The 55,610-nt window shown below is 68.1% G+C and carries 56 protein-coding genes and 2 tRNA genes (1 of these 58 running past the window's edge); 22 read left to right on the top strand and 36 right to left on the bottom strand.

The genetic code is table 11. The annotated features are described in order from the left end of the window. Window positions 1–426: the end of a DUF58 domain-containing protein gene (locus CUR96_RS02695; RefSeq protein WP_102191748.1), read on the top strand. It extends 765 nt beyond the left edge of the window; only the last 426 of its 1,191 coding nucleotides appear in the window; its start codon lies off the left edge, out of view; the stop codon is at window positions 424–426. Further along, entirely contained in the window at window positions 413–2,662 is a 2,250-nt protein-coding gene (locus CUR96_RS02690) for a transglutaminaseTgpA domain-containing protein (protein ID WP_102191747.1), read from the top strand. Before CUR96_RS02695 ends, CUR96_RS02690 begins: the two co-directional genes overlap by 14 nt. 3 nt (window positions 2,663–2,665) lie before the next feature. Here the strand turns inward: CUR96_RS02690 and CUR96_RS02685 are convergent, their stop codons facing one another. Next, window positions 2,666–3,559 carry a rhodanese-related sulfurtransferase gene (locus CUR96_RS02685; protein WP_102191746.1) on the bottom strand — a complete coding sequence of 298 codons (894 nt, stop codon included), beginning with the start codon at window positions 3,557–3,559 and terminating at the stop codon, window positions 2,666–2,668. A gap of 9 nt (window positions 3,560–3,568) precedes the next feature. After that, complete coding sequence (locus tag CUR96_RS02680) at window positions 3,569–4,297, bottom strand: DeoR/GlpR family DNA-binding transcription regulator (protein ID WP_102191745.1); 729 nt, start codon at window positions 4,295–4,297, stop codon at window positions 3,569–3,571. 56 nt (window positions 4,298–4,353) lie between these two features. On the opposite strand from CUR96_RS02680, the gene CUR96_RS02675 reads away from it, so the two are divergent. The 6 genes from CUR96_RS02675 (at window position 4,354) to CUR96_RS02650 (ending at window position 7,263) form a co-directional block, all read left to right on the top strand. Then, entirely contained in the window at window positions 4,354–4,710 is a 357-nt protein-coding gene (locus CUR96_RS02675) for a DUF4406 domain-containing protein (protein ID WP_102191744.1), read from the top strand. Between the two features lie 50 nt (window positions 4,711–4,760). Continuing rightward, window positions 4,761–4,848, top strand: a tRNA-Ser gene (locus CUR96_RS02670). A 126-nt stretch (window positions 4,849–4,974) separates the two neighbouring features. Continuing rightward, window positions 4,975–5,697 (top strand): hypothetical protein, encoded by a 723-nt coding sequence (locus CUR96_RS02665; protein ID WP_146008115.1) that lies wholly within the window; start codon window positions 4,975–4,977, stop codon window positions 5,695–5,697. Between the two features lie 4 nt (window positions 5,698–5,701). Next, the gene (locus CUR96_RS02660) at window positions 5,702–6,295 is read left to right on the top strand and encodes a hypothetical protein (RefSeq protein WP_146008114.1); all 594 of its coding nucleotides are present in this window, start codon (window positions 5,702–5,704) and stop codon (window positions 6,293–6,295) included. Window positions 6,296–6,299: 4 nt separating this feature from the next. Further along, on the top strand, window positions 6,300–6,788 hold the full coding sequence (locus CUR96_RS02655; RefSeq protein ID WP_102191741.1) for a hypothetical protein: 489 nt from the start codon (window positions 6,300–6,302) through the stop codon (window positions 6,786–6,788). Between the two features lie 13 nt (window positions 6,789–6,801). Then, window positions 6,802–7,263: a hypothetical protein gene (locus CUR96_RS02650; RefSeq protein ID WP_102191740.1), complete on the top strand. Its 462-nt coding sequence runs from the start codon at window positions 6,802–6,804 to the stop codon at window positions 7,261–7,263. Between the two features lie 10 nt (window positions 7,264–7,273). On the opposite strand, the gene CUR96_RS02645 is transcribed toward CUR96_RS02650, so the two are convergent. The 8 genes from CUR96_RS02645 to CUR96_RS02610 all read right to left on the bottom strand — a co-directional run bounded on the left by CUR96_RS02645 (window position 7,274) and on the right by CUR96_RS02610 (window position 16,347). Next, on the bottom strand, window positions 7,274–7,876 hold the full coding sequence (locus CUR96_RS02645; protein WP_180968912.1) for a GNAT family N-acetyltransferase: 603 nt from the start codon (window positions 7,874–7,876) through the stop codon (window positions 7,274–7,276). Between the two features lie 9 nt (window positions 7,877–7,885). Further along, the gene (locus tag CUR96_RS02640) at window positions 7,886–8,536 is read right to left on the bottom strand and encodes a phosphatase PAP2 family protein (RefSeq protein ID WP_245861060.1); all 651 of its coding nucleotides are present in this window, start codon (window positions 8,534–8,536) and stop codon (window positions 7,886–7,888) included. Between the two features lie 31 nt (window positions 8,537–8,567). Next, the gene (locus CUR96_RS02635; RefSeq protein WP_180968911.1) at window positions 8,568–9,947 is read right to left on the bottom strand and encodes a multidrug effflux MFS transporter; all 1,380 of its coding nucleotides are present in this window, start codon (window positions 9,945–9,947) and stop codon (window positions 8,568–8,570) included. A 195-nt stretch (window positions 9,948–10,142) separates the two neighbouring features. Next, a complete protein-coding gene (locus CUR96_RS02630) occupies window positions 10,143–11,297 on the bottom strand; it encodes a cystathionine gamma-synthase (RefSeq protein ID WP_102191738.1) in 1,155 nt (384 codons plus the stop codon). 64 nt (window positions 11,298–11,361) lie between these two features. Beyond that, complete coding sequence (locus CUR96_RS02625; RefSeq protein WP_102191737.1) at window positions 11,362–12,738, bottom strand: cystathionine beta-synthase; 1,377 nt, start codon at window positions 12,736–12,738, stop codon at window positions 11,362–11,364. Window positions 12,739–12,828: 90 nt separating this feature from the next. Then, window positions 12,829–13,788, bottom strand: coding sequence for a carbohydrate ABC transporter permease (locus CUR96_RS02620; protein WP_102191736.1), 960 nt, complete (start codon window positions 13,786–13,788; stop codon window positions 12,829–12,831). Further along, on the bottom strand, window positions 13,785–14,924 hold the full coding sequence (locus CUR96_RS02615; protein WP_102191735.1) for a carbohydrate ABC transporter permease: 1,140 nt from the start codon (window positions 14,922–14,924) through the stop codon (window positions 13,785–13,787). Before CUR96_RS02615 ends, CUR96_RS02620 begins: the two co-directional genes overlap by 4 nt. 103 nt (window positions 14,925–15,027) lie before the next feature. Continuing rightward, window positions 15,028–16,347 carry an ABC transporter substrate-binding protein gene (locus tag CUR96_RS02610; protein WP_102191734.1) on the bottom strand — a complete coding sequence of 440 codons (1,320 nt, stop codon included), beginning with the start codon at window positions 16,345–16,347 and terminating at the stop codon, window positions 15,028–15,030. Between the two features lie 262 nt (window positions 16,348–16,609). Between CUR96_RS02610 and CUR96_RS02605 the strand changes: the two genes are divergently transcribed. Continuing rightward, entirely contained in the window at window positions 16,610–17,626 is a 1,017-nt protein-coding gene (locus tag CUR96_RS02605; protein WP_102191733.1) for a LacI family DNA-binding transcriptional regulator, read from the top strand. Window positions 17,627–17,725: 99 nt separating this feature from the next. Here CUR96_RS02605 and rplL read toward each other — a convergent pair whose 3' ends face one another. From rplL to CUR96_RS02590, 3 genes are all read right to left on the bottom strand, one after another. Continuing rightward, window positions 17,726–18,103 carry a 50S ribosomal protein L7/L12 gene (rplL, locus tag CUR96_RS02600; RefSeq protein ID WP_102191732.1) on the bottom strand — a complete coding sequence of 126 codons (378 nt, stop codon included), beginning with the start codon at window positions 18,101–18,103 and terminating at the stop codon, window positions 17,726–17,728. A 47-nt stretch (window positions 18,104–18,150) separates the two neighbouring features. After that, entirely contained in the window at window positions 18,151–18,639 is a 489-nt protein-coding gene (gene rplJ / locus CUR96_RS02595) for a 50S ribosomal protein L10 (RefSeq protein WP_102191731.1), read from the bottom strand. A gap of 260 nt (window positions 18,640–18,899) precedes the next feature. Next, window positions 18,900–20,693, bottom strand: a complete 1,794-nt coding sequence (locus CUR96_RS02590) for a glycoside hydrolase family 15 protein (RefSeq protein WP_180968910.1) — start codon at window positions 20,691–20,693, stop codon at window positions 18,900–18,902. A 54-nt stretch (window positions 20,694–20,747) separates the two neighbouring features. Here CUR96_RS02590 and CUR96_RS02585 point away from each other — a divergent pair, with 54 nt between their 5' ends. Beyond that, complete coding sequence (locus tag CUR96_RS02585) at window positions 20,748–22,112, top strand: glucose-6-phosphate dehydrogenase (RefSeq protein ID WP_102191795.1); 1,365 nt, start codon at window positions 20,748–20,750, stop codon at window positions 22,110–22,112. Between the two features lie 143 nt (window positions 22,113–22,255). On the opposite strand, the gene CUR96_RS02580 is transcribed toward CUR96_RS02585, so the two are convergent. Next, window positions 22,256–23,233, bottom strand: a complete 978-nt coding sequence (locus tag CUR96_RS02580) for a hypothetical protein (protein WP_102191730.1) — start codon at window positions 23,231–23,233, stop codon at window positions 22,256–22,258. Window positions 23,234–23,515: 282 nt separating this feature from the next. Between CUR96_RS02580 and CUR96_RS02575 the strand changes: the two genes are divergently transcribed. Beyond that, the gene (locus tag CUR96_RS02575) at window positions 23,516–24,196 is read left to right on the top strand and encodes a YqaJ viral recombinase family protein (protein ID WP_102191729.1); all 681 of its coding nucleotides are present in this window, start codon (window positions 23,516–23,518) and stop codon (window positions 24,194–24,196) included. 24 nt (window positions 24,197–24,220) lie between these two features. Here CUR96_RS02575 and CUR96_RS02570 read toward each other — a convergent pair whose 3' ends face one another. From CUR96_RS02570 to CUR96_RS02550, 5 genes are read right to left on the bottom strand one after another with little or no spacing between them, the layout of a single operon-like run. Further along, a complete protein-coding gene (locus CUR96_RS02570) occupies window positions 24,221–24,661 on the bottom strand; it encodes a hypothetical protein (protein ID WP_102191728.1) in 441 nt (146 codons plus the stop codon). Beyond that, the gene (locus CUR96_RS02565; protein WP_102191727.1) at window positions 24,658–25,308 is read right to left on the bottom strand and encodes a hypothetical protein; all 651 of its coding nucleotides are present in this window, start codon (window positions 25,306–25,308) and stop codon (window positions 24,658–24,660) included. The genes CUR96_RS02570 and CUR96_RS02565 overlap by 4 nt, the downstream gene beginning before the upstream one ends. Next, window positions 25,305–25,910 carry a signal peptidase I gene (locus CUR96_RS02560; RefSeq protein WP_245861059.1) on the bottom strand — a complete coding sequence of 202 codons (606 nt, stop codon included), beginning with the start codon at window positions 25,908–25,910 and terminating at the stop codon, window positions 25,305–25,307. Before CUR96_RS02560 ends, CUR96_RS02565 begins: the two co-directional genes overlap by 4 nt. A 50-nt stretch (window positions 25,911–25,960) precedes the next feature. Beyond that, the gene (locus tag CUR96_RS02555; RefSeq protein ID WP_102191725.1) at window positions 25,961–26,578 is read right to left on the bottom strand and encodes a SipW-dependent-type signal peptide-containing protein; all 618 of its coding nucleotides are present in this window, start codon (window positions 26,576–26,578) and stop codon (window positions 25,961–25,963) included. 4 nt (window positions 26,579–26,582) lie between these two features. Then, window positions 26,583–27,221, bottom strand: a complete 639-nt coding sequence (locus CUR96_RS02550; RefSeq protein WP_102191724.1) for a SipW-dependent-type signal peptide-containing protein — start codon at window positions 27,219–27,221, stop codon at window positions 26,583–26,585. Window positions 27,222–27,500: 279 nt separating this feature from the next. On the opposite strand from CUR96_RS02550, the gene CUR96_RS02545 reads away from it, so the two are divergent. Continuing rightward, window positions 27,501–29,216 carry an MDR family MFS transporter gene (locus CUR96_RS02545; protein ID WP_102191723.1) on the top strand — a complete coding sequence of 572 codons (1,716 nt, stop codon included), beginning with the start codon at window positions 27,501–27,503 and terminating at the stop codon, window positions 29,214–29,216. Beyond that, window positions 29,203–29,688: a MarR family winged helix-turn-helix transcriptional regulator gene (locus CUR96_RS02540; protein ID WP_102191722.1), complete on the top strand. Its 486-nt coding sequence runs from the start codon at window positions 29,203–29,205 to the stop codon at window positions 29,686–29,688. The genes CUR96_RS02545 and CUR96_RS02540 overlap by 14 nt, the downstream gene beginning before the upstream one ends. Here CUR96_RS02540 and CUR96_RS02535 read toward each other — a convergent pair. After that, window positions 29,685–30,572, bottom strand: a complete 888-nt coding sequence (locus CUR96_RS02535; RefSeq protein WP_102191721.1) for a LysR family transcriptional regulator ArgP — start codon at window positions 30,570–30,572, stop codon at window positions 29,685–29,687. The genes CUR96_RS02540 and CUR96_RS02535 overlap by 4 nt on opposite strands. A 71-nt stretch (window positions 30,573–30,643) precedes the next feature. On the opposite strand from CUR96_RS02535, the gene lysE reads away from it, so the two are divergent. Continuing rightward, a complete protein-coding gene (gene lysE, locus CUR96_RS02530; RefSeq protein WP_102191720.1) occupies window positions 30,644–31,306 on the top strand; it encodes an L-lysine exporter in 663 nt (220 codons plus the stop codon). A 5-nt stretch (window positions 31,307–31,311) separates the two neighbouring features. Here the strand turns inward: lysE and CUR96_RS02525 are convergent, their stop codons facing one another. From CUR96_RS02525 to CUR96_RS18685, 6 genes are all read right to left on the bottom strand, one after another. Further along, window positions 31,312–32,085, bottom strand: coding sequence for an amino acid ABC transporter ATP-binding protein (locus CUR96_RS02525; RefSeq protein ID WP_102191794.1), 774 nt, complete (start codon window positions 32,083–32,085; stop codon window positions 31,312–31,314). After that, window positions 32,081–32,743 carry an amino acid ABC transporter permease gene (locus CUR96_RS02520; protein WP_102191719.1) on the bottom strand — a complete coding sequence of 221 codons (663 nt, stop codon included), beginning with the start codon at window positions 32,741–32,743 and terminating at the stop codon, window positions 32,081–32,083. The genes CUR96_RS02525 and CUR96_RS02520 overlap by 5 nt, the downstream gene beginning before the upstream one ends. Before the next feature lie 3 nt (window positions 32,744–32,746). Next, window positions 32,747–33,568: a transporter substrate-binding domain-containing protein gene (locus CUR96_RS02515; protein WP_102191718.1), complete on the bottom strand. Its 822-nt coding sequence runs from the start codon at window positions 33,566–33,568 to the stop codon at window positions 32,747–32,749. Window positions 33,569–33,750: 182 nt separating this feature from the next. Then, window positions 33,751–34,440 (bottom strand): 50S ribosomal protein L1, encoded by a 690-nt coding sequence (rplA, locus tag CUR96_RS02510; protein ID WP_102191717.1) that lies wholly within the window; start codon window positions 34,438–34,440, stop codon window positions 33,751–33,753. Between the two features lie 11 nt (window positions 34,441–34,451). Then, window positions 34,452–34,883 carry a 50S ribosomal protein L11 gene (rplK, locus tag CUR96_RS02505; RefSeq protein ID WP_102191716.1) on the bottom strand — a complete coding sequence of 144 codons (432 nt, stop codon included), beginning with the start codon at window positions 34,881–34,883 and terminating at the stop codon, window positions 34,452–34,454. A gap of 122 nt (window positions 34,884–35,005) precedes the next feature. Then, complete coding sequence (locus tag CUR96_RS18685) at window positions 35,006–35,989, bottom strand: helix-turn-helix transcriptional regulator (protein ID WP_281255039.1); 984 nt, start codon at window positions 35,987–35,989, stop codon at window positions 35,006–35,008. A gap of 104 nt (window positions 35,990–36,093) precedes the next feature. Here CUR96_RS18685 and CUR96_RS02495 point away from each other — a divergent pair, with 104 nt between their 5' ends. After that, window positions 36,094–36,492: a VOC family protein gene (locus tag CUR96_RS02495; RefSeq protein ID WP_102191714.1), complete on the top strand. Its 399-nt coding sequence runs from the start codon at window positions 36,094–36,096 to the stop codon at window positions 36,490–36,492. Between the two features lie 78 nt (window positions 36,493–36,570). Here CUR96_RS02495 and nusG read toward each other — a convergent pair whose 3' ends face one another. The 9 genes from nusG to gabT all read right to left on the bottom strand — a co-directional run bounded on the left by nusG (window position 36,571) and on the right by gabT (window position 46,437). Next, window positions 36,571–37,611, bottom strand: coding sequence for a transcription termination/antitermination protein NusG (gene nusG / locus CUR96_RS02490; protein ID WP_102191713.1), 1,041 nt, complete (start codon window positions 37,609–37,611; stop codon window positions 36,571–36,573). Window positions 37,612–37,655: 44 nt separating this feature from the next. Beyond that, window positions 37,656–37,925 carry a preprotein translocase subunit SecE gene (gene secE / locus CUR96_RS02485; protein WP_102191712.1) on the bottom strand — a complete coding sequence of 90 codons (270 nt, stop codon included), beginning with the start codon at window positions 37,923–37,925 and terminating at the stop codon, window positions 37,656–37,658. Window positions 37,926–37,965: 40 nt separating this feature from the next. After that, window positions 37,966–38,038: transfer RNA gene (locus tag CUR96_RS02480), tRNA-Trp, on the bottom strand. A 210-nt stretch (window positions 38,039–38,248) separates the two neighbouring features. Next, window positions 38,249–39,613: an NAD-dependent succinate-semialdehyde dehydrogenase gene (locus CUR96_RS02475; RefSeq protein WP_102191711.1), complete on the bottom strand. Its 1,365-nt coding sequence runs from the start codon at window positions 39,611–39,613 to the stop codon at window positions 38,249–38,251. A gap of 22 nt (window positions 39,614–39,635) precedes the next feature. Next, complete coding sequence (locus CUR96_RS02470; RefSeq protein WP_102191710.1) at window positions 39,636–41,102, bottom strand: NAD-dependent succinate-semialdehyde dehydrogenase; 1,467 nt, start codon at window positions 41,100–41,102, stop codon at window positions 39,636–39,638. Window positions 41,103–41,131: 29 nt separating this feature from the next. Further along, a complete protein-coding gene (locus CUR96_RS02465; RefSeq protein ID WP_102191709.1) occupies window positions 41,132–42,676 on the bottom strand; it encodes an APC family permease in 1,545 nt (514 codons plus the stop codon). Further along, the gene (locus CUR96_RS02460) at window positions 42,676–43,560 is read right to left on the bottom strand and encodes a universal stress protein (protein ID WP_102191708.1); all 885 of its coding nucleotides are present in this window, start codon (window positions 43,558–43,560) and stop codon (window positions 42,676–42,678) included. Before CUR96_RS02460 ends, CUR96_RS02465 begins: the two co-directional genes overlap by 1 nt. Then, entirely contained in the window at window positions 43,557–44,963 is a 1,407-nt protein-coding gene (locus CUR96_RS02455) for a flavin monoamine oxidase family protein (RefSeq protein ID WP_102191707.1), read from the bottom strand. Before CUR96_RS02455 ends, CUR96_RS02460 begins: the two co-directional genes overlap by 4 nt. A 106-nt stretch (window positions 44,964–45,069) precedes the next feature. Then, a complete protein-coding gene (gabT, locus tag CUR96_RS02450; protein WP_102191706.1) occupies window positions 45,070–46,437 on the bottom strand; it encodes a 4-aminobutyrate--2-oxoglutarate transaminase in 1,368 nt (455 codons plus the stop codon). 100 nt (window positions 46,438–46,537) lie between these two features. Between gabT and CUR96_RS02445 the strand changes: the two genes are divergently transcribed. The 6 genes from CUR96_RS02445 to CUR96_RS02420 all read left to right on the top strand — a co-directional run bounded on the left by CUR96_RS02445 (window position 46,538) and on the right by CUR96_RS02420 (window position 54,277). Further along, window positions 46,538–48,046 (top strand): PucR family transcriptional regulator, encoded by a 1,509-nt coding sequence (locus tag CUR96_RS02445; protein WP_102191705.1) that lies wholly within the window; start codon window positions 46,538–46,540, stop codon window positions 48,044–48,046. 259 nt (window positions 48,047–48,305) lie between these two features. After that, window positions 48,306–49,442, top strand: coding sequence for a multiple monosaccharide ABC transporter substrate-binding protein (gene chvE / locus CUR96_RS02440; protein ID WP_102191704.1), 1,137 nt, complete (start codon window positions 48,306–48,308; stop codon window positions 49,440–49,442). Window positions 49,443–49,515: 73 nt separating this feature from the next. After that, a complete protein-coding gene (mmsA, locus tag CUR96_RS02435) occupies window positions 49,516–51,054 on the top strand; it encodes a multiple monosaccharide ABC transporter ATP-binding protein (RefSeq protein WP_102191703.1) in 1,539 nt (512 codons plus the stop codon). Beyond that, window positions 51,051–52,283 carry a multiple monosaccharide ABC transporter permease gene (mmsB, locus tag CUR96_RS02430; RefSeq protein WP_102191702.1) on the top strand — a complete coding sequence of 411 codons (1,233 nt, stop codon included), beginning with the start codon at window positions 51,051–51,053 and terminating at the stop codon, window positions 52,281–52,283. Before mmsA ends, mmsB begins: the two co-directional genes overlap by 4 nt. Window positions 52,284–52,382: 99 nt before the next feature. Further along, entirely contained in the window at window positions 52,383–53,501 is a 1,119-nt protein-coding gene (locus CUR96_RS02425) for an ROK family transcriptional regulator (RefSeq protein ID WP_245861058.1), read from the top strand. Beyond that, entirely contained in the window at window positions 53,498–54,277 is a 780-nt protein-coding gene (locus CUR96_RS02420) for an ATP-binding cassette domain-containing protein (RefSeq protein WP_102191700.1), read from the top strand. Before CUR96_RS02425 ends, CUR96_RS02420 begins: the two co-directional genes overlap by 4 nt. 12 nt (window positions 54,278–54,289) lie before the next feature. Here CUR96_RS02420 and CUR96_RS02415 read toward each other — a convergent pair whose 3' ends face one another. Further along, window positions 54,290–54,988, bottom strand: a complete 699-nt coding sequence (locus tag CUR96_RS02415; protein ID WP_102191699.1) for an MBL fold metallo-hydrolase — start codon at window positions 54,986–54,988, stop codon at window positions 54,290–54,292. 55 nt (window positions 54,989–55,043) lie between these two features. Here CUR96_RS02415 and CUR96_RS02410 point away from each other — a divergent pair, with 55 nt between their 5' ends. Continuing rightward, window positions 55,044–55,601 (top strand): TetR/AcrR family transcriptional regulator, encoded by a 558-nt coding sequence (locus CUR96_RS02410; protein WP_102191698.1) that lies wholly within the window; start codon window positions 55,044–55,046, stop codon window positions 55,599–55,601. Window positions 55,602–55,610: the final 9 nt, after the last annotated feature.

Genomic DNA, 55,610 nt, shown 5'->3' with positions numbered 1-55,610 from the left:
GCGGTCTCGCTGTGCGCCTCCGCCGCGATCCACCTGGTTCAGGAGGGCTACAGCGTCGACGTGATCGACAGTGCCGGGAACGTGCTCGGAACGCTGCGTGGGCACGAAGACGACCGCGACGGACTGCTCGTCGCGCTGGCGATGGTGTCGCCGCGCGGTGACTCCCGAGACCTGCCGACGCTCGTCGGGGGCACGCCCCCCGGCCCGCTCGTGTACGTCACCGGGCGGATCGATGAGGAGGACGCCGCTCTGCTGCGACCGGCCGGAGCTGCGGCCGCGATGCTGTTCGCGACGGAGCCCCTGCCAGGGGCGATGACGGCCGCCGCCGCGCACGGCTGGTCGACGGCGGAGCTCGGTGACGACATCGCCGATGCGTGGGAAGAGGCCTTGCCGCAGCGAGCCGGGGTCGGCGATGCGCCGGCGTGAGCACGAGCGCCAGGACGCCGGCGCGATCCGGTGGCGCCGGGATGAGGAGGTGCCCACCCAGCGGCTCGTCCCGGGCGCTCTCGCCGCTGCCGCGGGGTTCGTCGCGCTGTGGCCCTTCACCGCCGTGATCGAACCGGGTGCCTGGTCGCTCGCCGCCACCGCGGTGATCGTCGTGACTGCGCTCACCGGGATCGGCATGCGGACCCTTTGGCAACGACGGCCGGATTGGATGCGGGACATCGGGACCCTTCTCGCGCAGGCCTTGGCCGCCATCGGAACCGTGACCCTGCTGGTCGCCGGAGACACCGCGCTCTTCGGCCTCGTGCCGACCCCGAGCACATGGTCGGTGTTCGGCTCGCTCGCCTCCAGCGCGTGGGAGGAGATCACCTACGGAGCGGCGCCGCTGAACGCCACGCCGGGGCTGCAGCTGGTGCTCGCCTCCGGCTTCGCGGTGGTCGCGATCCTCCTCGATCAATTGCTCGCGCAGCGGATCGCTCTGCTCGCCGGTCTCCTCGCGGCGGTCGTCGGCGCGCTGCCGATGATCGTCACCGTCAGCGGCGCGAACGTGGTGTGGTTCGTGATGCTCGGGGTGCTGATGCTGGTGCTGTTCGGTTACACCGCTCGGCGACGACCGGACGCGCCCAGCCGGGCCGCACCGACGATCACGGCCGGGATCGGCGTCGTCGCGCTGGCGGCGACCATGATGATCGCACCCGGGCTGCCGGTGTCGGCGAGCTGGGCCGGGTCGAGCGTCGGCGTCACCGTCAACGCGTCGCTGAAACTCGGCGACGACCTGCGCCGTCCGGCGCCGGTCGAAGTGCTGACCGTCGCCGCTGAGGGCGAGACAGCCCCGTATCTGAGACTCGCGACCCTCTCACAGTTCGACGGCCGTGTCTGGCATCCTGACGAGTCCGAACTGCAGTCGCAGTCCGACGGCTTCGGCGCGCCCGACTGGAACGAGGACGTCGAGACCGACAGCCGGCGCACCTCGATCCGGATCCTGCGGATGTCCAGCGCCTGGCTGCCGGTCCCCTACGCCGCGACCAGGATCCAGGGAGCGCCGTCGTCGTGGATGGTGATGCCCTCCAACCGCACGGTCGTATCCGAGCGGGCGGACGCGCTCAGCAACGACTACACCGTGTCGTCGGTCGCGGTCACCCCGACGCTCGAGCAGGTCAGGGCCTCGTCTGCCGCACCGCCCGCCGAGACGGACGACCCGCCGATCGAACTGCCCGCTGTGATCGGCGAGACCGCCGCGGAGGTGACGGCCGACGCCGGCACCGACTACGACAGGCTCCTCGCGCTGCAGACCTGGTTCCGCGGCGAGTTCACCTACTCGCTCGATACGCCGGTCGAGGAGGAGTTCGATGGCACCGGCGCCGATGCCGTCGCCCGGTTCCTGGACGTGCGCGCCGGATACTGCATCCACTTCGCCGGCGCCTTCGCACTGATGGCGGAAGAGCTGGGGATGCAGGTGCGCATCGTCGTCGGTTATCTTCCCGGCCTCCTCACCGACCAGGAGCGCGGCGAGGAGTCGGTGTTCTCCGTGACGAGCGACCAGTTGCATTCCTGGCCGGAGGTGTACTTCCAGGGCATCGGATGGGTGCCGTTCGAGCCGACCGCCTCCCTCGGCGTACCGACCCGGTTCGAGCCGGCCACGACGACCGGAACGGGACCAGGGGGCCCTGCGACACCTGTGCCGACCGCGTCACCGGGGGCAGAGGCCACGGACGACCCGGAGATCGAGCGCGACGACGCCGGCGGCACTGCCGGGGCGACGGGACCGCTGCGGGCGCTCGACCCGATGCCGATCGTGATCGGCGCCGGCGGCGTTCTGCTGATCGTGCTGCTTCCGGCCCTGATCCGTCGCATCCGACGCGCCTTCCGGGGCCGCCGCGCGCGTGACGGCGACGCGATGGCCGCCTGGGCCGAGCTGCGGGACACCCTGCTGGATCTGGGGATCGGAGTGTCGGATGCCGACACTCCCCGCACGCGCGGAGCGACCCTTGCGCGCGAGCGCGGCGCGGATGCCGCTGCCCTGAAGCGGCTCATCGATGCCGTCGAGCAGGCGAGCTACGCCCGGAGCGGAGCGGAGGCCGGCGATCTCTCCGCACCCCTCGCCTCGGTCCTCCGACAGCTGCATCGGAGCGTGGATCGACGTTCCCGGGTGAGCGCCCTGCTGTTCCCGCGATCCCTGTTCGCCTGGCGCGGTGCGGATGCCCCGCTGCTCGCGTAGCGCTCAGGCGGCGGCGTGCTCCGGGCAGGAGACCGCCGCGCACGACTCGCACACGACGTACTGCACGCGACATGAGGGATCGGGACAGTTCGCCGTCCGCTTGGTGGGCGTCGAGCAACCCACGCACTCGCCGATCACGGCGGCGCGATCCGAGAAGTCGATCGAACCGCGCCTGTCGAACACGTAGAGCGACCCCTCCCACAGGCCGTCGTCACCGAAGCGCTCGCCGTAGCGGACGATGCCGCCCTCCAGCTGATAGATCTCGCCGAAGCCGCGGGAGGCCATCAGGCTGGACAGCACCTCGCAGCGGATCCCGCCGGTGCAGTACGTGACGACCGGCTTGCCCTTCAGATCGTCGTACGCACCCGAGTCGAGCAGGCTGACGAAATCACGGGTGGTCTCCGCGTCCGGGACCACGGCGTTCTTGAAGCGTCCGATCTGCGCCTCCAGCGCGTTTCGGCCGTCGAAGAACACGACGTCCTCGCCGCGCTCGTCCATCAGCTCGTGCAGCCCTTCGGGAGTGAGCCGGACTCCTCCGCCCACGACGCCGCCCTCGTCGACCCGCAGCTCGCCGGGCGCGCCGAACGAGACGATCTCCTCGCGGACCTTCACGCTGAGCTTCGGGAAGTCGAGGCTGTGTCCCTCCGCGTCGACGCCGGTGCCCTCGCTCCACTTGATGTCGACGTCTTTGAAGGGCGCGTAGGAACGGAACGATCGCGCCCACTTCTTCAGCGAGGGCAGATCGCCGCCGAGGGTGCCGTTGACGCCGTCCTTCGAGATGATCAGCCGCCCCCGCAACCCGAGCGCCTCGCCCAGATCGCGCTGCCAGAGCCGGATGGCCTCGGGGTCCGCGAGCGGGGTGAAGGCATAGAAGAGCACGATCTTCGGGGTGGGCACCCTGAGATTTTACGCGGGGATCAGCTGAGCGACGAGCGGGTTGCGGTCCTCCGGGTCGACGATGATCCCTGTGATCTCGCCGAAACCGAGAACCGGGAACCGCGATGCCGCACCGATCTTCTCCTCACTGGCGAGCACGAACACCTCTGCGCTCCGCGCGGCGAGCGCCCGCTTCGTCGCGGCGTCGTCGACGCTGCCGGTCGTCAATCCGTGCAGAGGATCGATCCCGGACACGCCCATGAAGAACGCGTCGGCCCCGAGGTGCGCGATCGCCTCGAGCGCGAGGGCGCCGCCGGTGACCATCGAGTGCCGGCTCAGCTCGCCGCCGACCAGGAGGATCCGGGCATCCGAATGCTCCGCCACTGCCAGCGCCACGGCGGGGCTCGGGGTGATGACGGTCAGTGCCGACTCGAGGGGAAGCATCCGCGCCATCGCGAGGGTCGTCGTTCCGGCGTCCAGGATGATGGTGGATGCCGGGCGGATGCGTACGACGGCGGCTCTCGCCACGCGTTCCTTGCTCGCCGTGGCGATGTCCTGACGCTGGCGCACCGGGCGCTCCGCCACCGGGACCGCACCCCCGTAGACGCGGATGCACGCACCGTCGGCGGCCAGTTCGCGGAGGTCGCGACGAATGGAGTCCTCGGAGACTCCGAGTTCATTCGCCGCGTCCTTCGCGACGATGCGGCCCTCGCGAGCAAGCAGACCGATCAGATGCTCCTTGCGCTGCACACTCAGCATGCCCACTCCTTCATGTTGTTTCACATTTCTGCACGGTTAACGCTACAGTCTCCGCTATGACGAAACCACTCCTGATTCTCATCGCCGGCCCGTACCGCTCCGGAACCGACGGCGATGCCGACGCGATCGCCCGCAATCTCGAACGCCTCGAGGCCGCCGCCGCTCCCCTGCACCGACTCGGACACGTCCCCATGATCGGCGAATGGGTCGCGCTGCCTGTGCTCCGCGGCTTGGACGCCGCCGAGACCGCCGGCAGCGACGTGATGTATGACGTGGCCGCGCGTCTGCTGCAGCACTGCGATGCGGTGCTGCGCCTTCCCGGCGAATCGAAGGGTGCGGACAACGACGTCGTCATCGCGAGGGAACGGGGCCTGCCCGTGTACTCCTCTCTCGACGAGGTGCCCGCCGCATAGCTCTGTCACGGGACACCCGGCCGATCGGATAGGATGGACAGGTTGTTCCTGGTGACGTGTCCGAGCGGCCGAAGGAGCACGCTTGGAAAGCGTGTGTTGTGCAAGCAACCGCGGGTTCGAATCCCGCCGTCACCGCCAATGACCGAAACCCCCGGTAAGCGAGAGCTTTCCGGGGGTTTTCTCATGCCCACGACCCCCCATGGGGACTTCTCCCCATTCCCGCCCGGCGTCCCTGCACCTACTTTCGACAGCAGGAGGCACATCATGGGTATGAACATTCCGGGCGAGCTGGCTTGGGTGCTCGACGTGCTCGGCTACGAATGGCCCCAGCTCGACGAAGACGAGATCCATCGGGCCGCGAGCATCGTGCGGCAGTTCAAGGAAGACCTCGAAGGCTCGATCGAAGAGGCGAACAAGCGCGTCAACGACGATGTGACGAGCGCGCTGTCGGCGCAGACCGCCGGGGCGTACACCAACGCCTGGAACGCCAACCGCGAGTCGAACATGCAGCGTCTGGTCGACCTGCTCGATCCTGCCGCGCAGGGCATCGACATCTTCGCCGACGCCGTCCTGGCGCTCAAGATCAAGGTGATCGCGGAGCTCACCATCACCGCCGCGCAGATCGCCGCCGCAGCGGCCACCGCCGTGGTGACACTGGGCGGGAGCGTCGCGGCCAACGCGGCGATCATCGCCGCCCGCAAGGTGGCCCTCGACATCGCGACCGACATCGCGGTCGAGCAGCTCGCGGTCCAGCTCCTCGAGCTCGTCAGCGAGCCGCTCACGAACGTCGCCGTCTCCATCGCCGCCACGATGCTCGACGCCCCGCTGGTCGAAGGCGCGCTGGGCGAGGCGGCGGAGTACAAGGCCGACCTCGAGGCGCTCGAGCAGACGGCGAACGACCTGGAGCACACCGCGCAGGACCAGGAGCGACTCGGGCAGGACTTCATCGCGCAGATCTCTGCGCTTCAGATCTCGACGGCAGGGTGACGACATGGCCAGTCCGATGAAGAAGCTGAGCGATGACATCATCGAAGCCCTCACGAAGGCAGGTGACGAGTTCGCTTCCTCGTTGCAGACGCAGTCGCGCCGACAACGGCAGAAGCTGATCGACATCGTCGAGGAGACTCGGAGACGTGACAGTGTGCTCGCCCATCAGCGAGGTCCGGACCGCGACGACTCGTCCCGCGACGATGCTCCCGACGCCGACGTTGACGCGACGGGAGGACACCGAGTTCCCGCGAGCTTCGGCGATGCCGATGGCAACAACTATCGAGACAATTTCTACGACGAGTACGACCGTGCGAACCCCACGGACGTCGTCCACCACGCGGTCGAGCAGAACGTGATCACGCGCTACCCCGGACTGGCCATCACGCCTTCCGAGATGCACTCCCCCGAGAATCTCCGGGGCATCCCCGAGGGCATCAACAACGACGTGCATCTGAGCGCCATCCGCAAGATGTGGAATCAGTTCTACGCCCACTACGACCGCCTGGGAACCGAGCCGACCAGGGAGCAGCTGCTCGATTACACTACGCTGATCGACGATGCATTCGGCGATCTCTTCGATCCCCCAGTGAGGTGAGCAGATGTACTACTACGTCGACGCCGAGGTCCCCGGCGGTCTGGCTCCGGGCCACACCTACGATCCGGCGCAACGCGCCGCCGACGCCGGGCCGCTGCATCTGGTCTTCGACGGCTGGATGGGTGACGACCTCGTCACCACATCGCCGTTCTGGTTCGTGAGCGAGCGGCTCGCCGACGCGCTGCGCGCATCCGGGCTCACCGGATTCGAACTCGAACCGGCGACAGCGTCGACGGGCGAGCAGTACGAACTCATCACCGAGCGCGCGCTGACGCCCGTCTGGCTCAGGCTGATCCCCACGGGTTCGGTCGATGAGGGCGATGACCTGGTGCTCGCGGACGCGACCGATCTGCTGGTGAGCGCGGCTGCGCTCGAACTGCTGCGCTCGTTCACCCTCGAGGATGCCGACATCGCCCCGGCCGAGGACGGCCCGCCCCTGTCCGACGTGATGCAGAAGTTCCTCGCCCAGCAGGCGGCGAAAGACGAGAAGTGAGGCACGGCAGGCCATGACAGCGACGACGATCAGCGGTGAGATCACCACGCTCCTCGATGCACTGGGAGAGAAGCCGGGCGCCCCGGCGGTCGACGCATCCCTGGCGCTGTTCGGGGAGATCACCGAGCAGCGGCTCAACCCGAAGGGCGGCGTGCTGAAGAAGGACTGGCTGACGTACGAGTACCGCGATGCCGGCACCGCGTTCTTCTTCGGCGACGACGAGCTCTGCAAGATCGTCATCCGGGTCCGACCTGAGACCGGCTGGGCTGCATACCCGGGCGCGGACAGGCTCATCGACGGCATCACCCTCGCGACATCGCGCGAGGAACTGCGTACGCTGCTCGGCGATCCGACGAAAGAACGTCGCGACAGCGACCAGTGGCAGGTCGGGCGCCGCTACCTGAGCATCTGGTACACACCGACCGCGAGAGCGATCGGGAGCATCTCCGTGATGCTGCGGACGAACGGGCAGTAGCCCCGCCCGCTCACATGCCGAAACGCACGCCGTAGCTCTGCGCATCCGGGCCCGTCGGCAGGCGCTCCATGCCGAGACGCTCGTAGAAGGCCGCAGCACCGGTGTTCTTCGGGTCCATGCCGAGGTGCAGGCCTCGCACCCCGCGACGGGTGAGCTCGGCGAAGAGGGTCTCGATGAGCAGCCGCCCCAGCCCCTGGCCCTGGGTCTCCGGGAGCAGGTCGATGTGCAGGTGCGCGGGGTACGCCGCGACGTTCGCGTCGCGGCCCGGAGCACGGTCGTAAGCGGATTCGACGATCCGGTCCTCGCGCGTGACGACCTCGCTCGGCCGAGGATGGCGCGCCGCCAGCGGCGGCCACCACTCGTCGCGGAACCACTGCTCGAAGGCATCCGTGTCATCCGTCGCGACGATGTAACCGACGACGCGTGCGTCATCGGCCTCGACGACCCAGGCGAGGTCGGGATGACGTTCCACATACGGAACGGCGAAGATGTCGCCCCACAGGTCGTCGTCGGAGAGGATGCCGGTCGCATCGGCACCGGCGTCCGCCGTCTTCACGCAGATCTCGTACATCGCGGCGCGATCGGCGGGACGATACGGACGGATGCGGGGCACGAGGACTCCTCAGGACGGGCGGGGGGCTTCCCAGACTATCGGCGGATCCGACGGCGGGTTCCGGCCCTGCACCCAGTCGCTCAGCAGAGCTGCCACCAGCAGCACCGCGCCTGCGCCGGTCAGCGCTCCACCGAGGGTGTCCGTCGCCCAGTGCACCGAGAGCAGAGTGCGCGAGTACGCCATCCCGAGCACCCACAGCGCACCGAGAAGAGCGGTCCACACCCGCGGGAAGATCACCCAGATCACGAGGGCGATGGTCGCCGCGTTCGCGACGTGGCCCGAGGGGAACGACCCGTAGTCGGAGGCGACGAGCATGTCGGCGGGCCGTGCCCTCCCGAAGAGCTGCTTGAGCGCCTGAACGGCGAGGGCGCTGGTCACCATCGCCGTCACCGCGAACGCGGCTGATCGCCATCGCCGGGTGAGGAGCAGGCCCACGATCAGGAGTGGTGCGATGACGAAGATCGTTCCGCTGCTGCCGCCGGCGAAGTTGAGCACATGGGCGAAGTCGATGACCCACGGTGCCCGCTGATCGATCACCACCGTGTTCCACCAGTGATCGATCGCCGGAGTGTCTCCGAAGCCGAGCACGACGATCGAGCCCAGCGCCGTCGCCGCCAAGAGGCAGCTGACACCCCACCACAGCAGCATTCGCCTGTTCATCGTTCCATTCTGGCCGACGCCGGCTGGGCGATCAGGGAGTGAGCATCCCCACCGTGCGCGGGCGCACGATCAGCCACAGCGAGAGGACGCCGATCACGGCACAGCCGACCATGACGGAGGCCATCGTCGTCGCGGTGATGCCGGCATCGTGCGAGATCCAGCCGACGACCGGCGAGATGAAACCGGCGACGCCGAAGTTGCTCGCACCGATGATCGAGGCGGCGGTGCCCGCCGCCTTGCCGTGCCGGTCGAGCGCGAGCACCTGCACGTTGGGGAAGGTGAACCCGCAGGCGGTCATGAACACGAAGAGCGGGATGACCGTTCCCCACAGGCCCAGCCCGAGCTGATCGGTGACGATGATCGCCGCTCCCGCCGCCAGGAGCACGGCGGTCGAGTAGGCCATCACCCACTGCGGCCCGAAACGGGCGGCGAGCCGGGACGCGATCTGCACGCCGATGACCAGGCCGAGCGAGTTCGCGGCGAACAGGAGGCCGTACTGCTGCGGGTCGAGCTGGTGCGTCTGCTGGAACAGGAAGGGCGATGCCGAAAGGTAGGAGAACAGCCCGGAGAATGTCATCCCGCCGATGATCAGCACGCCGATGAACACACGATCGGAGAGGACGGAACGGTACCGCTGCAGCATCGTCGCACCGCCGCGCCCCGTGCGACGGGCTTTGGGAAGGGTCTCCGGGATGAACACGATCGCGGAGACCAGCATCACGGCGCCATAGACGGCGAGGAATCCGAAGATCCCGCGCCACGGCATCAGCGTCAGCAACCACGATCCGATCAACGGCGCCACCACCGGTGCCACACCGGACACCAGCGCGAGCCGCGACAGCATGACCACGAGCCGGCGTCCGCCGAAGAGATCGCGCACGATCGCCATCGCGACCACACCTCCGGCCGCGGCGCCGATGCCCATCAGCACGCGTGCCGCGCTGAGCAGCCCAAGATCCGGGGCGAATGCGGCGGCGACGCTGGCGAGCACGTGCAGCGCCGTGACCGCGATGAGGGGAACGCGGCGTCCCACCTTGTCGCTGAGCGGGCCGACCACGAGCTGCCCGACCGCGAAGCCGATCATCGTGCCGGTGAGGGTCAGCTGGATCGCGGCCGCCGTGGTGTCGAAGTCCTTCTCCAGCACCGGGAACGCCGGCAGGTACAGATCGATCGTGAACGGCCCGAGTGCGGTGAGCGCGCCGAGCAGGATGATGTAGAGCACTCGACGAGCAGTGGGGATCGAATCCCCCGGGTGCAGCATGATCGGCGCCGTGGCCGGGTTCGACCCCAGCGTGCGGATCGCGCCCGTCGGCGTGGAGGTGCGGATGCTGCCGGTCGAGGTGCGTTCGACCGCCGGGGTCGCGTTCGATCGGGGCGTCGGGGTGGAGTCAGTGCGCGGAGCGTCGGACACGACGGTCCTTCCGGAGTTCAGGGTGCGGGCATGCCGATTCGAATCGATTCGATCGGAAGAGAAGCATCCATCGTATCGTCCCCGCCGCCCGTCGCCGAAGCCCCCTGTCCACCGGAAGCGCGGTCGATACTCCGCTTCCAGGCCGGAAACGCATCCGGGCGGCCCCTCGAGGACGCGTTTCCGGCCACGCCACGTTCAGCGGGAGAGACGGGCCAGTCCCTGTTCCAGATCGGCAATCAGGTCGGCGACGTCCTCGATGCCGACCGACAGGCGCACGACGTTCTCCGGAACGGCGAGCGGGGTGCCGCGGACCGAGGCGTGCGTCATCTCCGACGGGTATCCGATCAGCGATTCGACGCCGCCGAGGGACTCCGCGAGCTGGAACAGCTCTGTCGATTCGGCGAAGGCGCGCGCGGCCGCTGCTCCGTCGGCGAGACCGAGCGACAGCATCCCGCCGAAGCCGCTCATCTGGCGGGCCGCGATGTCGTGACCGGGGTGCGAAGCGAGCCCCGGGAAGAACACCGTCTCGATCTCGGAGCGGGACTGCGCCCACTCGGCGATGGCCTGCGCGTTCTCGGAGTGCTGCCGCATCCGCAGTGCCAGGGTCTTGATGCCCCGGGTGGTGAGCCAGGCGTCCAGCGGAGCGGAGACGGCGCCGACGGCGAACTGCTGGAACTTCACCTGCTCGAAGAAGCGGTCGTCGCCGAACACCACGGCGCCGCCGAGCACGTCGGAGTGCCCGCCGAGGTACTTCGTGGTCGAGTGCACGACGAGGTCTGCTCCGAGCGCCAGTGGCTGCTGCAGTGCCGGGGAGGCGAAGGTGTTGTCGACGACCACGACGGCGCCGGCAGCGTGCGCGATCTCGGCGATCTGCTCGACGTCGACGATCTTGAGAAGGGGGTTGCTCGGAGTCTCCAGCCAGACGATCTTCGTCTGCGGACGGATCGCGGCGCGGAGGGCGTCGGTGTCGGCGAGCTCGACGGTGGTCGTCTCGATCCCCCACGGCGCGAGCACTCTCGTGAGCAGGCGGTACGTGCCGCCGTAGACGTCGTTGCCGAGCAGCACGTGGTCGCCCGGCTTCAGCAGACCACGCAGCAGGGCGTCTTCGGCGGCGAGCCCCGAGGCGAACGACAGCGCGGCGGTGCCGCCCTCGAGCGCGGCGAGCTGCGTCTCGAGCGACGAACGCGTCGGGTTGGCCGCCCGGTTGTACTCGTACCCGTTCCGGAGACCGCCGATGCCGTCCTGCACGAAGGTGGAGGTCTGGTAGATCGGGGGGATGATCGCCCCCGTCGTCGGGTCGAACTCCTGCCCTGCGTGGATGGCTCGGGTGGCGAAAGCGTGGTCGGACATGCCTCTCAGCCTACGTCCGCCTCGAAGGTCGCATCCGCCGCTGTTACGCCCGGCGACGGCTTCATCAGCGGGAGAGGTACGCGAGAAGATCCTGCCGGGTCAGCACCGTGTGCGGCTTGCCGGCTTCGGTCACGAGAAGCGCGTCGACATCGGCGAGCGCGGCCCGTGCCTGGGCGACGGGCGCATGGATGCCGATCAGCGGGAGCCGCTCCCCCACATGCGCGCCCACGGCGTCGGCAGGCGATGCCTCGCCGCGGAAGAGCAGATCCAGCAGCCCCTTCTCATCGACGGTCCCGACGACCTCGCCCATCATCACCGGTGGCTCGGCGCTGAGGACGACGAGCTGCGACACGTCGAACTCGGTCATCAATCCGATCGCCTCCAGCACCGTGTCGCTCGGGTGCGCATGGACCAGGTCGGGGATGCCGTGATCCTTCCGCGCCGGGCGAGCGGCCAGCACCTGAGCCACCGTCTCGCCCTCCTCGACCTCGCTGAAGCCGTACGAGCGCATCCAGCCGTCGTTGAAGATCTTGCTGAGATAACCGCGTCCGCCGTCGGGCAGGAGAACGACCACCACCGCTTCCGGCGGCAACTCTCGCGCGACTCGCAGCGCGCCGATCACGGCCATCCCGCTGGAACCGCCGACGAGGATCCCCTCTTCGCGGGCCAGCCGACGCGTCATCGCGAAGGCGTCGGCGTCGCTCACCGCGACGATCTCGTGCGGCACGCTCGGATCGTACGCGCCGGGCCAGATGTCCTCGCCGACGCCTTCCACGAGATACGGGCGACCGGTACCGCCGCTGTAGACGCTGCCCTCGGGATCGACGCCGACGATGCGCACCCGGCCGTCCGAGACCTCGCGGAGGTAGCGGCCGGTTCCGGTGATGGTGCCGCCGGTGCCGACGCCCGCGACGAAATGTGTGATCCCGCCGTCGGTGTCGCGCCAGATCTCGGGCCCGGTGGTCTCGTAGTGGCTCCGCGGCCCGTTCGGGTTCTCGTACTGGTTCGGCTTGAAGGCGCCGGGGATCTCGCGGGCGAGGCGATCGCTCACGCTGTAATACGACTCGGGACTTTCGGCGGGAACGGAGGTCGGGGTCACCACGACCTCGGCGCCGTACGCCCGGAGCACGTCGATCTTGTCCTCGCCGACCTTGTCGGGGAGCACGAAGACGCACTTGTAACCGCGCTGCTGGGCGACCAGCGCGAGCCCGACGCCGGTGTTGCCGCTGGTCGGCTCGACGATGGTGCCGCCCGGCTTCAGCTCGCCCGATGCCTCTGCCGCGTCGATGATCCGCGTCGCGATGCGGTCCTTCGCCGAGCCGCCGGGATTGAGGTACTCGAGCTTGACGAGAACCGTGCACGCGACGCCCTCGGTGACGTGCTGCAGCTTCACGAGGGGCGTGTCGCCGACCAGGTCGACGATGGACTCTGCGTACTTCATGGTTTCAGCGTACGGGGGCGGATGCTGCGGGTGGGGCTGTGTTGCGCCCCGCCGCGGCCTCCGCCCCCGTTCACTGTCTCCGGGAAACGGTCAGCCCTTGGTCGACCCCGCCAGAAGGCCCCGGACGAAGTATCGCTGGAGCGAGAAGAACACGATCAGCGGAACGATGATCGACACGAAGGCGCCTGCCGTGAGGAGGTACCAGCCCTCGCCTCGTCCGGTGATCTCGGCGAGCACCTTGGTGATCGGAGACGCGGCTCCGTCGGCGAACACCAGCGCGACGATCAGGTCGTTCCAGACCCACAGGAACTGGAAGATCGCGACCGATGCGATGGCGGGCATCGTGAGCGGCAGCACCACGCGGAAGAAGATCTGCCCGCGCGAGGCGCCGTCGACCCGAGCCGCCTCGATGATCTCGCCGGGGATCTCCGACATGAAGTTGTGCAGCAGGTAGATCGCGAGCGGCAGCGCGAACATGGTGTGGGCGATCCAGACCTGCGCGTAACCGCCGGCGACGTCCAGACCCAGCGTGACCTGGACACCGAACAGGTTGATACCCCGGGAGAACGACGACAGCAGCGGCACCAGCGCCATCTGGATCGGCACGATCTGCAGCGCGAACACGAAGATGAACAGCGCGTTGCGTCCCTTGAACTCGATCCACGAGAACGCGTACGCGGCCATCGCCGCGATCATCAGCGGGATGATCGTGGCGGGGATCGTGATCACGATCGAGTTGAAGAAGGATTCCAGGATCGTCAGCTGCGTGGTGCCGGACTGCAGCACGGCCGAATAGTTGTCGAGGGTCAGCTGCGGGTTGGTGAAGACCGTCCACCAGCCGGTGGTCTCGATCGCGTCCCTGTTGCGGAACGACGAGATGAACAGCCCGACTGTCGGGATGGTCCACACCACGGCGATGACGATCGAGGCGACGGTCGCCCAGGGGCGGCTGAGGCGCTTGCGCGCGCGTCCGGCGGATGCTTCGAACCGGCCGCCGGTCGTGATCGACCTCGTGCTCTGGCCGGCGTCTGACTTCATCGTGTCGGTCATCGGATCTCCCGCTGCTTCTTGATCTGGCGCGCGTTGTAGATCACGATCGGCAGCACCAGGATGAACAGGATGACGGAGAGCGCAGCACTGCGTCCCGCCTCGAATTTGGAGAACTGGGTGTACATCTCGTTCGCGAGCACCGATGTCCCGTAGTTTCCGCCGGTCATCGTGCGGACGATGTCGAAGACCTTCAGCGAGGCGATCGAGATCGTGGTCAGCACCACGATGAGCGCCGGCCGGATCGACGGGATCGTCACCGACCAGAAGCGCTCCCAGGCGTTCGCACCGTCGAGTTCGGCTGCTTCCAGCAGCTCGGCCGGGACGCCCTTGATGGATGCGGAGAGCACCACCATCGCGAAACCGGTCTGCACCCAGATCAGCACCACGATGAGAGCGAGGTTGTTCCACGGCCCGTTCAGCAGGAACTGCTGCGGCTCTCCGCCGAACCAGACCAGGATCTGATTGAGAAGGCCGATCTGCTCGAACTCGGGACCGCGGTAGGCGTACACGAAACGCCAGATGATGCTCGCGCCCACGAACGAGATCGCCATGGGCATGAAGACCAGGAGCTTGTAGATCTTCTCGCCGCGGGTCTTGTCGATGAAGACCGCGTAGGCGAGGCCGATCAGCGTCGAGAGCGTCGGGACCAGCAGCACCCAGACGATCGTGTTCACGACCGAGCTGACGCCATCGGATTGCGTGAAGATCCAGAGATAGTTCGAGAAGCCGACGAAGTCATTGCCGGTCGAGTTCCAGAACGACGCGTACACGGTCTGGATAGACGGCAGGATCAGGCCGGCCAGGAGGAGCAGCATCGCCGGGGCCATGAAGGCGACCAGCTGGATCAGGTACCCCGCGCCGTCGCGAGATCGGTAATCCAGGAAGAAGAACAGCGCTCCGACTGCGACCGCGACGCCCATCGCCCAGTAGAAGGAGTTGAAGAACCACATCACCGCGAGCGGGATGAGCAGGCACATCGCGAGACGGATGCCGGTGTAGAGGGCGCCCTTGCGCGGCGCGATGTCGACGAGAAGCAGGATCGCCACCACGACCACCGCGAATGCGATGACCACGGCGACGGCCTGGAGGATCGGCGGGAGCTCCCCGATCCATTGGAAGAACACAGTCGCGTTCACGGATTCCCCTTCATGAGACGGAGCTGATCAGCAGTCCGCGCGACCATGCGCGGACCGGTGTGAGAAAGGAGGGCCGCCCGTCGGGGCGGCCCTCCTCATCCGATCAGCTGGACGGCCAGCCGGTCTGGATCTGCGTGAGGACCTCGTCCGTGGAGGTCCCGTTGATCCAGGCGACCATGCCCTTCCAGAAGGTGCCGGAGCCGACGGCGCCGGGCATCTGGTCGGAGCCGTCGAAGCGGAACGTCACCGAGTCGTCCTGCAGCAGCTTGATCGACTCCTGCAGAATCGGGTTCTCGACGGCGTCGACGTCGACGCCCTTGTTCGCCGAGGTCACGCCGCCCAGAGCGAGACGGCTGTCCGCCCACTCGGGGCTGGACAGGTACTCGAGCACCTTCTGCGTCGCCTCGTCCTCGCTGAACGCGCCGACGATCTCGCCACCGCCGGTGATGAACATCTCGTCCTCGCTCTTGCTCGGCAGCAGGAACGCCCAGACGTCTCCGTCCTCGGCGATGTTCGTGCCCTCGGGGAAGAAGCCCGACAGGAACGACGCCTGGTGCGTCAGCGCGCACTCGCCGCTGGCCACCTTGGGTGCCACGTCGCCGAACGCGGTCGAGTTGATCGAGCGAACGTCGCCGAAGCCGCCGTTGACGTACTCCGGGTTCAGCAGCAGCTTGCCGGTCTCATCGAAGGCCGCCTTGATCTGCGGGTCGGTGAAGGGAATCTCGTTCTTGACCCACTGGTCGTAGACGTCGGCGCCGGCATTGCGGAGCACGAGGTCCTCGATCCAGTCCGTGCCCGGCCAGCCGGTCGCGACACCCGACTCGAAGCCCGCGCACCACGGTGCGGCGCCGCTCTTCTCCTTGATGGTCTGGGTGAGCGTGAGCAGCTCTTCCCAGCTCGTCGGCTCCTCGACGCCCCACTCGGCGAACTTCGTCGGCGAGTACCAGACCCAGCCCTTGACGCTCGCCATCAGCGGTGCACCGTAGAAGGTGCCGTCATAGGTGCCGAAGTCGACCCAGCCCTGGGTCCAGCCCTCTTCGGCGTTCTTCTTGACCGCATCAGGAGCCGGCTTCAGCAGGTCGCGCGAGGCGTAGTCGGCGAACAGACCCGGCTGCGGGAAGATCGCGATGTCGGGCGGGTTGCCGCCCTGTGCGCGGGTGCCGAGCTGCGTCTCGAAGTCCTGGCTGCCCTCGTACTTGATCTCGATGTCGTTCTCCTTCTCGAAGTCCGCCCAGGACTCCGCAAGAAGATCGGCCTCTCCCTCGACGATCGTTCCGTAGATCGTGACGGTGTTGTCGCCACCGCCGCCGTCACCGCCGCCGTCCGGCGCGCCGCCGGGAGCACCGCATCCGGCGAGCGCGATGCCCGCGACCCCCAACAGGGCGAGCGGTGCGAGCCGCCGTGAACGCTGTGACAGAGCCATGTGAATTCTCCTCTTCGAGTACGCGGTCCCGCTTCCTCCGACGCCACCCCCGGCGTCGTTCGGGAACCGATTCCAGGCCAACCTACTTGTCTTCCGCTCCCCGGCACAATAAGCAACGGTCACAAGCGCGCAACCATTCGACGCTCTCGGCGATCGGTGCCCCTTTGTCATTGTGGAACCGGTTCCCCTCCGCGTACCCTGAGGAACCGACGCTCGTGCGCTGCTGCACGGTCGTCGAGCACGGCGAGGTCGAGGAGGACCGATGAGCACGATCGCGGACGTCGCGGCGCGTGCCGGCGTCTCCAAGGCGACGGCCAGCCGCGCCCTCACGGGGCGGGGCTACGTGTCCGAGGCGACGCGCTCCCGGGTGGCCGCTGCGGCGCGGGACCTCTCCTACGTCGCGCACTCCTCGGCGACGAGCCTCGCCACCGGGCGCACCCAGACCATCGGCGTCGTCCTGCCGTCGATCGAGCGCTGGTTCTTCGCCGAACTGCTGTCCGGCATCCAGGAGTCACTTCTCTCGCTGGATTACGATCTCGCCCTCTACGGCTTCGGCGAGGATTCCGGCCAGCGCGCGCGCCTGTTCGAGAGCGTCCTGCCGCGCAAGCGATTCGACGGGCTCATCCTCGCGGGCATCCAGCCCGGCCCTCACGAGCTCGAACGCGTGCAGCGCGCGGACCATCCGCTGGTGACGGTCGGCCCGCCCGTCGCGGGGGCGAGTTCGGTGTCGATCGACGATTCCGCGGCGGCACGCATCGCGACCGAGCATCTGATCGAGCTCGGGCATACCAGGATCGCCCTCGTGGGCACCACCGCCGAGACCGCAACCCGCAGTTTCGTCGATTCGCGCCGCGTCGACGGCTATCGAGATGCGATGTCCTCCGCCGGACTCGGCGCGCAGGTGCGGATCGCTGACGGTGCAGGTGTGGGAACCGGCAGCATGCCGGACGGGTACGGGGCGGCTGCCGAGCTCCTCGGAGACCGCCGCGACCGGCCGAGCGCGATCGTCGGCATCTGCGACGAAGCGGCGATCGGGGCGATCATCGCCTCGCGGCGCCTCGGGATCTCGGTGCCGGCAGAACTGAGCGTCGTGGGCATCGACGACCACCAGCACGCCGAGATGTTCGCACTGACCACGATCCGTCAGCGGCCACGCGATCAGGGCGGCGAGGCCGTCCGCCTGCTGCAGCAGCGCATCGAGGACCCAGCCGCTCCGGTCGAGCACGTGGTGGCGGCATCCGCTCTCGTGGTGCGCAACTCCACCGCCCCTGTGCGCTGAGCAGGCCCGGACGCACGAAAGCCCCGAGCGTGAACTCGGGGCTTTCGAAAGCGTTCCAGATGCCGGGTCGAGGCGCGCTGCGCTTCGACCCGGACCGGATTACTTGAGGGTGACGGTGGCGCCGGCGGCCTCGAGGGCCTCCTTCGCCTTCTCGGCAGCTTCCTTGGTCGCGCCTTCGAGGACGGCCTTCGGCGCGCCGTCGACGACAGCCTTGGCCTCGCCGAGGCCCAGCGAGGTGAGCTCGCGGACCGTCTTGATGACCTGGATCTTCTTGTCGCCAGCAGCCTCGAGGACGACGTCGAAGGAGTCCTTCTCCTCGACCTCTTCAGCAGCAGCGCCGCCTGCGCCGGCAACGGCGACGGGGGCAGCAGCGGTGACCTCGAACTTCTCCTCGAACGCCTTCACGAAGTCGTTGAGCTCGACAAGGGTCAGGCCAGCGAACTGCTCGAGCAGCTCCTCGGTGGTGAGCTTCGCCATGATGTATCTCCTAATAGATGGGGTTTGTGAAAAAGATCGCCGGTCGCTTACGCGGCCTGTGCGGTCTCCAGCTTTTCGCGAAGCGCGTCGATGGTGGCCGCAGCCTTGCCCATCGTCGCCTTCATCATGCCCGCAGCCTTCGCCAGCAGAACCTCACGGCTCTCGAGCGCGGCGTACTTGTTGACCTCGTCGGCAGTGAGGGCGTTGCCCTCGAAGATGCCGGACTTGATCACGAGAAGCGGGTTCGCCTTGGCGAAGTCACGCAGAGCCTTGGCGGTGGCGACGAAGTCACCGTGCACGAATGCGACGGCGGACGGACCCTTGAGGTCGTCATCCAGCGCACTGATCCCCGCGTTGTTCGCGGCGATCTTGGTCAGCGTGTTCTTCACCACGGCGTACTCGGCGTCCTGACGGATGCTGTTACGCAGCTGCTTGAGCTGGGCAACCGTCAGACCGCGGTACTCGGTCAGCAGGACGGCGTTCGAGTTCTCGAATGACTTCGTGAGCTCGGCGACCGATGCATCCTTCTGCGCCATGGTCACTCCTTGGTGTCTACGAGGCGCCTCACGGTGGTGAGGCACCGACCTCGACCAGGACTGCAATGAAAAAAGCCCCGGCGCAAGCGCACGGAGCTTTGAAAGTTCGTGACACCTGCGCGGGCCCCTGCATTGCAGAGCTTCAATCCTCCTGCGCTTGCGCGCACGACGATGACCAGCGGTCTTCGGTTGGTCCCAGCGTACCTCACGCCCCGGTACCGGACAAATCGCGCAGGGCGCTCGATGACCCGCGCGTTCCGTCAGCGCCGGTCGGCCGCCCGCCCGGCATGCCCGGCGAGAGCATCCGCGGCACGGATGAGGGTGAGGTGCGAGAGCGCCTGAGGCGTGTTGCCGGCATGGCGGCCTGACGCGACGTCGTACTCCTCCGAGAGCAGCCCGACATCGTTGCTCAGCGCCACCAGCCTCGACATCAGCTCCACGGCGTCGTCGATGCGTCCGCTGCCCGCGTACTGCTCCACGAGCCAGAAGCTGCAGGCGAGGAACGGATGCTCACCACCGGGGAGACCGTCCAGACCGGTTTCCGTGCGGTAGCGCAGCAGGAAGCCGTCTCGCAGCAGCGTCTTCTCCATCTGCGCGACCGTTCGGAGCATCCGCGGATCATCGGCTGCGCAATAACCCACCTGGGGCAGCACGAGCAACGAGGCATCCACCTCACGCGAACCGTAGTGCTGAACGAAGCAGCCGAGTTCGGGATCGACGCCGCGCTCGTCGATCTCGCGACGCAGAGCATCACGGACCTCTTCCCAGTGCGCGGCGTCGCCGGGGAGTCCGTGTTCTCGGACGGCGCGCACGCCCCGATCGAGGGCCGCCCACATCATGACGCGAGAATGCGTGAACCACTGAGGTTCGCCGCGGATCTCCCATATGCCGTTGTCCGGCCGATCAATCTCGTCGATGACGTTCCCGATGAGCGCGCGCTGCAGCGGCCAGGAGAAATCCCCTTCCTCGAGTCCCGCCATCCGCGCCGCCTCCAGGGCCACCAGAACCTCGCCGATGACGTCGCCCTGATACTGTTCGACGGCGCCGTTGCCGATCCGCACCGGCCCCGCATTCTCGTAGCCGGGCAGGCTCGTCAGCTCCCGCTCCACGAGATCCCGCTCACCGGCGATGCCGTACATGATCTGCACCTCGGCCGGCTCACCCGCGATCGCGCGCAGCAGCCAGCGTCGCCAGTGATGCGCCTCGACGAGGAAGCCGTGCGAAATCAGCACCTCGAGAGTGAGGGCGGTGTCGCGCAGCCATACGAACCGGTAGTCCCAGTTGCGCGACCCGCCGAACTCCTCCGGCAGCGACGTGGTCGCAGCCGCGACGATGCCCCCGGTGTCCTTGTTGGTCAGCGCCCGCAGCACGAGCAGGGAGCGGACCACCTCGTCGCGGTGCGGGCCGTCGTGCTCGATGCCGCTGGCCCATCCCTGCCACCACGAGCGCGTGTGCGCGACGGCGGCCTCCACGTCGAGCGGATGCGGTGGATGCTCGTGGGAGGGGAACCGGCTCAGCACGAGGTCACGGGTGTCGCCGGGCTGGACGGTCAGCGTCGCACGATGCACGTGATCCTCGGCGACGAACGCCGCTCCGCGGACGATCACCGCCTCGGGCCCCGCCGTCGCATGCAGCGCCGGCATCTCGGGCGTGCCGACCTGGCGCACCCACGGCAGCGTCCGCGCGTAGTCGAAATGCATCCGCAGTTCGGTACCGAACTCGACGCGGCCGGACACGCCCACCACACGCCGCACGACGTCGGTGCGGGTCTGATGGAGGGGCATGAACTCGTGCACCTCGGCGATCCCGTCGGCTGTCTCCCAGCGCGTGACGAGGATGAAGGTGTCGGAGATGTAGCGCCGCTGCGACGCGGCATCCGGATCGCTCGGCCGCAGACTCCAGCGCCCGTGAGTCTCATCGCCCAGCAGCGCGCCGAAGAGCGAAGGCGAGTCGAAGCGCGGCAGGCACAGCCAGTCGATGTCGCCTTCTCGCGACACCAGCGCTCCTGTGCGGCAGTCGCTCAGGAGTGCGTAATCCTCGATGGGGGAAGGCATCGCACCGATTCTCGCATCCTCAACTGTCCGATGAAACCGGGCTACGGTGGTCGCATGACCGATGCGACCACGCTGGTGATCTTCGGGGTCTCCGGTGACCTCACTTCCCGTCTGCTGCTTCCGGCGCTCGGCCAGCTGCTCGCGCACGAGCCGTCGCGCCGGGTGCGGCTGATCGGCGCCGATCGTGAGGACTGGACCGATCGCGACCTCGAGGAACTCGTGCGTACGGCGTTCGCGACGGCGGGTGCCGAGGCGGCGGCATCCCGGGTGGATGCCTCGTACCGGCGCACCGACATCACCCGCGCCGAGGATCTGAGCGCCCTGCTGGCGGAGTGCACCGGACAGGTGGCGCTGTACTTCGCCGTGCCGCCCAGCGTCACCACCGCCGCGTTCCAGGCGCTCACCGCGCAGATGATCCCCGACGGCGCGGTGCTGGTCCTGGAGAAGCCGTTCGGCGTCGACGAGGAGAGTGCGCGCACCCTGAACCGGACTCTCGCCGGCCTGGTGTCCGAGAGCCAGGTGTTCCGGGTGGATCACTTCCTCGGCCGGTCGACGACCTTGAACCTGCTCGGCGCCCGATTCGCCAATCGCCTGCTCGAACCGCTGTGGTCGGCCGAGAGCATCGAGTCGATCGACATCGTCTACGACGAGCAGCTCGGGCTGGAGGGACGCGCCGGGTACTACGACTCGGCCGGAGCGATGGTCGACATGATCCAGAGCCATCTGCTGCAGGTGCTGGCGGTGCTCGCGATGGAGCAGCCGGCCACCCTCGGCGAAGTCGACTTCCGCGCGACGACCAGTGCCGTGCTGCGCGCGACCTCCATCTGGGCCGATGACCCGGCTGCCTCGTCCCGCCGCGCCCGGTACACCGCCGGCACCGTCGCGGGCATCGACAAGCCGTCGTATGTCGATGAGCCAGGAGTGGATCCAACCCGAGGCACCGAGACGCTCGCCGAGGCGACGTTCGAAGTGCGGAACGCGCGGTGGTCCGGCGTGCCCTTCACCCTTCGCTCCGGAAAGGCGATCGGTGATCCGGCGCGGGAGATCGTCGTCCGCTTCCGTCCGGTCCGGCATGTCCCCGTCGGACTCACCGGGTCGGCCGCGGGAGCGGTGCTGCGCTTCTCGCTCGGCCCCGATCGGATTTCACTCGAACTGAACGTCAACGGCGCCGATGATCCCTTCGAGCTGGAGCGGACGACGCTCTCCGCCGACCTCGGCGAGGGGGCGCTGAAGGCCTACGCCGAGGTGCTGTCCGGTGTTCTCGACGGCGACCCGATGCTCGCAGTGCGCGGAGACGCCGCCGAGGAGAGCTGGCGGATCGTCGAACCGATCCGGCAGGCGTGGAAGCGGGGCGATGTGCCTCTGGAAGAGTACCCCGCCGGCTCCCCCGGCCCAGAGGGCTGGGCCGCGCTGAGCTGACGCGCTGCCTCCCGGGCCCGGCGGCGGCACGGGGTCCTGTCGAGTGGACGGGATGCTGCCGAGTGGACGGGAAATTCACGTGAACAACCCGTGCACTCAGCGCGAAGCCGTGCACTCGGCGTGGACTTGATGGTCCTGAAGGCTCAAGGAGCGGCGATGCTGAACGACGCCAGCCTGGCCGCCAATCGCGATGCAGTCGCGATGTGCTCGAAGCCCCACCGCGCCAGCCGCCGCTGCGTGCGCCCCCGTATCCAGTCTTCGCGCTGCTTCTCCTCGAGCAGGACCTGCTCGATGCGCTTCCCGGACCTCAGTGACTCATCGAGGTACTTGCTCTCCCCATCGAATTCGCCGTAGCTCTCGACGTCGTCGAGTCCGAAGTCCACGAAGTACTGCTTTCCGTTCGGCCCCTCGATCGGTACTTGCAATTCCGGCTTCGCGAAGCCCAGTCTGTGCAACTGCAGCCGGCTGACGCTCTCGCCCGGCAGCTGCGCTCGACCATCGGCGAACTCACTCACCCATCGTGCCCGACGAATTCCGCGCGCTCCGGATGCCTCTGCCAGGCGCTCGCTCATTGCACGACGCCAGGACGTCACCGCATCCAGGTCCCACTCCCATTGCCGTTCGGCCATCTGTCGTTCCGCGGCATCCGCGAGGACGACCGCTGCCTCCAGGGGAAGAACGCGGATGAGATCGAAGACGGTGCGTGCCAGGCTCGTGCAGCGGATACCGTCGATGATGCCGATGTCACCTGCGCGCAGCGGCGCCACATGACGACGCACATCCCGTGCGCTCGAGATGCGGACCGGAGCATCCGTTGTCATGTGCACACGTACGAGTCCTATCCGGTACAGCGGGAGCCGCCACAGCACGGCGGCCGAGGTGTGCGACATGACGGCATTCCCGCTGGCGTCCCGTGCGACGGCGATGACGTGCGCCCGGTGTCGCTCCTCGGGCCAGAGCCCGTCGCGCTCCGCTGCGAGGATGTACCACCCGCGCCGGATGTGGAACAGCTCGCCCCTGTGCACGGCATCGGCGATGGACCGATCCGTCCATCCGTTCAGCATGAGGTCGCGGCGGGAACGGACCAGATGCTCCAGCTGCGGTTCCGTGTCGGTGAGCATCCTTCATGGTGATCCTGCGCCGTGGGTGCCGAGCGTCGAGATCCCGCGTTCGGTGGAGAGAGCCTGCGATCGACCGATCGTGCAGACCAAGACGAAACGAGCACGGGGATCGGCCAGTGCACGGGATCGCGCCGAGCGCACGGGACGTTCACGTGAGCAACCCGTGCTCTCGGCACGCAACCGTGCACTCGGCAGGGGTGCGGATGGGCAGGAGCCCGGCCGAGTGGAGCGGGACGGCGTGGGAGGAGACTCAGCGTCGGCGGGCCGGGTTAGTCTCGAGAGGTGACCCCGGAACTCGCTGCGCGTATCGTCGCGGACTCCCGCGACCGGGTGGCGTGGATGCGGGCACGATCGCGGGGGATCACGGCGACGGATGTCGCGGGCCTCACCGGAGAGAAGTCGATCATCCGCGCGGCGGACGCCAAGCTGGGCGGCGGTCCTCGCTTCGGTGGCAACGCCTACACGGACCACGGCCGGCGCCGGGAGCCGGAGATCGCCAGCTGGGTCGCCGCGACCCACGGCATCCTGCCCTCGTCCGCACTGTTCCGTGCCGAGGTCGAGCACCGGCATCTCGCCACCCCCGACGGCATCGCCGTGGATGCCACAGGCCGCGTGCAGCTCGCCGAGATCAAGACCACCAACAAGGCGTGGCGCGGCATCCCCCGCACCTACCTCCGTCAGATCTGGTGGCAGCAGCACGTGCTCGGCGCCGAGCGGACGCTGTTCGTGTGGGAGGAGCACGTGGACTTCTCGCCGATTCACGAAGAGCCCAAGTGCGTCTGGATCGACCGCGATGATCGCGAGATCGCGAAGCTCGTCGGACTCGCCACCGACCTCATCGACGAGCTCTACCGCCGCACCACAGGCCAGCAGGCCCCGTCACGGCCGGTGGATGCAGTCGCGAGTCGCCGTTCGGAACTCCGCGAGCGCGACGCCTTCCGCGCGCTGGCCCTGGCCGATTGAACGGACCGCGGCGTCAGGAGAACCTCACAGCAATCCGCATGTTCCCACCAACCCCAGCAGAACGGTGTAGGTGAGAGCATTCGATCGTGCGGACGTCCAGGTGGTGGATCCGAAATTGCGTATCGCCTCCACCTGGAAGGTGCCTCCGGTCACAGCACCTGTGAGGTTACGGGTCGTCACGTCTGCGCCGACGGTGGCGCTGGTGCCGGCACCCGAACCGTAACGCACGACATATCCGGTGGCACCCGACACCGCGGTCCAGGACACACGGACCGAGCCGAGCCCGAGCAGTCCGCAGGAGGCGACCGGCGCGGGGATCGTCATTGCTGACAACGTCGCCGTCGCGTACTCCGAGTCCGTGAAAGCCGCATCCGTCATCTGCGCGGACGGCGCCGCACCCACGCCGATGAGAAGGGACACGCCGATGACCCCGGCGAGCAGACGATTCCTCCGCCGGGCGCTCATGTCCCGCCTCCGTCAGCCGGATCACGAGCGTCGTCGCGGCCTCGGCGGCGAAGGATCAGCAGCAGGCCACCGAGCACGACGAGCGCGGCCCCACCGGCGAGGATCCAGGGCACGGCCGGCGAGAGTCCGGTCGTGGCAAGCCCGCCGCCCGGCCCCACGACCGCGCTCTCCCCCGCTCCCGTTGCGTGCACGCGAACCTGAGTGCTCCCGAGCGCATCGTCACCCGCGAGCGCGATGGTCAGCCGGATGTGCGCGACGTCGGTGTCGGCGATGTCCGTCAGATGCACCTCGTCACCGTCGCGCGGGATGCTCCACGCTGCGTGCACGACGGTCGCGCCGCCGGGGCATCCTCCCGGTTCCCACTCACGCATGCAGATCGAGACGTCGACGGCGAGAGCCGCGTCGCCGGTCGCGCTGACCCCGATGCCCACGGTGCCGGGGTCCGGTGCGGCGGCGCTGACAGCGACATCCCACTGCACCCGCTGCCCGGGAACCAGGCTCGAAGCGGCATCCCAGTCGGCGGTCGAGACCAGACGCAGCACCTGCCCCTGCACGACCTGAGTCGTCGGGTCCGCGGCTGCCGGTGCCGCCCCGAGCAGCGCCCCCGCAAGCACCAGGGCGGCGATGATCCGCACCGAGCGCCTCATGAATCCACCTCCGGCGTTCCGGTGCGCCGTAGCTCCCGGGACTCGCGCGACTCCCGAGGCCAGAACGCCCACACCACGAGCAGAGCGGCGGCAACGGTGATGCCGCCGAGCACGAAGGGGTTGCCCATCGCCACGATGACGGTGGCGATCCCCGGAATCGAGAACAGCACGATGCGCACCGAGGTCACCGCGTACGGATACGGATCGTCGGAGGCGTTCGCGTCGCCGCGCATCGTGATGACCCGCTCCGCCTCGCTCGCGCCGGCCACGACCGACGTGACGCGGTGCGTCACCGGCAGGTCGTCTTCTCGATCGACGGTCACGACATCGCCGACTTCGATCGCGGATGCCGGGATCTTCTGCACGATGGCCACGGACCCGGCCGGGATCGTCGGCGACATCGAGCCGGTGCGGAACATGATGAGGGTGATGTTCGCGGTGAAGGCGAGGATGACCAGCGCGATGCAGACCACGCCGGCCGCAGCGGCGATCCACAGCAGGATGTCGGCGATCGCGTGACCGAGACCACGTCGACGTGCCGGCGGACCGGAGACGGGCGCGCCGATCGGCGCCGCCTGCTCGCGCAGGCTTCGCCTCGTCATCGGCGCGCTCATCGATTCCCCCTCGAGGTTCTCGCCATCGGTCCCCGGCGCTACGAGGACGTCCCCAGGATCTGCCAGGTCTGCGACATCGTCAGGCTCTGCGCGGCGTTGGACGCCGTGGTCGGCAGGGTCACGGCGAAGCAGTAATTGACCTGCGCTGCGCCGTTCGCGGCCACGGGCTGGGTGCCGGAAGCTCCCGCCGTCAACGCCGACCCCGCTGCCACGACGACCGTTCCCGTGGAATAGGTCGTCGCGTCGCATACCGCCGTCGCCACCGTGCGCACCCCGTATGTGAGGTGGGCAGCGAGACCGGTGCCACCCGGAGTCCCGGCGCTCAGGAGCAGGTTGCCCGCGACTGACGGGTTGACCGTCTTCACGCTGAACAGCGCGTAGGTCGTGTTCCCCGGTGCCATCGCCGTCGGCGGGAGCTGGAAGTTCAGCCCCGCCGCCGCGCCCGCTGTGGCATGGCCGGAGAAATTCGCGCCGTCGGTCGCGCCGACGATGTCGAACTTCCCCGCGGTGAATGTCGCAGTGCTGTACTCGGAGTCGTTCCAGGCCGCGAGCGTCGCGGCTGCGCCCACCCCGAGCACGAGTCCACCCGCGAGGATGGCCCGTATCCGGCGGGAGCGCAACCGCCTCGCCTCCCGCATGCCTCTGCGGGTCGACACGCGATCAGCTCGTCGAGGTCGCCGTGAACTGCCACGTCGCCGTGGCGGCCTCGCCCTGCGTCAGGCCGGCTCCCGCGGTGACCTCGAAGCAGAGCTGCACAGGCGCTCCCGCGTCGGTCACCGGTGCGCCGTTGGCGAGGTTCTCGGTGACTCCCGCGGTGAACGCGCTCAGGGTCGCCCCCGACGCGAGCACGTCTGCGCCGGCGATGCCGTCGGCATCACACGTCGCGGCGGCGTCGATCGAGTACACGGTGTAGGAGAGGTTCTCCGCGTTCGAGGATGCGTCCGCGGATGCCGTCACCCCGGCCGCGTCGAGCGTCGCGTCTGTGGTGGTGTCGGCAGCCAGTCGCACCCAGAATGGCGCGTAGACGATGTCTCCCGGTGCCATGTTGCTCGCCACAGCCGGGAGCTGGAACACGAGGGTGGCCGCGGCGTCCGGCGGAGTCGCCTCGGTGTTGTGGCTCGCGTAGCCGCTGGCGGCGCTCGTCGTCGAGCCTTCCAGGTCGAACGCGCCGGCGGTGAACGTGCCGGTCGCGAATTCGGAGTCGTTCCATGCGGCGAGTGTCACCGCGGCGCCGACGCCGAGCACGAGCCCGCCCGCCAGAATCGCCAGAACCTTGCGCTGATTTGCCTTCGTTGCCATGTCAGTCTTCCCCCCTCAGGGATTTTGGGTTGTGCGCGAATGCCATCGCGACCTTCCCCAGCGGCCGACACCATGCATTTCTCTCATCATCGTTGAACGCCACTTCAACCACAACCGGGCAACGTCACGATCGGGTACCCGGTATCCCGGCTGCTGACACGCAGTCGCGGGCGAAGTAGTTGACGAAGGTCAACCATCGGCGTATAGTTGATCTTCGTCAACTTTCTCGTGCGCGCCAGTGCTGTCGCAGCATCCACACTCCACTGCGAAAGGTCGCCCATGACCACCGACTCCCCCGTTCGGATGACCCACCGTCAGGTGCTCGAGGCCCTCACCGGCCTCCTTCTCGGCATGTTCGTCTCGATGATCGCGGCCACCGTGGTCTCCACCTCGATGCCGGTCATCGTCCACGACCTCGGCGGCGACCAGGCCGCCTACACCTGGGTGATCACCGCCACGCTGCTGACCACGGCGATCTCGACGCCCATCTGGGGCAAGCTCGCCGACCTCTTCAACCGCAAGCTGCTCATCCAGATCGCCCTGGTGCTGTTCGTCGTCGCGACGGCCGCCGCCGGCTTCGCTCAGGACACGAGCACCCTCATCGCGTTCCGCGCGGTACAGGGTCTCGGTGCCGGCGGACTCGCCGCCCTCAGCCAGGTGATCATGGCCGACATCATCAGCCCCCGCGAGCGCGGCCGGTACATGGGCCTGTTCGGCGCCGTGATGGCCGTCGCCACCGTCGGCGGTCCGCTGCTCGGCGGCTGGATCACCGACACAGCGGGGTGGCGCTGGAACTTCTTCGTCGCGCTGCCCTTCGCGGTCGCCGCTCTGATCCTCCTGCAGAAGACGCTGCACATCACCGCGCAGCAGGCGCGCAAGGTGTCGATCGACTACGTCGGCATCGTGCTGCTGTCCGCGGCCGTCTCGCTGCTGCTCATCTGGATCACGAACGCCGGATCCAACTTCGACTGGTGGGGCGTGGAGACGATCCTGATGCTCGGTGGCGTCGTGCTCGCCACCGTCGCTTTCATCATCGTCGAGCTGAAGGTGCGCGAACCCCTGATCCCGCTCTCGCTGTTCCGCAACCGCACCTTCACCCTCTCGGTGCTCGCCTCCATCTCGATCGGCATCGCGATGTTCGGCACCTCGGTGTACCTCGCGCAGTACATGCAGCTGTCTCGCGGAGCCTCTCCCACTGAGGCGGGCCTGATGACTCTGCCCATGATGGCAGGACTCCTCATCGCCTCTATGCTCGTCGGACAGCTCGTCACCCGCTACGGGCGTTGGAAGGGCTACCTGATCCTCGGCGCCGTTCTCCTGCTCGCCGGCACCGCGCTGCTGTCGACGCTGCACTACGACACGGACTTCGTGCTGGTCTCGGTCTACATGTTCCTCACCGGAGCAGGCCTGGGCATGACGATGCAGAACCTCGTGCTCATCGTGCAGAACACCGCCAACCCCTCGGAGATGGGCGTCGCCAGCTCCGGCGTCACCTTCTTCCGCAGCCTCGGCGGCACCATCGGCGTCTCGGTGATGGGGGCAGTGGTGGCGAACACCATCACGACCCTGTTCGCCGACGGCAAGGACCGGCTCGCGACCGCGATCGCCGGCCTGGGTGAACAGGGCGCGGCGGTGGCCGCGGAACTCGCCAGCGGCACCATCCCCGAGGTACGCCTGCTTCCCGATTCGGTGCGCGTCATCGTCGAGGACTTCTACGCGCAGGGCATCTCGCAGGCTTTCCTCATCGGCGTCCCGCTCGCCGTGCTGAGCCTCATCGCGATCCTCTTCCTGCCGAACGTGCCGCTCACGAAGATGACGACGAGCGAGCGAGCCGAAGCGGATGCCGCAGGTCACGTCGTCGACGATGCCGCCGAGGTGGCGCTCGCCGATGCGACAGCGCTGTCGGGTGCCACGGGCAACGTCTCTGTCGTGACCGGCTCGACCGCCGGATCGGACGGAAAGCCCGAGGGCGGGGCCGGCGATGTCCGCAGCTGAGGTCACCGGCGACGAGTCGCCCGAGGCGCGGGCCGCCGCGGTGCGCGCGCTCGAATCGGAGTTCGGTGAGCTGATCTCCCGCATCCGCCGGATCATCATGGAGAACGCGAACCGGGTGAGCCCCGGCATGCTCCCCGGCGCCTACAAGACGCTCACCACGATCGCTCGCTGCGAGCAGGTCACCGTGTCGGCTCTCGCGGAGCGGATGCTGGTGGACAAGAGCCAGGCCAGCCGGATGGTCCGCGAACTCGAGGAACTCGGGCTGATCGAGCGCTCGGCCGACCCCAGCGACGGCCGGTCGTCCCTGCTGCGCGTCACTCCGCTCGGCACCGAACGGCTGGCCGCCGCGCGGCTGCCGCAGGAGGGGATGCTGATGCAGACCCTCGAGGAGTGGAGCCTGACCGACATCGACAGCCTCACCCGGCTGCTCCACGCCCTCGCGACCGGGGCGACGCCCGGTCGAGAAGCCTAGCCCGCTGCCGACCGCGAGCGCAGCACCCGCCGCGCCTCTGCCGCGATCTCGGCCGCGATGGTGTCGAGCAGCTCGGAACGCAGGTTCCACTGCTGCCAGAAGAGCCTGATCCTCAGCGTCGGTCCGCCGAGTTCGACCAGCCCGTCCGGCTGCTGCGGCAGCGGCAGCATCCCCCAGCCGAGCCCCAGCCCGACGGCGAGCGCGTAGTCGTGAGACGCCGGGACGTAGTGCCGCGGAACCCCCTGCTGCGGCACGCCCTGGGCGCGGAGCCATTCGTGCTGCAAGGTGTCGCGCCGGTCGAAGTCGACGAAGGGCGCGACGGCGAGAGCCTCGCGCGAGACTCCGTCACGGAACCACCGATCCGCGAACACCTTCGTCGCCATCGCCCGATACTCCAGCACGCCCAGCGGCGACACCGAGCACCCGGCGACCGGGGTCTCCTCGCTGGTCACGGCGGCCATCACCGTGCCGGACTCGAGCAGGCGTGCTGTGAAGTCCTGGTCGTCGCGATGCAGATCGAAGTCGAGGTCGTGGCTCTCGGCGAGGCGCGCGAGCGGCGGCAGAAACCAGGTCGCCATCGAGTCCGCGTTGACCGCGAGACGGATGCTGATGCGCTGCGTGCCGCCCTCGGCATCCATTCCGGCGAGCGCATCGCGCTCGAGCAGCGCGATCTGGCGGGCGAGGCGAACGACCGCCTCCCCCGCTTCGGTCAGTCGCGCCGGCTTCGAGCGCACCACGAGCACGCGGCCCAGTTGCTGCTCCAGCGCCTTCAACCGCTGGCTCACGGCGGATGGCGTGATCTGCAGCCGGCGGGCGGCCGCATCCAGCGTACCCTCGTCGACGACGGCCGCGACGGTGGCAGCCAGCTCCGGGTCGATCCTCACATAAGCAATGCTAATGCCGCGAAAGGAATCTTCGCTGGTGCTGGTGCTTATGCCGTTCCTACTGTGGGAGCATGCTCTCGCTCCTCGCCGGCCTCGGACTCGGCCTCTCCCTGATCGTCGCCATCGGCGCCCAGAACGTCTTCGTGCTCCGCCAAGGCATCCGCCGGGAGCACGTCCTCGCCGTGGTCGCGATCTGCGCACTGTCGGATGCCGTGCTCATCATCGCCGGCGTCGCGGGCCTCGGCTTCGTCATCTCGGCCGCCCCCTGGCTCGTGGTCATCGCGCGCTGGGCGGGCGCGCTGTTCCTGCTCGGATACGGCCTGCTCGCTGCACGGCGCGCGTGGAAGGGCGGGGATGACGCACTGCAGGTCGAGACCGGGAACTCCCCCGGTTCCGAGCACCCCGCATCCGGCAGCACCTCCACCCTGACTGCCACGCGCCTCGCTCCGGTGATCCTCACCGTGCTCGCGCTGACCTGGCTCAACCCGCACGTCTACCTCGACACGGTCCTCATGCTCGGCTCGATCTCGGCGACCCACGGCGAGGACCGCTGGCTGTTCGCCGCCGGAGCCGTCACCGCGAGCATCCTCTGGTTCACCGCGCTCGGCTTCGGTGCGCGCTATCTCGGCCGGTGGCTGCGCACCCCGCGCTCCTGGCGCATCCTCGATGCGGTCATCGCCGTGATCATGATCGTCCTGGCAATCAGCCTCGTGCTTCCGGTGCTGAACCCCTGAAGCGCTCAGATCCCGTCGAGCGGGCGCATGATCCTGGTCAGGAACCGCTGGGTGCGCTCATGCTGCGGAGCGCTGAAGAGGCGCTCAGGCGGGCCCTCCTCGACGACGACGCCGGCATCCATGAACAGCACGTGATCGGCCGCCTCCCTGGCGAAGCTCAGCTCGTGCGTGACGACGGCCATCGTCCATCCCTCGTCGGCGAGCTCCTTGATGACGAGCAGCACCTCTCCGACGAGCTCGGGGTCGAGCGCGCTTGTCGGCTCGTCGAACAGCAGCAGATCAGGCTTCAGCGCCAGAGCCCGCACGATGCCGACGCGCTGCTGCTGACCACCGGAGAGCTGATGGGGCCGAGCGCCCTCCTTGTCGGCCAGGCCGACGCGTGCCAGGAGAGCCCGCGCCTCGGCGACGACCTCGTCCTTCGGACGGCCATGCACCCGCCACGGACCCTCGATGACGTTCTCGATCACGGTGAGGTGCGGGAAGAGGTTGTGATGCTGGAACACCATCGCCGAGCGATCCCGCAGTGCGAAGCGCTGCTTCGGCGACGGCCGGGTCGAGAAGTCGATCTCCGGGCCGCCCTGCACGACGATCTCGCCGGCATCCGGAGTCTCGAGTCCGTTCAGCGAGCGCAGCACCGTGGTCTTGCCCGAGCCGCTGGGCCCGATGAGGACCACGACCTCGCCGCGGTGAAGCGTGAGGTCGATACCGCGCAGCACCTCGTGTTCGCCGAAGCTCTTGCGCAGACCGCGTGCTGTGAGCAGCGCCTCGGCGGGTTCAATTCGCGACACGGCTGTCCAACCTCTTCTCGAGGGCGCTCTGCCCGGTCGACAGCACCAGGCAGAACACCCAGTAGACGAGCGCTGCCGTCAGATAGATCACCATGAACTGGTACGTCGACGCCGCGATCTGCTGCGACACCTTGAACAGCTCGGTCACCAGGATCAGCGAGGCGAGCGAGGTGTCCTTCACGAGCGAGATGAACGTGTTCGACAGCGGCGGCACCGACACCCGCGCCGCCTGCGGCAGGATGACGCGCGTCAGCGTGCGGGTACGGCCCATCCCGACCGTGTACGCCGCCTCCCACTGCCCCTGGGGGACCGACAGGATGGAAGCGCGGATCACTTCGGCGGCGTAGCCGCCCACATTCAGGGAGAAGGCGATGATCGCGCAGGGCCACGGGTCGATCGTGACGCCGATCGACGGCAGGCCGTAGAAGATCACGAACAGCTGCACGAGCAGCGGCGTGCCCCGGATGATCGAGATGTAGACGCGTGCGATCCCCGAGACGACCGAGTGCGTCGAGATGCGCATCAGCGCGATCCCGAGTGCGATCAGCAGGCCCAGCGCGAACGAGCTCAACGCCAGCGGTATCGTGCCGACCAGCCCGGCGAGGGCGATCGGTCCGACCGAGGCGAGGAACAGCTCCCAGGGATCCACCGGTTACTCGGTGACGTCGGCGCCGAAGTACTTGTCGCTGATCTCGGCGAGGGTGCCGTCGGCGCGCAGCTCCTCGAGCGCGGCATCGACGGCGTCGACGAGGGACTGCTTGTCCTTCGTGAACACGAATGCCTGCTGGCCGGCGTCCTCGGTCTCGGCGGCGATCTTCAGCCCGGTCGGCCCGTCGGTCTTCTCGTAGTCGAGGAAGGTGAGCTTGTCGTTGATGGTGGCGTCGACGCGCCCCTGCTTGAGGAGGGCGACGGCCTGCGCCCAGCCTTCGACGGGCTCGACCGTGGCACCGGACTCGGTCGCGAGCTCGTTCCAGTTGCTGGTGAGCGACTGCGCGGTGGTCTTGCCCGCGAGGTCGTCGAAGGACGAGATCGAGTCGTCGTCCTCGGCCACCACGATCACGCCGGGAGACACCGTGTACGGCGAGCTGAAGAGGTACTCGGCCTCGCGCTCGTCGTTGATGGTGACCTGGTTCGCGATGACGTCGAAGCGCTTGGCGTCGAGGCCCGCGAAGATCGCGTCCCACTGCGTCTCCTGGAACTCGACCTCGAGGTCGAGCTTCTCGGCGACGGCCTGGATGATCTCGACGTCGTAGCCGGTGAGGTCGCCGGTGCCGCCGTCGGCGTGGAAGCTGAACGGGCGGTACGTGCCCTCCGTAGCGACCGTGAGGACGCCGTCCTTGACGAGGGCGAAGTCGGAGGCCGTGGAGCTGTCGCCGCTGCCACCGGTCTCCTCGGGAGCGCTGCCGCCGCTGCACGCGGTGAGGGCGGCTGCGGTGAGGACGAGAGCGGTGACGGCGATGAGTCGACGGGACATGGGCGAACCCTCCTGGGGTGCGATGTGCGCGGATGCTGTGGCGCGCGGTGATCGGGTGGAACTCACTCAGCGTACGCGCGCACAGCCGAGACACGATATCGGATGACGTCGGATTGCGACCGAGACGTGCCCCGGACGCGGAAATGCCCCCGCCGAAGCGGGGGCATTTCTGTGAGTCAGACTCAGATGGCGTTGACGTCCAGCGGGATGCCGGGGCCGAACGTGGTCGACACCGCACCCTTCTGGATGTAGCGGCCCTTCGAGCTCGACGGCTTGAGGCGGACGATCTCCTCGAGCGCTGCGCCGATGTTCTCGTTCAGCTGCTCGGCGGAGAAGGAGGCCTTGCCCACGACGAAGTGCACGTTGGCGTGCTTGTCGACGCGGAACTCGATCTTTCCGCCCTTGATCTCCTCGACGGCCTTGGCCGGGTTCGGGGTCACGGTGCCGGTCTTCGGGTTCGGCATCAGGCCGCGCGGACCCAGGACCTTTCCGAGACGACCGACCTGGCCCATGAGCTCCGGAGTGGAGACCGCGGCGTCGAAGTTGGTCCAGCCTGCGGCGACCTTCTCGATGAGCTCGGCGCCGCCGACCTCATCAGCACCTGCGGCGATCGCTGCCTCGGCCGCGGGGCCGGTGGCGAACACGATGACGCGGGCGGTCTTGCCGGTGCCGTGGGGCAGGATGACGGTGCCGCGCACCATCTGATCCGCCTTGCGGGGGTCGACGGCCAGCTTCAGCGCGACCTCGACGGTCGAGTCGAACTTCGCCGAGCCGGTCTCCTTCGCCAGGGCGACGGCCTCAGCGGGAGTGTAGAAACGGTCTGCCTCGATCTTCTCGGCGGCAGCCTTGTAAGCCTTGGACTTGGTAGCCATGATTATTCTCCTCAGCCCTCGACCGTGATGCCCATGGAACGAGCGGTGCCGGCGATGATCTTCGAGGCGGCCTCGATGTCGTTCGCGTTCAGATCGGCCTGCTTGGTCTCGGCGATCTGGCGGACCTGCTCCTTGGTGATCTTCGCCACCTTGACGGTGTGCGGGGTGGCCGATCCCTTGGGGACGCCGGCTGCCTTCTTGATGAGCTCCGCCGCGGGCGGGGTCTTCAGGACGAACGTGAAGCTGCGGTCCTCGTAGACGGTGATCTCCACGGGGATGACGTTGCCGCGCTGCGACTCGGTCGCGGCGTTGTACGCCTTGCAGAACTCCATGATGTTGACGCCGTGCTGACCGAGCGCGGGCCCGATCGGCGGCGCCGGGTTGGCTGCACCGGCGTTGATCTGAAGCTTGATCAGGCCGGTCACCTTCTTCTTCGGTGCCATTCTCTTTCCTTTCGTCGAATCGGATGCCGGAGCATCCGTTTCTCCCGCGAATCCGGCGGTTCCGGACTGCGGTCGTCTGCGCGCACGCCGAAGCGGCACACAAACCACGTAAGTCTACCCGATCAATCGCGTCCGGGCGATTCGACCGCATCGTCCCGGTACGAGGCCGCGATCCGTTCGCCGAGTTCGCGCAGGGCGGCGCGCACCTCGCCGGGCCCCTCGACCTCCGCGGCGCTCGTCCACCCCGCGAGCTGCTCCGCCAGTGCATCCACCCGGTGCGCCCTGACCTCCACACGCACGCGGCCTCCGACGTCCGGCGGATCGTCGAGCGGTTGCGCCTGGGCGCCGAACCTGTCGCACAGCGCCCGCACGGCCCACGGCTCGACGCGCACGACCGCGCGGGCAGCCCCGCGGAAGCCCTCCACGCGCTCGACCATCTCGGCCCACACCCGGGTCAGGTCCAGACCCGCCGGGGCGATCCCGTTCACCGCCAGCACCCGCAGTTCTCCGATCCGATCGACCCGATAGGTCCGGATGCGGCCTTCGTCGGCGACATCGCTTCCCTCGGAGACGGGCGCCGCGATCAGGTACCACTTCGCCCCGCGACTGCCGACCATCAGCGGCACGAGCTCTGCGGCGGTGACGCCCCTCGAACCGCGGTACTCCAGCTGCACCCGATGGCTCTCGGCGATGGCGCGCTGCAGCACGGCGACCGCCGGTGCGGGCGAATCGTCCTCGGTCGCCCCCCACGGCGCATCGCGCACGGTGGCTGCCGCGACCCGTTGCGCTCCGGCCCGGAACGGCTCCGGCATCGCTCGCACGAGTTTTCGCATGGCCGCGATGCGCTCAGGAGTCGCGGCACCGCTCTGCGTGAGACCGATGAGCAGAGAGGTCACCTCGCCCTGCGTGAGACCAGTGAGATCCGTGCGCGCTCCGCCGATCAGCCGCCACCCGCCTCCCCTCCCGCGGGTCGGGTAGATCGGCACCCCCGACATCGCGAGCGCCTCCAGGTCGCGGCGAGCGGTCGGCACGGACACCTCGAGGGCGGCGGCGAGCTCGGCGGCGGTGATCTGCGGCCGCCCCTGGAGGAGCAGAAGTGCCTGGATGAGGCGGTCAGCGCGAATTCCTCTGCCCTCTTTCTGAAGTGATCAATTGGTGATCACTTCAAGGACGAGCATAGAACTACAACCTCTTCAGAAGGAGAAATCTCATGTTCCGTGGTCTCGCAAATCTCAACCTCGTCGCCGATGACATGGCAGCAGCCGTCGCCTGGTACTCGGCCGTGTTCGACTCCGCGCCGTACTTCGTCCGCCCCGAGCAGGGCCCGGTGCAGTACGCGGAATGGCGCTTCGGCGACGACGAAGACGAGTTCGCCCTGATGGACGCCCGCTTCCGCCCCGCACTCCCGCAGCCCGGCGGGGCGTTGATGAGCATGCACGTCGACGACGTCCGCTCCACCTTCGACCGCCTCGTCGAACTCGGCGCGTCGGCTTTCGATCCGGTCACTCAGCGCGGCGAGGGCTGGTTCTCGGCATCCGTCAGCGATCCGTTCGGCAACCTCATCGGTCTCATCCAGAGCCCGCACTGGGCCGCCCAGCACGCAGGCTGAGCCGGAATGCGAGAACGGCCGCCCCGGGAGGGGCGGCCGTTCTGGACGTTCCGACGGGCTCAGCACCCGAGGAGCGTGTCAGTTCATCTTGGTGACCTGGTCGAACGACAGCTCGACCGGGGTCTCGCGCTCGAACAGCGAGACGAGAACGATGAGCTTGCCGCTCTCCGCCTTGATCTCGCTGATCGAACCGGGAAGACCCGCGAACGAGCCCTCCTTGATCGTGATGGTCTCGCCGACCTCGAAGTCGACCTCGGCGGGAAGGGGACGGGCCACGGCCAGTCCGCCCTTGGAGGCGATGTTCTTCGCGGTCGGGATGTCCTTGACCTCGACGAGCGACTTCAGCATGTTGAAGGCCTCTTCGAAGCGCAGCGGCGTCGGGTTGTGCGCGTTGCCGACGAAGCCGGTGACGCCCGGCGTGTGGCGGACCACGGACCAGGTGTCTTCGGTGAGCTCCATGCGCACGAGCACGTAGCCCGGGATGCGCACGCGGGTGACCATCTTGCGCTGGCCGTTCTTGATCTCGACGACGTCCTCCATCGGGACCTCGATCTGGTAGATCTCGTCCTCGACCTCGAGCGTCGACTTGCGCTGCTCGATGTTCGCCTTGACCTTGCGCTCGAAACCGGCGTACGAGTGGATGACGTACCACTTGCCGGGGAGCATCCGCAGGTCGGCGCGGAAGGTCTCGTAGGGATCTTCGTCTTCGTCTTCGTCGTCCTCGGATGCCGGAGCATCCTCGTCGCCGAGCTCTTCATCAGCACCGAGGTCGGGACCGTCGTAGGGTGCGACCTCGTCCGCCGCGGCGGCCTCGAGGTCGGCGGCCTCTTCGGCCACAGAATCGTTGAGGACCTCGGCGGCTGCTTCAGATTCAGCCGCTTCGTCCAGGTTGAGAGCGTCGTTCACGATCGCGTCCGCCTCCGGGTCTTGGTCAATCTCGATGTCGTCATCGATGTCTTCTTCGTCGTCTTCGCTCTCGATGTGCAGAGCGACGTGCTCTGCCGAGGTGACCGCTCGCTCCTCCGCGGCGAGGACGTTGCCCTCCTGGGCCTCGTCCTCCTCGCTGGACTGCTCTGCGGCTGTCGCCCAGTCGGCGTCGTCGGAATATCGTTCAGACACGTTGTTTCTTTCCAATCACTGCGGCGCGAGCCGCGGGGGCGTCATCAGCCAGGGATTCCGAACACCCAGTGCGTGACCCAGGCGAACAGGTTGTCCAAGCCGTAGACGATCCCCATGACGATGAGAACGAAGACGAGCACCACTGCGGTGAACTTGAACAGCTCCTTGCGGGTCGGGGTGACGACCTTGCGCAACTCGGAGATGACCTGGCGGATGAAGAGGGCGATCCCGCCGAAGAACCTCCCGAAGGCGTTCTGCTTCACACGGGTGGCGCCGGCCGCGACGACCTCGCCGCGCGGTTCGTCCTGATCCATCCTGAATGTACCTTTCGTGTGTCAGCGTTGCGCTGACGCGCAGGGCGGACAGGAATCGAACCTGCAACCTGCGGTTTTGGAGACCGCTGCTCTGCCAATTGAGCTACCGCCCTAGAGACCAAGAGGTCTCGGGGTCCGCATTCGATGTCACCCGATCAGGCATGGCAAAGGATGCAGACAACTGCTCGTCCAGTGTACGACATCTGCAGCCGCAGACCGAACCGAGCACCTGTCCCGCGGGTTCCGCACGCACGGTGCGAGACACGCGATGCGACGGGGGACGGATGCCGCGGCACCCCTCCCCTGTCGCGTCAGCGCCCGCGTCAGCCGATGCGGATGAGCTTCTTGTTCACGAACTCGTCGGCGGCGAGGTGGCCCAGCTCGCGGGCGGTACCACTGCGCTTGATGCCGCCGAACGGCAGCTCCGGGCTGTCGGCGAGAACAAGGTTGACGTAGACCATGCCCGCCTCGATCCGGTCGGCGACGCGCTCCGCCTGCTCGGCATCCGTGGTGAACACGTACGAGCCCAGGCCGAAGGTGGTGTCGTTCGCCAGGGCGACGGCGGCGTCCTCGTCGGCGGCGCGATAGACGACCGCAGCCGGCCCGAAAAGCTCCTCGTGGTAGACGTCCATCGCCGGCGTCACGTCGGCGAGCACGGTCGGCGCGAAGAACGCGCCTTCGCGGGTGCCACCGGTGAGCAACGTGGCGCCCTGGGCGACGGCCTGGTCGATCTGCGCCTGCAGATTCGCGGCCGCGGCCTCGGAGGAGACCGGGCCGAGCACGGTGTCCTCGAGCATCGGATCGGACGGTTTCGCGGCCGCCATCGCCGCCGTGAACTTCTCCACGAACGCGTCGTAGAGATCGTCGGCGATGATGAAGCGCTTCGCGCCGTTGCACGCCTGGCCGTTGTTGTCGAGGCGGGCGTCGACTCCTGCCTGCACGGTGGCGTCCAGGTCGTCGGTGGAGAGCACGATGAACGGGTCGGAGCCTCCGAGTTCGAGCGCCACCTTCTTCAAGTGGCGTCCGGCGACCTCGGCGACGGCCGAGCCGGCGCGCTCCGAGCCCGTCAGCGAGACGCCCTGTACGCGTGGGTCGGCGATCATCTTCGCGATCTGCTCGTTCGTCGCCAGCACGTTCTGGTACGCACCGGGCGGGAACCCGGCCTCGTCGTAGATGGCTGCGATCGCGGTCGACGACTCGGGGCACTGCGGCGCAGGCTTGAGCAGGATCGTGTTGCCCACGATCAGGTTCGGCGCCGCGAACCGCACGATCTGGTAGGCCGGGAAGTTCCACGGCATGATGCCGACGAGCGGCCCGAGCGAGGAACGGCGGACGATCGCCGAGCCCTCGCCGAGGATGGCGATCGGCTGATCGGCCATGATCGACTCGGCCTGGTCGGCGTAGTACTCGGCGATGTCGGCGGCGAAGTCGACCTCGCCGAGCGCCGCTTCCCGCGGTTTGCCCATCTCGCGGACGAAGATGTCGGCGAGCGACTCGCGGTGCTCGCGGTGCAGCTCGGCCACCCGGCGGATCAACGCCGCTCGCTCGGCGACCGTCGAGGAACGCGACCACTCGCGGTGGGCGGTGTCGGCGGCGGCGACCGCAGCCTCGATCTGCTCGTCGGTGAAGGTGTCGTAGGAGCTCAGGGTCTCCCCCGTTGCGGGGTTGACGACGGCGTAGTCAGTCATGGTTCTCGTCCTTTCCGAGCTCTCAGGAGACCGGGATCAGCGTGTACTTCGTGGACAGGTACTCGTGGATGCCCTCAGCGCCGCCCTCGCGGCCGACACCGGACTGCTTGACGCCGCCGAAGGGAGCGGCCGCGTTCGACACGACGCCCACGTTCAGGCCCATCATGCCGGTCTCCAGCTTGTCGATCATCCGCTGTCCGCGCTGCAGGTTCTCGGTGAACACGTACGAGACCAGGCCGTACTCGGTGTCGTTGGCGAGGCGCACGGCCTCCTCCTCGGACTCGAACGTGGCGATCGCGAGCACCGGCCCGAAGATCTCCTCGCGGAGGATGGCACTGCCGGCAACGACGTCGGTGAGCACGGTCGGCTCGTAGAACGATCCAGTGCCCTCCACCGCCTTGCCGCCCGCGAGCAGGGTCGCTCCCCGCTCGACGGCGTCGCCGACGAGTTCGGCGGCCTTCTCCACGGCATCCGCGTCGATGAGCGGGCCGATCGCGACGCCGTCCTCCGTGCCTCGACCGATCTTCATGCTCTGTACCCGCTCCGTGACCCGTCGGGCGAACTCCTCGGCGACCGATGCCTGCACGATGAAGCGGTTGGCTGCCGTGCAGGCCTGGCCGATGTTGCGGAACTTCGCGAGCAGCGCCCCTTCGACGGCCTTGTCGAGGTCGGCATCCTCGAACACCACGAACGGTGCGTTGCCGCCGAGCTCCATCGAGACGCGCAGCACGCCCTCGGCGGCCTGCGCGATGAGCTTGCGGCCGACCTCGGTCGACCCGGTGAACGAGAGTTTGCGCAGACGGGGGTCGGCGATGATCGGCGCCGACAGCGCGCTGGAGCGCGAGGTCTGCACGACGTTCACGACGCCGGCGGGCAGCCCTGCCGCATCGAGCAGCGAGACGAAGTACATCGTCGTGAGCGGGGTGAGCGCCGGGGGCTTGATCACCACGGTGCAGCCGGCGGCCAGCGCCGGCGCGATCTTGCGGGTCGCCATCGCGAACGGGAAGTTCCACGGCGTCACGAAGAACGACGGTCCGACCGGACGCTGGGAGACGACCATGTGGCCGGTGCCTTCGGGGTTGAGCCCGTATCGGCCGTTGATGCGCACGGCCTCCTCGCTGAACCAGCGCAGGAACTCGCCGCCGTAGCCGACCTCGCCTCGTGCTTCCGCAAGCGGCTTGCCCATCTCGAGGGTCATCAGCAGAGCGATGTCCTCCTTGTGCTCCTGCACGAGGTCGAAGGCGCGGCGGAGGATGTCGCTGCGCGTGCGCGGGGCGGTGGCCGCCCACGCGTCCTGTGCGGCGACAGCGGCATCGAGTGCGCGGATGCCGTCAGCCGGTGTGGCGTCGGCGATCGTGCGGATGACGTCGCCGGTTGCGGGGTCCTGCACGTCGAAGGTTCCGCCGGTCTCGCCGGCGATCCATTCTCCGCCGATGAAGAGGCCGGTGGGGACGCTGTCGAGCAGCGCCTGCTCGGTCTGAATGCTCATGAAGTCTCTTTCTGTGAGGGATGCGGAAGTCAGCGGCGGCGACGGCTGGGCGGCGCGTCCATGCTGAGCGTCTCGCCGCGGAAGAACGCCGGGCGACGGATGGCCTGCCAGATCATGATCGCGATGCCCGCGACGATGATTCCGACGCCGAGCACGAACACGAGACCGAGGCCACCGATGTTGGAGCCGCTGCCGTACTCGGGATCCATGGAATCGATGAGCGTCGTCACGAACAGCACGGCGAGGATGGCACCGCCGACGAGCGGGAACAGGAAGGTGAAGAAGAAGCTCCGCGCCGAATCGAACCATTGCCTGCGGAAATACCAGACGCAGGCGAATGCCGTGAGGCCGTAGTAGAAGCAGATCATCATGCCGAGCGACAGGATGGTGTCGGTGAGGACGTTCTCGCTCAGCAGTCTCATGACCGCGTAGAACGCCGATGCGATCACCGCCGACACGATCGTGGCGTAGCCCGGTGTGAAGAAGCGCGGGCTGACCCTGGCGAACTTCTTCGGCAGCGCGCCGTAGTGCCCCATCGCGAGGAGCGTGCGCGACGGGCCGACCGCCGTCGACTGCAGCGACGCGGCCGAACTCGACAGCACCGCGAGCGACACGAGGAACGCCAGCGGCCCGAGCACGGGGTCCGAGAGCGCGAAGAACACGTTCGCGGAGATATCCTCGTTCGCCAAGCCGAGAGCACCGCTGCCGACCCCGGCGAACATGATGAGACCGATCGACAGCAGCAGGTACAGGCTGACCACCACGACGACCGTGAGCATCGCCGCGCGGCCCGGCGTCTTGTCGGGGTCTTTCGTCTCCTCGTTCATGGTGAGGACGACGTCCCATCCCCAGAAGATGAAGATCGACAGCGACAGCCCGGCGGCGAAAGCGCTGAACGTCGGAACCTCGAACGGATTGAACCACGACCAAGAGAACGGGGTGGGTTCGGGCGCCTCTCCCGAGACCGCCTTGATGATGGCGACCACGGCGAACACGACCAGCACGACCACCTGGAAGGTCACCAGGACGTACTGGACCTTCTGCGTGGTCTGCATGTCGCGATAGGAGACGAGCGTGGCTCCGAGCATGAACAGCAGGCACACGACCACGTTGATGATCGGGTTGAACGCGAGGTCGGCGATCCCGGGGTTGCCCGTCAACTGCGCGATCAGCAGGAAGAGGAACTCCACCGCGATGCCGGCAAGATTGGACAGCACGATCACGGTCGCGGCGATGAGCCCCCACCCTGTCATCCATCCGATCCAGGGCCCGAACGCGCGCACGCCCCAGGTGAAGGACGTCCCGGAGTCCGGCATCACGCGATTGAGCTCGCGGTAGCCGAACGCCGTGAGCAGCATCGGGATGAATCCGACGAGGATGATCGCCGGGACCTGGGTGCCTGCCACCGCGACCGTCGGGCCCAGCGAGGCGGTGAGGGTGTAAGCCGGCGCGATGGTGGAGACGCCGATCACGACGGCGCCGAGGACTCCGACGGCTCCGGCCTTGAGCCCCTTGGTGGAGATGCCAGTGGTCACTCCGGATTCGGGCTCCGTCGCCCGGCTCGTGCTGCTCATCAGCGGACTCCTGCTTCGGCGCGGGTGCGCGGGACGACGATCATGGGAACGGGGAGCTCGTGCAGCATCTTCGCCGCGGTCGAGCCGAGGAAGAGCCGACGCGGCTGGGCGAGCCGGCTCGAACCGACCAGGATGATCTCACCTGGGAGCCAGGAGAGGTTGGCGACCGCGTCTTCGACGCTTTCGCCCGGTGCCTCTTCGACCTGGACGGTCCGGCCATCCGGGAGGAGCTCGGTCGCGACGGCGAGAACGTCGCTCGCGTGCGCGTCGCCGACCAGGCGGATCGCGCCGGTGTCGAGCCCCGGGGGCATGTCGAACGGGACGAGCGAGACCAGCCGCAGGTCGGTGCCGCTGTCGGCGGCGACCGCGACGGCCTCGTCGAGCAGGGCGTCCGCGCCCGGCCGCTTCCCGACGGCCGCGGTCACCCGCGGAATGACGTGATCGTCCTGCTGGGCGGTTCCGGCGGGGGCGAGCGCCACCGGGATGGTCGAGGAGTGCAGCAGTTCGGATGCGACGCTGCCGAGGCGGTGCCGGCCGAAGATCCCGCCGCCCGCTGCTCCGACCACGATCAGCCGGGCCCCGAACTCCTCGCCGGCGGCGATGAGCCCTTCGGCGAAGGACTCGGCGAAACGCACGTGCCCGGTCCGGGTGAGCTCCTGCGGAAGCCGGACGACCGCATCCTCGAGCCACTTCTTCGCCTGTCCGCGGATGTGGTCCTCATAGGCGCGCTCGGGTGGAACCGCGGCGTTGCGCGTGCCTTCCTTGGGCAGCACGATCACCAGATGCAGGGTGGCGCCGAGACTGCGGGCGATGCGGGCGCCGAGCGCTGCGGCATCCGCCCCCGCATCGGTCGCTGTGTAGCCGACGACGATCGATCCGGTCATGCGTTGCTCCCCTCGGTCGCCGCAGTCGCTTCCGCCGCGACGACGGCAGCTCGGCTGGCGGAGATGATGTCGGATGCGGCGAGGCGCCCCATCCGGATCGCGCCGTCGACGTGCTGATAACCGGCGCCCGCGATGTCGCTGCAGGCGAAGCGGATCGGCCCGACTGCGGCGCGCAGGTCGGCCCCGTAGCGGTGCAGTCCGCCCATGTCGAAGCTCGCCGCGTACGCGCCGCGGGTCCACTCCTCGCTGCCCCAGTCGCTCTCGTAGTACACGACGGGATTCTTCGCCTCGGGGCCGTAGTAGTGCGAGAGGGACTCGAGGATCCGCTCCTTGCGCTCCTCGGCCGACAACTCGAAGACGCCGTCGGCCGTGTTGTCCGACACGAACCCCACGAGGGTGCCGCGCTCGTCGCCATGATTGGTGTTGTCGTACGCCTCGTGGCAGATCTCGTACGGGCTGAACGCAGTGCCGGAAAGACCCTGCTCGCGCCAGAACGGCCGGTCGTAGACCGCGTGCACCTTGATCACAAAGCCCATCGAGATGTGCTGGTGCATCTGGTGCTGCCGACGCGGCAGTGGCGGGACGAAGGAGATCCGGTTGTACAGCACCGGAGCGTGCGCGAGGATCGCGAACCGCGCCTTCACCGTATGGTCCTCGGTGATCGCGGTGACCCCGTCATCGCCCCATTCCAGGCTCCGCACCGGCTGATTCAGGATGACGTCGTCGCCCAGCCGCTCCGCGAGCAGCAGCGGCACCTGCTGGAGGCCGCCGACGACGCGCTTGTCGAGGATGAAGTCGGCGTCGACGAGGTGCGAATAGGACCCGGCGGATGCCGCCATCAGCAGCGACTGCAGCAGCGAGAACGCGTGCGTCGGCTTGGTGAGCATCGCGGAGCCGGTGGCGAAGGCGAGGTTGCGGACAGCCTCGTCGTCGTCGGTCTGCGCGCGCAGCCAGGCATCCCACGTGACCGAGTCCCACTCCTGGGCTTTCGGATGCGCCCACGGGCGATCCGGATCGATCTCGGCGACCATCGCGTCCAGGCGGTCCGTGATCTCGGCGATGGTGCTCTCGGTCGACGCGGAGACGGGGAACATCTCGCCGGTGAAGCGCGAGACGGTGCCGTCGGGGCCGACGTAGACGCTGTCGCCCTCGCGGTAGCGGCTGAATGTCTCGAGCCCGAGCTCGTCGATGGTCTCGATGAGCGCGTCCTGGTCCGGCGAGACCCACTGTCCGCCGATCTCGAGCATCGCTCCGTCGATGACGTCGGTCCAGAGCCGGCCGCCGATCCGGTCCCTGGCCTCGAGGACCGCCACAGAGAGGCCGGCCTTCCGCAGGTCGTTCGCCGCCGTGAGCCCTGCGGCTCCGGCGCCGACGATGAGCACATCGCGTGTGATCTCAGCCATCTGCAATCTCCTTCATTGAAAGTGCCGGTCGCGACCCGTGATCCCCCGACCTGGGTCGCGACCGGACATCTTGGTGCGGGCCGCGCGAGAGCGCGCGACCCGAGGCCTACTGACCGGCCGCGGCGAGCGCCGCGGCGACGACGTCGAGTCCCTCGTGGAGCAGATCGTCGCCGATCGAGAGGGGAGGGAGGAATCGGATGACGTTGCCGAACGTGCCGCAGGTGAGAACGATGACCCCCTGCGCGATGCACGCCTTGGCGATGGCGGCGGTGAGCGCGGCATCCGGAGCCTGGGTCTCGGGATCGACGAACTCGGCGGCGATCATCGCGCCGTGTCCGCGGATGTCACCGACGCGCGGGTCGCTCTCCTGGATCGCGGCGAGCCGGCCTTTGACGAGTGTCTCGATCTCGCGGGCGCGTTCGATCATGCCGTCGTTCTCGAAGACGTCGATCGCCGCGAGAGCTGCCGCACAGGCGATCGGGTTGCCGCCGTAGGTGCCGCCGAGCCCACCGGAGTGCGAGGCGTCCATGATCTCGGCGCGGCCGGTGACGGCGGCGAGCGGGAGGCCGCCGGCGATGCCCTTCGCGGTGGTGATCAGGTCGGGCTCGATGCCGAAGAGGTCGCTGGCGAACATCGCTCCGGTGCGGGCGAAGCCGGTCTGCACCTCGTCGGCGATGAAGACGACGCCGTTCGCACGGCACCAGTCGACGACCGCGTTCAGGAAGCCGTCGGCGGGGACGATGAAGCCGCCCTCGCCCTGGATCGGCTCGATGATGACGGCGGCGAGGTTGTCGGCGCCGATCTGCTTCTCGAGCTGCAGGATCGCGCGGTCCGCCGCCTCGGGGCCCGTGAGTCCGTCGCGGAACGGGTACGACGCGGAGGCGCGGTAGACCTCCGGGGCGAACGGCCCGAAGCCGCTCTTGTACGGCATCGCCTTCGCAGTGAGCGCCATGGTGAGGTTGGTGCGACCGTGGTAACCATGATCGAAGGCGACGACCGCCTGGCGGCCGGTGTGCTTGCGGGCGATCTTGATCGCGTTCTCGACGGCTTCGGCACCGGAGTTGAACAGCGCCGTCTTCTTCACGAAGTCGCCCGGAGTGATCCGGTTCAGCGCCTCGGCCACCTCGATGTACGACTCGTACGGCGAGATCATGAAGCAGGTGTGCGTGAACTGGGCGGCCTGGGCGGCGACGGCCGCGGCGATCTTCGGGTGCGCGTTGCCGACGGTGGTGACGGCGATGCCGCTGCCGAGGTCGATCAGCGAGTTTCCGTCGGCATCGACGACGACCCCGCCACCGGCGGCGACGGCCGCCACGGGCACGGTGTGGCCGACGCCGGATGCCACGGCATCCGCCTTGCGCGCCAGGATCTCCGCAGAACGCGGGCCGGGAAGCTCGGTGACCAGGCGGCGCTCCTGAGGGAGGCCGGGTCCGCCGACGGGGACAGCTGTGGTTGCGGTGTCGAGGAGTGCCATGCTGGCGAGCGTACGGGCGCGGTCACTGCATGCGCATTCGCCCGCCTGTACAATCTGATCGAGATGTTCGCCAGTTCGTACACTTACCACAAGGAGCCCGATGCCGGTCGCCGAACAGCCCACGCTGCGCACCCTGCTTCAGCGCGGCGAGCTGGGTCTTCGTCTCGTGTCACCGGCCGAATCTCTCTCTGAAGGTGCACTGGATCGTCCGCTGCGGTGGGTGCACAGTTCGGACCTCGCCGATCCGACCCCGTTCCTCGCCGAAGATCTCGCTCTTCTGACGACCGGGACCCAGTTCGCCGACGATGCGGGCATCGACACCTACGTGGGCCGGCTCGCCGATCGAGGGGTCCTCGGACTCGGGTTCGGCACCGAGGTGCATCGCGTCGGCGTCCCCGAGGAGCTCATCACGGCTTGCGTCGCGCGCGGGATGCCGCTGTTCGAGGTGCCGTACCGGACGCCGTTCATCGCGGTCGCGCGAGCGCACTCGGAGGCCATCGCCGCGCAGGCCTACGCCAGGAGGTCCTGGGCCCTGGACGCCCAGCGTGCCCTCGCTCTCGCCGCACTCCGGCCTCACGGCCTCGACGCCACCCTCGCCGAACTCGGCCGCCGCCTCGACGCCTGGGTCGGGATGTTCGATGCGGCAGGAGCCCTGAGCGTCTCGCATCCACGGAACGCCGTCGACGCCGCCGTCCTCGACGAACTCGCCGCGCGGATCATGGAGATCCTCGCCCGCGGCCTGGAGGCCGGACAGTCGCTCACGATCGACGGCCGCACGTTCATGCTGTTCACCGTCGGCCGAGGCGGTCATCTTCGCGGAGTGGTGGTCCTCGCGACCGACGCGATAGATGCCGAGGCGAGATCGGTCGTCACCTCGGTCATCGCGATGGCGGGTCTCGCCATGGAGCAGAGCGATCAGCTGGCCCGCAGCCGCCGGCGGCTGAACGCACAGCTCCTGGACTCGCTCCTCGCCGACGATCCGACGCTGGCGCGGAGGGTGCTCGGCAGCATCCCGACGGCACCGGTGGTCGTCGCCGTCACCACCGATGCCCCCGTCGGACCTCTCTCGGACTGGTGGGAGCGGCGGCGCACCGAGCACGGAGTCACGTCCTTCCTCGCCGAATCCGTCGAGGGCGTCACCGTGTGCGTATCGGCTGCGGACGAGGAGCTCTTCGACGAGGTCGCCCTCCGATTCGGGATCCGCCTCGGGGTCTCGGAACCCGAATCGTACGACGCGTTCTCCCGCGCGCACGCGCAGGCTCTCGCGGCGCTGCGCCAGCAGCGGGGCGAGGGCGTGATCCGATACGCCGACACCGTCGGGTCCAGCATCCTCAGCGCCCTCGCCACCGACGAGGCGCGCCTGGTGGCGGAGTCACGGCTGGCATCGCTGCGCGCTCATGACCGGCAGAGCGAAGCCCAGCTCGAGCGCTCGCTGCGGAGCTGGCTGGAGTACGACGCGCGGATCGAGTCGGCGGCGAATTCGCTGGACATCCATCGACACACGCTGCGTTCGCGGATCGCTCAGGCGAGCACGATCCTGGGCATGGATCTGTCGACTTTTCCCGCTCGAGCCGAGCTGTGGGCACTGCTTCAGACCGCCCGCGATTGACCCTCGTCATTGATTTCGCCTCTCGAACTCAAGCGGGGCGTCGGGGTAGATCATTCGTTCTGAGTAATCGAGACGGGAGTAGCAAAGTTAGCGCGAACGCTCGCTCCGGCCGTCGAGTTTCGTCACAGAACGGTAACAGCCCTTGACTTCACGTCTCGAACTCAAGCATCGTTCAATCGCAGCGATCGTCTCGAGCCAGCCGATCAGCAGCAGAACTCGCGCACGGTGGTGTGCGCGGAACAGACAAAGGAGTTTTCGAATGAAGAAGCGCGCACTCGCTGCCCTCGGGGCAGCAGCCATGCTCGTGCTCTCCGGGTGCAGTGTCACCAGCACCGGCGGCAACGACGGCGGCGGCACCGAGACCAAGGACATCACGGTCGGCGTCTCGATGCCCACCCAGACCTCGGAGCGGTGGATCGCCGACGGCGACGCCGTGAAGGCCGGTCTCGAAGAGGCGGGCTACGACGTCGACCTGCAGTACGCATCCGACGACATCCCGACGCAGAGCCAGCAGATCGACCAGATGATCACGGAAGGCGCCGACCTGCTGATCGTCGCCGCGATCGACGGCACCGCTCTCTCGAGCCAGCTCGACGCGGCCGCCGCTGCAGACATCCCGGTCATCGCATACGACCGCCTCATCCGCGACAGCGAGCACGTGGACTTCTACGTCACGTTCGACAACTACGAGGTCGGCGTGCAGCAGGCGACGTCCCTGCTCGTCGGACTGGGCATCCTCAAGGCTGACGGCAGCGAGGGCGACGCGACCGGCCCGTTCAACATCGAGCTGTTCGCCGGTTCGCTCGACGACAACAACGCGCACTTCTTCTGGAAGGGCGCGATGGACACCCTCCAGCCGTACCTCGACTCGAAGGTGCTGAACGTGCCGTCCGGTCAGACGACGATCGAGCAGGCAGCGATCCTGCGCTGGCAGCAGGAGACGGCGCAGAAGCGCATGGAGGACATCCTCACCGCGTCCTACGGCAACGGCACCCCGCTGCACGGCGTGCTCTCGCCCTACGACGGTCTCTCGCGAGGCATCATCACCGCGCTCCAGGGCACGGGCCTCGGCACCACGATCGCAGACGGCCTGCCCATCGTCACGGGCCAGGATGCGGAGATCGCCTCCATCGCGCTCATCGACCAGGGCGTGCAGTTCGCCTCGATCTTCAAGGACACGCGCAAGCTGGCCGAGCAGTCGATCAAGACCGCGACCGCGATCCTGGAGGGCGACGAGCCCGAGGCGAACGACACGGAGACGTACGACAACGGCGTGAAGGTCGTGCCGTCGTACCTTCTCACCAGCGACATCGTCTACAAGGACACCATCGTGCCCCTGCTCGTCGACTCGGGCTACTGGACCGCAGAAGAGGTCGCTTCCGGCCAGGCGGAGTAACAGTCCCCCATCAGAGCGGTTCGGGGTGCGCCGTGCGACGGCGCACCCCGAACACCATCGAGGCAGGAAGAACATGTCACAGGCGATCCTCGAGATGCGCGACATCACGAAGACATTCCCGGGCGTCAAGGCGCTCCAGGGCGTCAATCTCACCGTGAATGAGCGCGAGATCCATGCGATCTGCGGCGAGAACGGCGCAGGCAAGTCCACTCTCATGAAAGTGCTGTCCGGCGTGTACCCGCACGGCACGTACGACGGCGAGATCATCTTCAACGGAGAGCCGGTGCAGTTCTCCAGCATCAACGACAGCGAGCGCCAGGGCATCGTCATCATCCACCAGGAGCTCGCCCTGGTTCCCCACCTCAGCGTCGCGGAGAACATCTTCCTCGGCAACGAGCGTCTCTCGCGCGGGCTGATCGACTGGGACCGGACCAACGCGGATGCCGCGCAGCTCCTCGCCCGCGTCGGCCTCGCCGAGAACCCCAATACGCACGTCAACCAGCTCGGCGTCGGCAAGCAGCAGCTGATCGAGATCGCGAAGGCACTGGCGAAGAACGTGCGCCTTCTGATCCTCGACGAGCCGACGGCCGCGCTGAACGACTCGGACTCGGAGCACCTGCTGCAGCTGCTGCGCGATCTGCGCGCAGAGCAGGGCATCACCTCCATCATCATCTCCCACAAGCTGAACGAGATCGCAGCCATCGCCGAGAAGACCACGGTGATCCGAGACGGACTCACGATCGAGACGATCGACATGTCCGAGCCCGACGCGTCGCAGGAGCGCATCATCCGAGGCATGGTGGGCCGCGATCTCGACCACCGCTACCCCGAGCGCGAGCCGCACATCGGCGAGGAGGTCCTCCGCATCGAGGACTGGACGGTACGTCACCCCACGCAGTCCGACCGCATCGTCGTCTCCGGCGCCAACCTCACCGTGCGCGCAGGAGAGGTCGTCGGCATCGCCGGACTCATGGGCGCCGGCCGCACCGAACTCGCGATGAGCGTGTTCGGCGGCACCTATGGCAAGCGCCTCAGCGGACGCGTCTTCGTCCGCGGCCAGGAGGTCTCCACCTCCACCGTCAGCGCGGCGATCGACGCGGGCATCGCCTACGCCACCGAGGACCGGAAGCGCTACGGCCTCAACCTGATCGACGACATCCGCCACAACATCACGGCAGCGTCGCCGAAGCGGATCAGCAAGGCCGGCTGGCTGAACGACAATGAAGAGCTCCGGGTCGCCGCGCGCTACCGCGAGAACATGAAGATCAAGGCACCCAGCGTGCTGAGCGTGGTCGGGACGCTGTCCGGCGGCAACCAGCAGAAGGTCGTGCTGAGCAAATGGATCGAGACTCAACCCGAGATCCTCATCCTCGACGAACCGACGCGCGGAATCGACGTCGGCGCGAAGTACGAGATCTACACGATCATCAATGAACTGGTCGCAGCCGGGAAGGGCGTACTGGTGATCTCCTCGGAGCTCCCCGAACTGCTCGGCGTCTGCGATCGCATCTACACCCTCGCATTCGGACGCATCACCGGCGAAGTCGCCGCATCCGAAGCGACACAGGAGAAACTCATGCACCTCATGACTTTGGAAGGAACCGGCCGATGACCGTCGTCAGCAACCTCTGGAACCTCGCGACGCGAAACCTTCGCCAGAGCGGGATCCTCGTCGCCTTCGTGGCGATCGTCATCTTCTTCGCGGTGCTCAACCCGAATTTCCTCGCCCCGGGCAACCTCACCAACATCGTCCTGCAGTACTCGTACATCCTGGTGCTGGCGATCGGCATGGTCATCGTGATCATCGCCGGCCACATCGACCTCTCCGTCGGATCGGTCGTCGCCCTGACCGGCGCCGTGGCAGCCGTCGTCGTGATCCGCATGGACATGCCGTGGTGGGCGGGCGTGATCGCCGCACTCGTCGTGGGCATCATCGTCGGCGCCTGGCAGGGATTCTGGGTCGCCTTCGTCGGCATCCCGGCGTTCATCGTGACCCTCGCGGGGATGCTTCTGTTCCGCGGACTCACCTACCTCGTGCTCGGCAGCATCTCGCTCTCGCCGTTCGGCGGCACCTACTACCAGATCGCGAACGGGTTCCTGAACAGCATGTTCGGCACGGTCGATCTCGGCAGCTATGCGGTCGGATTCGCCGGACTCACGTTCGAGTTCGCGATCAAGTTCGACGTCTTCACGGTCGCCATCTTCGCCATCGGGGTCATCGGCTACGCCGTGTGGCAGCTCCGCCGCAGGCGCGCGAAGTTCGCCTACCAGCAGGCGGTCGAGTCGATGCCGCTCTTCGTGCTGAAGATCGTCGCCGTGGCCATCGTCGTCATGTGGTTCGGTTTCCAGCTCGCGGCCAGCCGCGGCCTCCCGTACGTGCTGATCATCCTGGCGGCGCTCATCATCGCCTACACGCTGCTCACGCAGAAGACGGTGTTCGGCCGTCACGTCTACGCCATCGGCGGCAACCTGAACGCCGCGATCCTCTCGGGCGTGAAGGTCCGCAAGGTCAACTTCTGGATCTTCGTGAACATGGGGATGCTCGCGGCCGTCGCCGGCGTGCTCTTCTCCGCCCGTACGAACGGCGCCCAGCCGGGTGCCGGCAACATGTTCGAGCTCGATGCGATCGCCGCCTGCTTCATCGGCGGCGCCGCCGTCACCGGCGGTGTCGGACGCGTCGGCGGCGCGATCATCGGCGGCCTGATCATGGCCGTGATGAGCAACGGGATGCAGCTGATGGGCGTCGACCAGCCGACTCAGCAGGTCGTCAAGGGCCTCGTCCTGCTCGTCGCCGTCGCATTCGACGTGTGGAACAAGAAGCGGGCCGCGCGCGCGGCTTGATGCGGTCGTGACCACGATGTGCGCTGATAGGCTCCGGCTGTGAGCAGATCAGCGGCGGGCTCGCAATCTGCCCTACGCGAGGCCAACACGGCGAAAATCGTGGATGCTGTCAAGCGCTTCGGCGGGCTCACCCAGGTGGAGCTCGCCGAAGCGACAGCACTGTCGGCCGCGACGGTCTCCGCCATCGTCAAGGAACTCTCCCAGACCGGCCTGATCGAGACCCGGCCCACATCCCGCAGCGGCCGCCGAGCCGTGCTGGTCACGATGGCCCGCCGAAGCGGGCTCGTCATCGCGGCGCACGTCACCGCGAGGGCCATCCGCGTGCGGATCGCGGACACCGGGCAGGAGATCCTCGAGGAGCGGCGACTGCCCCTGCCCCCCGACCATCCCATGGACACGGTGCTGGATCGCACCGCGGTGCTCATCTTCGAGATGCTCCAGATGATCGGTTCGGAACCGGATGAGCTGCTCGGGGTGTGCCTGGCGATTCCCGCACCGATCGATCCGGTCACTGGGATGATCACCTTCAGCGGTCTGATGCCCGGGTGGGATGACGCCGCGATCGCCCCGACCCTCGCGCAGCGCCTGGGTTGCCCCGTCATCGTCGAGAACGACGCCAACATGGCCGCTCTCGCCGAAGCCACGCTGGGTGCGTCCAGAGGCGTGCCCGACAGCATCACCGTCGTCGCGTCCGACGGCACCGGCGCCGGCATCGTCATCGATTCCCGGTTGCATCGCGGCGCGGACGGAACCGCCGGGGAGATCGGTCACATCCAGGTCGACCCGCAGGGTCAGATCTGCCGCTGCGGTCTGCGGGGCTGCCTCGACACCGTCGTGGGGGCGAACGCCCTGCTCGCCCCGCTCCGCAGCCACTACGGCAACCTCACGTTCCGCGATGTCGTCTCGCAGGCCGCCGCAGGAGATCAGGGCTGCCGCCGTGTCGTCGCCGATGCGGGAAGCACCATCGGCCGTGTCGTCGCGGGACTGGCCCAGGGGCTCGGCACCGGCCTGATCGTGGTCGGCGGCGAACTCGCGCAGGCCGGAGACGCCTTCTTCGACGCGTTCTCCACGGCGGTGCGCGAGCACGTCAACACCGGTCGCCACCGGGAGATGGCGATCGCCCAATCGACACTCCCCCCGGATTCCGTTCTCGCCGGCGCGCTCGTCGAGATCATTCAGACGACGGACGTTCTCCAACGTTTCGAGGAGCGATCATGAACGACCCCGCACCCCCGCCGCCGCTGCTGTCGATGCAGGGCATCAGCCGTCACTTCGGGGCGATCAAGGCTCTGACCGACGTCGACTTCGAGGTGCACGCGAGGGAGGTCGTGGGCCTGGTCGGTGACAACGCCGCCGGCAAGTCGACCCTCGCGAAGATCATCGCGGGCGCGCTGGAGCCGTCGTCCGGCGTCATCCGGATCGACGGCGTCGAGGTGGCGATCCCCTCCCCCTCCGCCGCGCACCAGCACGGCATCGCGACCGTCTTCCAGGACTTCGCCGTCTGCGAGAACCTCGATGTCACCGCGAACATCTTCCTCGGCCGCGAACTCCAGCGTCACGGCGGGCTGCGAGAGGGCGAGATGGAGCTCGCCGCGCGGGCGGCGCTGCAGGACCTGCAGATCCGGGTGCCGTCCATCAAGTCGCTCCTGCGCGACCTGTCGGCGGGACAACGTCAATCGATCGCGATCGCCCGCACGCTCATCGGCAAGCCCCGGCTGGTCGTTCTCGACGAGCCGACCGCGTCACTCGGCGTCTCCCAGACGGCCGAGGTGCTCACGCACATCGAACGGTTGCGCGATCTCGGGTTCGGCGTCGTGTTCATCAGCCACAATCTCAGCGACGTCCGGGCGATCGCCGACCGGATCGAGGTGCTCCGCCACGGACGCAACAACGGTTCGTTCACCGGGGCGGACGCCACCTACTCCGACCTGATCGCCGCGATCACCGGAGCTCCGGGGTACTCCCCCTCGAGGCCGGCCGCGCCGCCGGCATGAGCATCGCTGCGCTCACACAAGCGCGTCGAGCAGGTCGTCGGCGGTGCCACGGAACTCGGGACCGTGCCCGGGGAAGATCCGTTCCTCCGGGAGACCGCGGAGCTTCTCCAGGCTCTGCCGCGTCGCCTCCTTGTCGTCGCTGAACGGCGCGAGTCGGGCGCCGTCCGCGCCGGTGAGCACGTGCCGGGTGGTGATCGCGTCGCCGAGGAACAGGGCGTCGACGCCCGGAACCCGGATGGCGACGGAGCCGGGAGTGTGCCCGGGGATCGCGATGATCTCGGGGCGTCCCGGCAACTCCAGGACGTCGCCGTCGGCGAGCGTGCGGACATCGGCGACGTGGCGGGTCCGAAGCATTCCTCGCCGGATCCCCGCCCAGAGGAACCCGAGCGTCGGCCAGAGCCGCCAGGCGTCGGCCTTGACGCCTCGAGCGCGGGTGCGCCCGGTCGCGAGTGCCGCGTCGGCTTCGTGGATGTGCACGGGGATGCCATGATCCGTCCGCAGCCGCTCGGCGACGCCGATGTGGTCGGAATCGCCGTGGGTCAGCACGATTCCGCGGATGTCGCCGAGCGAGAGTCCTTCGGCGGCGAGCGCTGCGCGGAGCATCCGCAGATCGCCGGGGAGCCCGGCGTCGATGAGGGTCACGCCGTCTTCGGTCACGATCGCGTGGACGGCGATGATGTCGTCGCCGATGCGGAGAAGTCGAGTTGTCATGTCGGCTACAGTACATAGCCTTGATGGCTACAGTCAATAGCCATATGATGGGATCATGTCCGCACCGCAGAGAGTCAGCCCCGAGACGCTGGTGAACGCGATCCGCGAGATCTCCGAACGCGACGGTGTGGATGCGGTGACGATGAGCTCCGTCGCATCCGCCGTCGGCATCCGCGCACCGAGCCTCTACAAGCGCGCCGCAAACCGCCACGAGCTCCTCCGGCTTGCCGCCGACGACGCGGTGGTCGAACTCACCTCGGGGATCGCTTCGGTCACCGAGCGCGCCCACGATCCGCGAGAGGTCCTCGTCGGCGTCGCCCGGTCACTCAGGGCACTCGCCGCCCGGTCGCCGAACGTCACAGCGCTCCTCTTCTGCGCACCCGACCCGCTCGCCGGCCCGTCGCCCGACGTGGTCGCCCCGCTGATGACGACGCTTCTCGGCGCCGTCGCGCAGTTCGCTCCCGGCGACCCGCTCCCGGCAGCACGCACCCTCACCGCGTGGGCGTACGGATTCTGCATGATGGAGCAGAACGGCGGCTTCCGCCAGGGCGGCGACGTCGACGCCGCCTTCGAGCAGGGCCTGGAGATCGTGCTGCGAGGCCTGGCCGGCTGACCGGCGCGG

The sequence above is a fragment of the Microbacterium aurantiacum genome (assembly GCF_002872075.1).
GTDB lineage: Bacteria > Actinomycetota > Actinomycetes > Actinomycetales > Microbacteriaceae > Microbacterium > Microbacterium aurantiacum_A.
Note: the sequence above shows the minus strand (reverse complement) of the source record. Positions and strands in the feature narration are given on the sequence as shown.

Coding starts and splice junctions, on each gene's coding strand:
- CUR96_RS02625 (WP_102191737.1), bottom strand. CDS start 12,738: ATGAAGTACGCAGAGTCCATCGTCGACCTGGTCGGCGACACGCCCCTC.
- mmsB (WP_102191702.1), top strand. CDS start 51,051: ATGACCGTCGTCAGCAACCTCTGGAACCTCGCGACGCGAAACCTTCGC.
- CUR96_RS02690 (WP_102191747.1), top strand. CDS start 413: ATGCGCCGGCGTGAGCACGAGCGCCAGGACGCCGGCGCGATCCGGTGG.
- lysE (WP_102191720.1), top strand. CDS start 30,644: ATGCTCTCGCTCCTCGCCGGCCTCGGACTCGGCCTCTCCCTGATCGTC.
- CUR96_RS02655 (WP_102191741.1), top strand. CDS start 6,300: ATGTACTACTACGTCGACGCCGAGGTCCCCGGCGGTCTGGCTCCGGGC.
- CUR96_RS02640 (WP_245861060.1), bottom strand. CDS start 8,536: ATGAACAGGCGAATGCTGCTGTGGTGGGGTGTCAGCTGCCTCTTGGCG.
- CUR96_RS02660 (WP_146008114.1), top strand. CDS start 5,702: ATGGCCAGTCCGATGAAGAAGCTGAGCGATGACATCATCGAAGCCCTC.
- CUR96_RS02465 (WP_102191709.1), bottom strand. CDS start 42,676: ATGAGCAGCACGAGCCGGGCGACGGAGCCCGAATCCGGAGTGACCACT.
- CUR96_RS02590 (WP_180968910.1), bottom strand. CDS start 20,693: ATGCCTTCCCCCATCGAGGATTACGCACTCCTGAGCGACTGCCGCACA.
- CUR96_RS02620 (WP_102191736.1), bottom strand. CDS start 13,788: ATGACCGACACGATGAAGTCAGACGCCGGCCAGAGCACGAGGTCGATC.
- CUR96_RS02460 (WP_102191708.1), bottom strand. CDS start 43,560: ATGACCGGATCGATCGTCGTCGGCTACACAGCGACCGATGCGGGGGCG.
- CUR96_RS02455 (WP_102191707.1), bottom strand. CDS start 44,963: ATGGCTGAGATCACACGCGATGTGCTCATCGTCGGCGCCGGAGCCGCA.
- CUR96_RS02475 (WP_102191711.1), bottom strand. CDS start 39,613: ATGACTGACTACGCCGTCGTCAACCCCGCAACGGGGGAGACCCTGAGC.
- CUR96_RS02570 (WP_102191728.1), bottom strand. CDS start 24,661: ATGAGCGCCCGGCGGAGGAATCGTCTGCTCGCCGGGGTCATCGGCGTG.
- CUR96_RS02680 (WP_102191745.1), bottom strand. CDS start 4,297: ATGCTGAGTGTGCAGCGCAAGGAGCATCTGATCGGTCTGCTTGCTCGC.
- rplJ (WP_102191731.1), bottom strand. CDS start 18,639: ATGGCGCAGAAGGATGCATCGGTCGCCGAGCTCACGAAGTCATTCGAG.
- CUR96_RS02540 (WP_102191722.1), top strand. CDS start 29,203: ATGTCCGCAGCTGAGGTCACCGGCGACGAGTCGCCCGAGGCGCGGGCC.
- CUR96_RS02415 (WP_102191699.1), bottom strand. CDS start 54,988: ATGACAACTCGACTTCTCCGCATCGGCGACGACATCATCGCCGTCCAC.
- CUR96_RS02515 (WP_102191718.1), bottom strand. CDS start 33,568: ATGTCCCGTCGACTCATCGCCGTCACCGCTCTCGTCCTCACCGCAGCC.
- CUR96_RS02580 (WP_102191730.1), bottom strand. CDS start 23,233: ATGCTCACCGACACGGAACCGCAGCTGGAGCATCTGGTCCGTTCCCGC.
- CUR96_RS02650 (WP_102191740.1), top strand. CDS start 6,802: ATGACAGCGACGACGATCAGCGGTGAGATCACCACGCTCCTCGATGCA.
- CUR96_RS02420 (WP_102191700.1), top strand. CDS start 53,498: ATGAACGACCCCGCACCCCCGCCGCCGCTGCTGTCGATGCAGGGCATC.
- CUR96_RS02410 (WP_102191698.1), top strand. CDS start 55,044: ATGTCCGCACCGCAGAGAGTCAGCCCCGAGACGCTGGTGAACGCGATC.
- CUR96_RS02585 (WP_102191795.1), top strand. CDS start 20,748: ATGACCGATGCGACCACGCTGGTGATCTTCGGGGTCTCCGGTGACCTC.
- CUR96_RS02610 (WP_102191734.1), bottom strand. CDS start 16,347: ATGGCTCTGTCACAGCGTTCACGGCGGCTCGCACCGCTCGCCCTGTTG.
- CUR96_RS02630 (WP_102191738.1), bottom strand. CDS start 11,297: ATGTCCGACCACGCTTTCGCCACCCGAGCCATCCACGCAGGGCAGGAG.
- CUR96_RS02545 (WP_102191723.1), top strand. CDS start 27,501: ATGACCACCGACTCCCCCGTTCGGATGACCCACCGTCAGGTGCTCGAG.
- rplK (WP_102191716.1), bottom strand. CDS start 34,883: ATGGCACCGAAGAAGAAGGTGACCGGCCTGATCAAGCTTCAGATCAAC.
- CUR96_RS02560 (WP_245861059.1), bottom strand. CDS start 25,910: ATGACGAGGCGAAGCCTGCGCGAGCAGGCGGCGCCGATCGGCGCGCCC.
- CUR96_RS02675 (WP_102191744.1), top strand. CDS start 4,354: ATGACGAAACCACTCCTGATTCTCATCGCCGGCCCGTACCGCTCCGGA.
- gabT (WP_102191706.1), bottom strand. CDS start 46,437: ATGGCACTCCTCGACACCGCAACCACAGCTGTCCCCGTCGGCGGACCC.
- CUR96_RS02665 (WP_146008115.1), top strand. CDS start 4,975: ATGGGTATGAACATTCCGGGCGAGCTGGCTTGGGTGCTCGACGTGCTC.
- mmsA (WP_102191703.1), top strand. CDS start 49,516: ATGTCACAGGCGATCCTCGAGATGCGCGACATCACGAAGACATTCCCG.
- CUR96_RS02605 (WP_102191733.1), top strand. CDS start 16,610: ATGAGCACGATCGCGGACGTCGCGGCGCGTGCCGGCGTCTCCAAGGCG.
- CUR96_RS02550 (WP_102191724.1), bottom strand. CDS start 27,221: ATGGCAACGAAGGCAAATCAGCGCAAGGTTCTGGCGATTCTGGCGGGC.
- CUR96_RS02495 (WP_102191714.1), top strand. CDS start 36,094: ATGTTCCGTGGTCTCGCAAATCTCAACCTCGTCGCCGATGACATGGCA.
- CUR96_RS02445 (WP_102191705.1), top strand. CDS start 46,538: ATGCCGGTCGCCGAACAGCCCACGCTGCGCACCCTGCTTCAGCGCGGC.
- chvE (WP_102191704.1), top strand. CDS start 48,306: ATGAAGAAGCGCGCACTCGCTGCCCTCGGGGCAGCAGCCATGCTCGTG.
- CUR96_RS02470 (WP_102191710.1), bottom strand. CDS start 41,102: ATGAGCATTCAGACCGAGCAGGCGCTGCTCGACAGCGTCCCCACCGGC.
- rplL (WP_102191732.1), bottom strand. CDS start 18,103: ATGGCGAAGCTCACCACCGAGGAGCTGCTCGAGCAGTTCGCTGGCCTG.
- CUR96_RS02565 (WP_102191727.1), bottom strand. CDS start 25,308: ATGAGGCGCTCGGTGCGGATCATCGCCGCCCTGGTGCTTGCGGGGGCG.
- secE (WP_102191712.1), bottom strand. CDS start 37,925: ATGGATCAGGACGAACCGCGCGGCGAGGTCGTCGCGGCCGGCGCCACC.
- rplA (WP_102191717.1), bottom strand. CDS start 34,440: ATGGCTACCAAGTCCAAGGCTTACAAGGCTGCCGCCGAGAAGATCGAG.